The organism is Polyangium sp. y55x31, from assembly GCF_029946505.1.
Classification (GTDB): domain Bacteria; phylum Myxococcota_A; class Polyangia; order Polyangiales; family Polyangiaceae; genus Polyangium.
The window spans coordinates 573,856-622,039 of sequence record NZ_JARZHG010000004.1 but is presented as its reverse complement, the minus strand read 5'-3'; the positions used below and the strand labels follow the sequence as shown (position 1 = coordinate 622,039).

Genomic DNA, 48,184 nt, shown 5'->3' with positions numbered 1-48,184 from the left:
CTCCGGGCAAACGTCGTCGAGGTCGCAGATGCCGTCGGCGTCCACGTCCGAGCAAGGAGGCGGGGGCGGCGGGGGCGGAGGCGGGGGCGGGGGCGGAGGCGGCGGCGGCGGCGGCGGCGGAGGCGGAGGCGGCGGCGGCGGCGGGGGCTCGTCGCAGGCGTCGCCGAGGCCGTCGCCATCGCCGTCGATTTGACCGGGGTTGTAGACGCCCGGGCAGTTGTCCTGGAAGTCGCAGAGGGAATCGCCGTCCACGTCGGCGCAAGCGTCACAGGCGTCGCCGAGGCCGTCCTTGTCCACGTCTTCCTGGCCCAGATTCGCGTGGTGGGGGCAGTTGTCGTCCGGGTCGCAGATCGTGTCCTTGTCGGCGTCGGCGCATTCACAGGCGTCGCCAATGCCGTCGCCGTCGGTGTCCTTCTGGTCGGCGTTGCCCCACGCCGGGCAGTTGTCGTCCTCATTGCAGATCTTGTCGCCGTCGATGTCGGGACAATTCGAGTCGCAAGCGTCGCCGACGCCGTCGCCGTCGGTGTCCTTCTGATCGGGGTTTTTCCAGCCGGGGCAGTTGTCCACGGGGTCGCAGATGAAGTCGGCGTCGATGTCCGGACAATCGCAGACGTCGCCGATGCCATTGCCGTCGCTGTCCTTCTGGCCCGGATTTTCGTCGTCGGGGCAGTTGTCGACGTCGTCGCAGATTCCATCGAAATCGCGATCCGGGCAGGTCACGGGCGGCGCGATCAGGTTGTCCCGGGAAGTCTCCACGTCCTCGCCGCGGCCGAAATTCATGCAGCCAGCGAGGATCACCGCCGAGACGAGCGCCGTCGCGTAATTGAAGCCATTCCTTCGATTCATGGAAAGTATACCTCGCTTCCGTGGTACGATTGCCATGGGCGGGACGGATTCGCGCCGTGCATGACGGCGCGCTTTCATGCACGAGCGTGAGCGACGCGGAAGCTCGCGCGGCGGCTCGGTTCATCGATGGAGGCTCGGCCACGTCGTGCGCATGTTCGCGGCGCACGCGCGTCCGCGACGCATCGGGCCACCTGCCCCCGCGTCAATTCATACCGATACTATCTAGCCGGGGAAGCTTGGCTTTCAAGCCGATTCCACGCTGAGCAAGGCCGCGTCATTACGGCGAATATCCAGGCGACGAGGAGACCTGGAGACCTGGCGGCGGCGCGAAAGGAGGGGAGCCTCGTGCTCCGCCCAGGACGATGCATTCAGGAGGCGGGCGTGGAGGAGGAAGAGGTGGCCGCGCGCAAGGAAGGCACAGGTCCGTCGGGCGCGGCGGCGAGCAAGAGTTTTGGCTCGACGCCCGTATGCGTGGTGATGAGCCGCGCGCCGCGCTTCCACGTGAAGTATTGCCAGATCCAGTTGAACATGACGAGGAAGCGGTTCTTGAAGCCGATCAGGAAGAAGACGTGGACGGCCATCCACGCGAGCCAGGCGAGGAAGCCCGCGAGCTCGAGCTTTCCCATCATCGCAATGGCGCGCTTGCGGCCGACCGTGGCCATCGTGCCCTTGTCGAGGTAGGCAAAGGGCTCGCGCGGTTTTCCCCGGAGTTCGGCGCGAATGGTGCGCGCGACGTACTGGCCCTGCTGAATGGCCGCAGGGCAGAGGCCGGGGACGTCGACGCCGTTCTTGTCGCGACAAGCAGCCATGTCGCCGATCGCAAAGACCTCGGGGTGACCCGGGACGGAGCAATCCGCGCCGACCTTGACGCGGCCGCCGCGATCGAGCTCGGCGCCGAGCGCGCGCGAGAGCTTGGTGCCGCGAACCCCCGCAGCCCAGACGACGGTGGCCGCGTCGATGCGCTCGCCGTCGCCGAACGCAATGCCATTGTCATCGATACGCGCGACCGGTCGGCCCTTTTCGACGGTGACGCCGAGCGAGGCGAGCTGGGCCTCGGCGCGTTTTCCGAGGTCCTCGGGGAACGCCGCGAGAATGCGCGGGCCAGCCTCGACGAGGACGACGCGGGCCTGGGAGGGGTCGATGGCGCGAAAATCCTTGGAGAGGACGTGCCTCGCGAGCTCGGAGAAGGCGCCGGCCATTTCGACGCCGGTGGGGCCGCCTCCAATGACGACGAAGGTCAAAAGGCGTTTGCGCGCCTCGGGGTCGGTCGTGCGCTCGGCGCCCTCGAAGGCGAGGAGCATGCGCTCGCGAATGCGGAGCGCCTCGTCGAGGGTCTTCAAGCCGAGCGCGTGCGTGCCCCACTCGTCGTGGCCAAAGAAGTTGTGCGTCGCGCCGACGGCGAGGACGAGGTAATCGTAGCGGAGCTCGCCCTTGTCGAGCAGGAGCCGCTTGCCCGGGAGGTCTGCGCCTGTGGCCTCGGCGAGCAGGACGCGTACGTTCCGCTGACGGGAGAAGACGGAGCGGATGGGGACCGCGATGTCGGCCGGCGAGAGGCCCGCGGTCGCGACCTGGTAGAGCAAAGGCTGGAAGAGGTGGTGGTTCGTGCGGTCGACGAGCGTGACCCGGACGGGCGCGCCCGCGAGCGACATGGCGGCGTTGAGCCCGCCGAATCCTCCCCCGACGATCACCACATGAGGCATGTCCTTGCGATCGGCCATGCAGCACCTCCCAGGCGGCCCCCGGGTTCGAGTAGACCCCGGGCGCGCCGCCGAACGAAAGTCTTTTCGACGAGTCCGTAGGGAAGGGGACAAGCCGAGGCGAGAGGGTACGCGCCACGCGCGGAGGTGATGGGCGTCGTCCCGATTCATGACTTACCCTTTCACGTTCGGGGGGCGCTGCGCCCGATCGCGAGCGCCGGTCGTGCATGATCAAGAAAACACGAAACGAACGTCGCGTATCGGGGAGCGCGGCCAGAGCGCGGCCTTCGCGTCGCGCGGCGCCGTCCAAAGAGGCGGCGGGGTGGACGTTCCTGACGAACCACGCGCACGTGCTGTTCTGCCTGGCCGAGGATCCCGAGGTGCGGCTGCGCGACATGGCCGAGCGGGTGGGGATCACGGAGCGCGCGGTGCAGAGGATCGTGACGGACCTGGAAGGGGAGGGGTTCGTGACGCGATCACGCGTGGGGCGGCGGAACCTGTACGAGGTGCATCCGGACAAGCCGCTGCGGCACCCGATCGAGGCGCACCGCGACGTCAAGTCGCTCCTCGCGTTGATCCTCCGCGGCCGGGCGTCGAAGGCCACACGCTGACCAGGAGCCCCAGCCGGAACAAAAAGCACCGAGAAACGCAGGGCCCTGCCCGTTTGGGGTTGGCTCGGGACGAGGAGCCGTGCTACCTCGGTGGCGCTTTGGGCGCGCGCCCAGGGCCGTCCGACCAAGTGGTCGCGGCCCATGGGCACGTCGTCTGGAGGCTGGAGAGATGGCCGAGTGGCTTAAGGCACACGCTTGCTAAGCGTGCGATCGGGAAACTGATCCGAGGGTTCGAATCCCTCTCTCTCCGCCAGCCACGAACGAACAGGAACGAAGAGCGCGTCAGGGCGCGCGCCGTCCCTGGACCAGGTAGACGAGCTCCGCGAGCGCGTGGACGTCGAGGCACAAGCGCACGGCGTCGCCACGCACGATCGCGCCGTTGTACGGGCCCGCGAGCGCCACGAGCGGCGGCGCAGGATGCAGCGAGGCGTCCTCGATCTCGCCGACGGACGTGACCGAGAGGAAAAACGAAGGCTCGTCCTCGCGGCCCGGATCGAGCTCGAGGAGGTACGAAGGTCCATCGTCGGGGCCGAGCGCTTCGCCAGTCTCGAGCGCGCCGAGGCCACGCACGCAGGCCGCGAGGGGAAAAGCGAGCGTGTTCGGGAGGTCGGCGCCGAAGGCGATGCGGCGGACGAGGCGCGCAGGGATCGCATAGACGGCCTCGCCCGCGCGGACCCAGAGGACACGCACGAGGCCACGTTCGAGCGGGACGTCGAGGGTGGCGGTGAGGCCCTCGGAAGGGCGGCTCGCGAGGCGCACGGTGCCGCCGAGGCGGCGCACGGACTCACGCACGAGGCCAAGGCCGAGGCCACGGCCCGCGAGGAGGTCGACGTTCTCGCGCAAGGTGAAGCCCGGGACGAAGAGGAGGCCGAGGAGCGCTTTGTGATCGGCCACGGCCGCGCGCGCCGAGGCGATGGCGCCACGCGAGACGGCGCGCGAGCGGACGCGCTCGATGTCGACGCCGGAGCCGTCATCGCGCACGACGATGCGGAGCGAGGCGCCTCGTTGCTCGGCGGAGATCTCGACGCGGCCGGCGAGAGGTTTTCCGTGGTGCGCGCGCGTGAGCTCGGGCTCGATGCCGTGGACGATGGAGTTCTGGACGAGCTGCAGGAGCGGGTCGAAGAGGCCCTCGGCGACGCGGCGATCGATGAGGGTCTCGCCGCCGCGCGCGACGAGGCGGACGTCACGACCGAGCCTGCGCGCCTGCGCGCTCGCCGCAGAGACGACACGATCGAAGAGGGTCGCGACGGGCGTGGTGCGCATGAGCGCGATGTCGGCGTGTGCAGAGGCCGCCTCGAAGCGGGAGCGTTCGGCGATGCCGAGGAGCGTGGCGGCCTCGGCGTCGAGGGCCTCGGAGAGGGCCGCGACGGCGGCGGTGGCCTTGCGGAGGCGTTTTTCGCGGCGCGGGAGGACGTCGTGCGGGCCGCGGGGCTCCGCGAGCGAGCTGCGGACACGACGCGCGCGGGTGGCGAGGACGCCGAGCTCGCGGCCGGCCGCAGCGATGGCGGATTCGGCGTGCTCGAGGGAGCGGACACGATCGAGGAGGCGATCGAGAGCGGCGGTGGAGACGCGGAGCGTCTCGCCGGAGAAGCGCGCAGCGTGAGGATCGAGCGAGGGCTCGGGGGTGCTGTGCGGGGGCTGCTCGGCGGCGCTGAAGGAGGGCGGGGGCTGCGTGCTCGAACGAGCGCCGTACGCGAGGCGGCGGAGGACCTCGACGGCACGATCGGGCGCGGCGACGAGCTCGCCGAGCAGGCCTCGCCAGCGCGCGATCTCGGCGATGGCCCGCCGCGCCTCGACGTCGCTGCGGCTCGCGTCGCGCGCGCGATCTTCGAGGCCGTGGCAGAACCACGCGGTGGCGTCGTCGCCGGCCGCGAGCGCGGCGGCCTTCATGGCGTGCACCTCGCGGAAGATGCCGGCGATGAGGCGCGGCTCGGGGAGATCACCCGCGAGCAGCTCGTCGACACGCGCGAGGCGATCGGACATCTCCGCGGCGTAACGCGCGCGTTTTTCGGGCGGCGCGGGGCGGCCGCGCAGGTCCCACGGAGGCTCGGGCCAGGCGGGCGCCGGGATGGGGCGGCCCGCGGTGAGGGCCTCGGCGGCGATGGAGAGGACGGCGCGCGCATCGCCGAGGGCCGTCGCGTCGCCGTCGACGAGGCGTCGCTCGATCCGCGCGAGGGACTCGAAGAGCGCGCGCTCGCCGGCGACGCCAGCCGAGCCTTTCAGCGCGTGAATCGCGCGGCGCGTGGCGTCGTCGAGCGCGCCTTCTTCGAGCGCAGGCGCGTGGCGCTGGATCTCTTCGAGGAGGAGGCGGGTGAGCTCGCGATCCGCCGTCACGGCGAGGCCCCACCGTCGTCGCCCTGGGGCGATCCGGGCGAGGCTTCTCCTGTACGACCTTCGTCCCCGAGCTCGCCGAGCAGGCGCGAGAGAGGCGCGAGCACGGGGCGAAGCGCGCCGAGCAAAAGTGGGCGCGCAGGGGTCGTGGCGCGGAGCGTGGAGAGGGCGGAGAGCAAGCCGCGCGCATGTTCGGCCGCGAGCGCGACGGCACGCGCGACCTCGGGATCGATGCCCGTGGCGCGGCGCAGGTGACGCTCGACGTCGGCGAGCGCGAGGCCCGCGCGTCCCGCCGCATCGCCGAGCGCGCGCGCGGATCCGCCGGTCTCGTCCGCGGCCATGAGGACGTTCGCGAGCTCGCCGCGGATGAGGCTCGTCTCGGCGGCCATCTCCTCGACGACCGCGACGAGGTCGCGCGTGGCATCGGCGCCGCGCGTGGTGTGCGTGCGGATCTCTTCGGAGAGCAGGAGCAGCGCCTTGCCTTGTGGCTCGGGGTTGCGCGCGCCTTCGAGGCCCGCGTTGAGCGCGACCACGCTGAGGCGTTCGAAGAGGTCCGCGACGCGCGTGGCCGCGAGCGTGAGGCCTTCGGCATGCGCGGCCATCGCGCCGGCGCGCTCGGAGACGCCCTCGATCGAGGCGCGTTGCCGCGTGACGGTTTCCATCAGGCGCGGCGCGCCGTCGGCGGCTTCGCTCACCGCGCGTTGCGCCTCGCCGTGCGCCGACCAGAGCGCGGTATCGATGTCCGCCGGCGTCTCGGCCGCGCTCGCGGGCTCGGCCGCGCGCCGGAGCACGTCGATCCACCTGCGCCTGCGCGGCGCGCTCACGACGTGGCCTCCGGCGAGCGCAGCACCGCGGTGCGCGCCGTCCAGATCGCCTCCTCGGCCTCGCGACGGAGGGCCGCGACGTCGAGGATCGCGGCGTCCGTCTCGCCTGCACGAACGAACCCGGCGCGTGCTTCTTCGTAGAGCCCCGACGACTCGATGGCGCGTCCCACGATGGCAACGGGCTCGCCGCCGAGGTCGCAAAGAACGGCCGTGGTGCGTTCGTTCTGCGACGACGGCGAGAGCCCTTCTTCGTCGAGGCAGAGGACCGTGACGACCTCGCCGTTCGCGAGCGCGACGCCCGCGGCGGGCTTGCGCAGGCCTTCGACAGGCGTGATCGAGGGGAGCACGAAGACGCCGCGCACGACCTCCGCCGGGACGAGTACGAAGCGCCCGTCCTTCGCGACCGAGACCCTCACGAGCACGCCTCCGCGTCGCACACGCCTCTCCCTCGTCGCGCGTCTACCTCGTGCGAAGGACGCGCGATTGCAAGAACTGGTAGATGATCTTCACCGCGTCGAAGGAGCCGACGGTGCTCTCCTTGACGACCTCGCTCACCGTGCGCTGCCCGTTCACCGCGTCGAGCACGAGCCGCTCGGGCCGCGCGAGCTGGCCGGGCGAGAGTCCTTCGAGCGCAAACTGATCGATGACGAGCACCTGATCGAAGTGGATCGTGCCCTCCATGAGACGCCACTCGTCGACGCGGCGGAAGCCTTCGAGCACGAGCGCGCTCACGCCGAGGGTGAGCTTCGCCATGTCAGCCTCGGGGCGGAACGGCTCCTTGGTGAAGGAGAAACGCCCGTACGGCCAGCGCAGCATGTCGTAGATGAGCTCGCTCGATTGCTTGGTCAGGATGTCGACGAGCTCCTCGCGCGTGACGATGCCGCGCGCCACGACCTCTTCGCCGAGCAGCTTGTTCGAGCCGCGGAGCTCGGCGAGGAGCGCATCGAGCTGGTCGCGCGAGAGCGCGCCCTTCTCCAGGAAGTAACGGCCGAGGCGGTACTCTTCGGTCGCGCCGCGCGACTGCACGAAGTCGATCTGCCCCTGCCGCATGGAGATGGTGATCGACGTGCGGTTGTTCGTGACGTGCAGGACGCCCGTCTGGCGCTGCATGCCGAGCACCTGGAGGATCTCGGCGAGCGCCACGACCGAGAGGTCACCGCTCATCGCCTCGCGGACGCCGTCGCCCGGGTCGAGGTCCTTCACCGTGAGCGAGAGCGAGGCGAGGACGTCGGGCGTCATGGCGCGCGCGACGGCGGCCATGACGGCGGCCTCGCTCGCGCGGTCCTGCGGCGAGATGGCGAGGATCGCGGGCACGACGGCGTTCGCGACCTGCTGCGCGAACTCGACGCTGGCCCGCTGCCGCGCGTGCCGGATGTGCATGCTCGGGCGCATGCTCTCGGCCGGCAGCGACTCCTCGTCGGGCATCTTCTGGCCCTCGGGGACGGGGCGCGGCGAGCGGCCTTCCGCGGTCTTCGCGAGCGCGCCCTCGACCACGGTGACGAGCGCGCGCGCATCGAAGGGTTTTGTAATTGCGTCGACGGCGCCCGTCTGCTGGACGAAGGTGCCGCGGATCTTGTCGCCCTTCGCGCTCATCAGCACGACCGGCAAGGTGCGGTGCGTGGCGTCCGAGCGAAGCTCGCGGCAGAACTGGTAGCCGTTCATCCGCGGCATCACGAAGTCGAGCAAGACGAGGTCGAACTTCGGGCCTTTGCGGATGAGCTCGAGCCCGGCCGCTCCGTCGCGGGCGGTGGTGGGCTCGTAGCCGTTGCGGGCCAGGATGGCGCTGACGACCTTCAGGATGGTCGGGCTGTCGTCGATGACCAGGACACGCGCCGCGCTTGCCATGTGGGCGGCGCAAGCCTAACTCGGGCCGCCGTAGATTCGCGCAGCGAAAAACCGTAAATCGTACCGCTCCGCCCAGCGGTCGGGCGAGGCGGGGCGCGTCGGCCCGAAACTTGGCCGTCTCCGGTGGTCTTTGGCACGAGACGGCCGTGCCGATCCCTCGATCGTCCCCCGCGCCCGCCGAGACCCGCCTCGCATGGCATGAGCGCGCCCTGCGCTTCGTGGCCGTGGCGCTGCCGTTCGGGCTCGCGCTCACGCGGGCCGCAGGCAGCGGGCAGTGGAGAGACGATTTACCAGCGCTGCGCGACCTCGGTCTGCTCGCGGTGGGCGTCGGAGGCGGCGCGTCGACGCCGCTCACGCAGGCGCTTGGCCTCTTGCCGCTCGGGCCACGGACCTTCCGCGCCGCGCTCGGCGGGGCGCTCGCGCTCGCGGTCGCGTCGATCCTGCTCTTCGGCCTCGGGCGGCGGCTCTTGCGGGCGCTCGGCGCCGGGCCGACGCTGGCCTCGGGGCTCGCGGCGCTCGGGACGCTGACGGCCGCGCTCTCGCCGGTGTGGCAACGCGAGGCGACGGTGGGCGGAGGCGCGATGATCGCCGTCGCGCTCGCGCTCGGGACGCTGCTCGCGGGGACCTCGGTGCTCCGGGCGAAAGGCGCGGATGCGATGCGTGGTGCGGCGCTTCTTGGCGCGCTCGCCGGGGCGACGCTCGCGGAGAGCCCGCCGGCTGCGTTCGCGGCGGTCTTCGCGGTGCTCGCGACGCCGATCGCCGAGCGGCTGCCGTTCGGCAAGGCGCCGGGGATCACGCCGTCGCCGATCCCGTCGCGCAAGCTCGTGGCCGTCTCGCTTGCGTCGATGGCGGCCGTCGCGCTGCTCTTGCTCGTGCCGCTCGCCGTCCGGCCGCTCGCGCCGCGGGCGTTCGCCGACGTCGGCCGCGCGCTCTCGGCCGCGGATCTGACGGGTTTTGACGTTGCCGGGCCGCGGCTCTCGAGCCTCGCGGCGTGGGCGCGTGAAGTGGGCGTGGCGTCCTTGCTCATCGCGCTCGGCGGCGCGGTGGTCTCGCTGCTCGCGCCCGGCGCGCGTGGGTTCGTCGCGCCGCTCGTCGCGTTCGTCGCGTTCGACACCTTGATCCCGGCGCGCGCGTTCGCCGCGCTCTACGCGGATCCGATGACGCCAGTCCGTGCGCTCGCCGTGGCCGCGCTCGCCGTGTGCTCGGCGCTCGGCGTCTGCTGGGTGACGCAGAAGCTGCTCGAGCTGCGCCTGCCGATGGCGAAGAGCGGCGCGGTGCTCGTCGTGGTCTTTCACGTGACGCTCGTCGCGCTCTCCTCGGAGGAGGCGGGATACGTCGCGGATCGTGGCAAGCAGCTCGCGGCCGAGGAGTGGACGGACGGCGCGCTCGGCAGGCTCGAGCCGAGCTCGGCGATCCTCGTGCGCTCGCCGGCGCTCGCGTTCCGCCTGTGGGCGGCGCGGCTGCTGCGCGGCGAGCGGCCCGACGTGCTCATTGTGCCGGAGCGCCTGCTGCACCGCGGGCGCGTGGCGCTCAGCTTGCTCGCGGTGGAGCCGGAGATCGAGCCGCTCCTGCGCGATTACGCGATCTCGGGGCAGCCGAGCGAGTACGCGCTGTCGAAGCTCGCCGACGTGCGACCGCTGCACGCGGAGATCGAGCGGAGCTGGCCGCGGCGGCTCGTCTCGCACCTGACGGTCGACGGATGCTGGCTGGAGTATGCGCCGCAGCCGCTCGGGCCTTCGGATCGCAAGCTCTCGACCACGGCGTCGCTCCAGCCGATCCAGCGCGTGATGGCGGCGATCGCCGCGCCGATCGTGCCGGACACGGCGACGTCGACGGTGGTTGCAGGGACGCTCCGTGATCAGAGCGCGGTGCTCTCGCTCCTCGGCGAGCACGACGCGGCGCAGGCGTTTCTCGATCAGGTCGGTCGTCTCGCGCCCGGCGAGGTGGGCCTGACGGGTGCTTCGGTCAAGCACGTGATCCTGGCGAAGGCGATGATGGTCGCCGCCAACGCGCGCGCGCCGCGCCGCCCGGGTCCGTCGGCGTCACGCGCGCCGTGACGACGCGATCGGCTCACGACGCAGGCAACGTCATCGCCTGCTGGCTCGGCCGTTCCGGCTGACGGATCGCCTTCACGCGCCGCTCGAAGCTCCGCCGATCCTCGTCCGAGATCGCCACGCCTCCGAACCGCGCCGCGAGGTAGATCTCGGTGAGCTCCAGGACCTCCTCCGCCAGCGGATGCGACATCGACACGAGCGCCTGCGCATGCCGGAGCGGCGGCACGCTCGGCGAACGGCCCACGCCGCGCGCGCCCATCGCCGCGTCGAGCGACTCGTAGAGCGACGTCGCGACCACCGCGCTCGCCGAGCGAGGATCCGCCGCGCGCGAGGCCGCGGCCGCGCGTTGCTTCTTCCGCCGCAGCCACAGCGCCGCGCCGCCGGCCGTCGCGACGATCGCCGCCACGACCAAAAGCCCCGCGCGACCCCGCGGCCCACCCGTGCTCTTCGATCCGCCACGCCGATACCGCGAGGTGAGGCTGTTCAAGAGCCCCACCTGCTGGCTCAGGTCGTAGCTCACCACGTGCCGATCCCAGCGCTGGCTCGTCGCCTCGATGAGATCGCGCAGGTAGGCCCACACGCCCACGATCTCGCTCTTCGGCGCGGCGTCGGCGGGCGGGGTCGGGTCGAAGGTCAGCCAGCCGTACTCGTCGATCCACGCCTCGACCCACGAGTGCGCGTCGCCCTGGCGCACGGCGTAGAACCGGCCGAAGCGGTTGTAGCTGCCGCCCACGAAGCCCGTCACGTTGCGCGTCGGCACGTCGAGCGTGCGCAGCATGATGGCCATCGCGGTCGAGTAGAACTCGCAGTGCCCGCGCTTCGACTCGAACAGGAAGTGATCGAGCGGCTGCGGATCCTTGCCCGACGGCGAGGCGAGGTCGTACCGATACTCGGTCCTCAAATGATTCTCGATCGAGCGGGCCCGGTCGAGCGGGGTCTTCGCGTCCTTCGTCCAGTTCGCGGCGAGGTCGCGGATCCGGTCCGACATGTTCCGCGGCAGCGTGAGGTACTTCCAGCGCTCGCCGCTCGGGAGCTTGCGGAACGAGGGCGTCTTCTTGCGCGAGAGGAAGACGTCGTACTTGATGCCGCGGTCGTCGATGGGCTGGTAGCGGAGCTCGCCCTCGGGGCCCTTGAAGGCCATCGCCTGCGGCTCGGGCGCCACCGTCGCGCGCGTCCGCAGGCGCAGGCCCGAGGCATACGGCGGCAGGAACACCACGGGCGGGTCGATCGGCTCGAGGTCGATCCGCATCACCGGATCGAGCGCGGAATCGGGCCAGTGATCGTCGATCGGGATGATCCCCGCCTCGTTCTCCGTCGCGCGTTTCCACGACTCGCTCTGCGTCCACGTGCGCCCGTCGTACGCGTCGAGCGCAGCGCCGCGCAGGTGCAGCGGGATCCGCGCGGGCGGCGGATCGGGCAGGTTCGGCATCTCGATGCGCATCACGAGCGTCGGGTCGCTGCGCAGGACGCCCACCTCGCCGAGGTCGACGCGGCCCGAGAACCCGATCACGCGGCCCGAGTGCCCGCGGTTCAGGAGCAGGAGCGAGAGCCCGACGCGCGGGAAGAGCACGAAGAGCAGCGCCGTGAAGACGAAGATCGGCACCGAGAGCAGGCACGTCACGCCGAGGAACGTGCGACCCACGACGCGGCGCGAGCGCAGGATGCGCGGCACGTCGACCGGCAGGCCCGTGCGATCCCGCGCGCCTTGCCGGTAGTTGCCTTCGACCTCGCGCCTGAGGTGGCTGAGCACGAGCGCGCCCGGCGCCACGATGATCACGCCGAGGAAACAGAGCCCGTAGCCGAGGCCTCCGCCGAGCACCGTGCCCGAGATCAAGTGCAGGAGCGCGAGGACGATCACCTGCTGGTCGTGCGCCGCGCCCTTGCGCGTCGCGAGCCGGATGATCTGCAGCGCCGCGGCGAACTCGATCACCACGTCGAGCACGTTCGCGTTCGCGTCGAAGAGCAGCCGCCCGATCTGCAGCGCGAGCACGCCGATCAGCGTGATCGCGTCGAAGTGCTTGAGCGCCGGGTACTTCTCCCAGACGTCGCGGATCAAAAGCGCGATGACGAGCCCGCCGATGAGCGAGCCGCTCACCCAGGGCCCGAACTGCCCGCTCGCGAGGAGCGCGAGGATGCCGAGCACCGCGAGCGCGTCGGTCATCACCCGGTGAACGAGCCCGAACCTCATGCGTTCCCCCCGTTCGTCCGCAGAGGACCACCCCGCGAGAGCCCGCGGCGCTCCTGGATCTCCTGCACCCGATCCTCGTCGACCGCGTCGAGCAGCGCGAGGAACCGGAGGATCCGATCGGAGCCGATGTTCCTGTCGCCGCGCGCCTCCTCGCCGAGGTTCGTCGCGACGACCACGCCGTCGCCGCGCTTGATGTGGGCCACGGCGCGCGAGGCCACCTCGCGGATGCGCTTCTCGAACTGCTGCGCGAACGCGTCGCCCGCGCCCTTCGGCCGCACCACGTCGATCACGAGCCGCACGTCGGGCCGCGTCTCGCGCGCCCGCTCGCGCAAGACCATCTGGCTCGTGATCGCGCTCTTCCGCCAGTAGATGTCGCGCGGATCGTCGCCCTCGCGCATCGGCCGGAGCGCGTACGTCTCGTCGCTCGTACCGCGCCCCGCGGTGCCCACGCCGCCGAGCGCGCGGCCCCGATCCTCGGGCGGCAGACGCACCGGATCGACGGCCGGATAAATCACGAGCTCGCCGTCCGCCATGACCTCGCGCGACTTCTCGAACAGCCCGAAAGGAAAACGTGTCGCGATGCGGAAGCCCGTGTGCCTGTCGCGGCCGCGGCGCGCGGGCGTGCGCCGGTAGGCGGCCACCTGCGCGCTCGACGGGCTGATCTTCAGGAAGAAGCAGCGTTTGTCCGCGGGCTGCCCGGCGCGCAGATCCTCGACCTCGATCGCGTACGAGGGGATGCGCTTCTTGTGGTTGTAGACCTCGATCTCCACGAGGTGCGCCCGCCCCACCTGCGCCCGCGTCGGCAGCCTGCGCGTCACCGTCAGCGTCCGCAGCGACAGCTCGCTCATCACGCTCGACACGACCATCAGCGAGAGCAGCATGCCGAGCAGCAGGTAGAGGAGGTTGTTGCCCGTGTTGATCGCCGCGAAGCCCACGCCGAGCGTGATGCCCACGAAGTATTTTCCTTCGCGGGTGAACTTCAGCCGCCGCGGCATCTTGAAGCTGAAGAACGAGCGGAAGAACCGCGTGATCGCGCTGTCCGGACGCGGCGACGCCGGGGCGCCGGGCAGCGGCGTGAGCGGGTTCGGCACGGGCAGCGGCGTCGCTTCCGGCCGCGTGACGCGGCTGTCCCGAGGCGGTTTGTCGCCTCGAACGGCGAGCGACTCGGCCTGCCTCCGGTCCGCCACCATGCGCGCCTCGCTCAGAGCGGGACCGGCACCCGCGCGACGATGTCCCGCACCGCGTTCTCGCACTCGTCGCGGCTCGGCATGTAGCCCTCGGCGTGCGCGGCGAGGCGGATCCGGTGCGCCAGCACGGGCACCGCGAGGTCGTGGATGTCGTCGGCGATGCAGTAGGTTCGCCCGTGCAAGACAGCGCGGCTCCGCGCGGCGCGGGCGAGGTTCATCCCGGCGCGGGGCGAGGCGCCGAGCGAGAGCGTCGGGCTCGCGCGCGTCGCCGACAGCACGGCTTGCAGGTACGTCGCGAGCGACGCGTCGAGCTCCACCCGATCCACCTCACGCTGGAGCGCGACGAGCGCCGAAGGCTCGAGCACCTGCGGCACGGACTTGATCCGGTCGCCGTCGCCGCCCTGCAAGAGCAGGCGCATCTCCACGTGCGGCGGCGGATAGCCGAGCCGGATGCGCACCATGAACCGGTCGAGCTGCGACTCCGGCAGCGGGAACGTGCCTGCGAAGTCCTGCGGGTTTTGCGTGGCGAGCACGAAGAACGGGTCGGGCAGCGGCGTCGTCACGCCGTCGACCGACACCTGCCCTTCGTTCATCGCTTCGAGCATCGCCGACTGCGTCCGGGGGCTCGCGCGGTTGATCTCGTCGGCGAGCAGGATGTTCGCGAAGATCGGCCCTTGTCGGAAGACGAACTGCCCGGTGCGCTGATCGAAGACGCTCACGCCGAGCACGTCGCTCGGCAGGAGGTCGCTCGTGAACTGCACGCGCCGAAGCTCGCCGCCGACGGCCTTCGCGAGGGCGCGCGCCAGCGTCGTCTTGCCGACGCCGGGCACGTCCTCGATCAGCACATGGCCGCGCCCGAGCAGCGCGATGAGAGCGAGCTCCACGGCTTCGGGCTTTCCTTCGAGGGCCTGCTCCACCGCGGAGCGGAGCTCCTGGAGCACGGGCGTCGTTTCCCGCGCGATCGAGAGCGCCGACGTCATTGGGGCTGATGCTAGCACGATCATCGGAGGCGCCTCGGGTAACCTCCTGATTTCTGAAGCGTGGGGTACCGTGCCGCCGGTCCTTCCCGCCTCTCGGGCCCTGCCGCCCTTCCTTTCGGCGAGGCGTGTGGCCCGACCCCCGGGCCGCATGTATGCTCCGCCGTCGTGGCCGTCCCCGGTCCTTCTCGGGCCCCTTCGAACGATGACGACGAGCGTCGAAACGCCTCCTCCACGGAGGCCGACGGGCTCGCTTTGACCCCGTCTCCGGGCGGCGCTGCCCTTCCGTTACCGGGAACGAGCGCGCCGCCTTCCGAGCCGACGCCGCTCCTCCCGCCTTCGAAAGAGGGCAGCGTCTTCTGGCGGATCCGCGGGATGATCCGCACGGTTCGGCCGAGCCAGTGGGTGAAGAACCTCTTCGTCCTGGCGCCGGTCGTCTTCGCCAAGCACCTCACGCACCCGTCGATCATCAAGAGCGCGATCGGCGCGTTCGGCGTGTTTTGCCTCCTCGCCGGCGCGGTCTACACGATGAACGACATCGTGGACGCGAAGGCGGACCGGGTGCATCCGGTGAAGCGCTTCCGCCCGATCGCGAGTGGCCAGGTCCCGGTCCCGCTCGCCAAGACCATGGCGGTCGCGCTCGTCCTCACCGCGCTCGGCGGCGCGCTCCTCGGGCCGATCAAGTTCTTCATCGTCGCGGTCGCGTACTTCGCGCAGAACGTCGCTTACTCCTTCGGCCTGAAGAAGATCGCGTACGTCGACGTCGGCCTCATCGCCCTCGGGTTCGTCCTGCGCGTCCTCGCCGGCGGCTTCGCGACGAACACGCCGATCTCCGGCTTCATGGTCGCGTGCACGGCGCTCCTCGCGCTCTTCCTCGGCTTCGGCAAGCGCCGCCACGAGCTCGCCTCCGCGGCGAACGCCGGCAAGCAGCGCGCCGCGCTCGAGGCCTATTCGCCGCGCGCGCTCACCTTCGCGCTCGCGGCCACGGGCATCGCCACGATCGCGACGTACCTCGCGTACACGCTCGACCACGACACCCAGCGCTTCTTCGAGAACCCCTGGCTCTGGGCGACCACGATTCACCCGCTTTTCGGCGTCGTCCGCTTCCTCCAGCTCGTCGTGAGCCGCCCCAAGGCCGAGAGCCCGACGCAGGAGATCCTGCGTGACGTCCCGTTCATGATGAACATCATGATCTGGGTCGCAGAGGTCGTGTTCATCGTCTACCGGTTGAGGCCCTCCTGATGGCGGACGAGGCGAAGGCGAAGGAAGAACCGGGCAAAGTCCCGGAGAAAAGCGACGCCTGGACCGACCTCGGCCTGACGCTCCCCATCTTTCTCCTCTACCACCTCGGCGTCGTCTTTCTCCCCGTTCGGAACGCCGCCGATCCCGTCACGGCCGAGCTCTCGGCCCTCGCGAAAAACAGCCTGCCCACGTACGCGGGGCTCACGGTCTTGATCGGCATCGCGTTCGTCGTGGTCCTCGCCGCCACGGGGCAGAAGCGCGCGCTCGAAGGCAAGCGCTTCGCGCTCATCGCCCTCGAGGGCACGCTCTACGCGATCCTCATGCGGTTCGCCGCCTCGTACGTCGTCGGATCGCTCACGCTCGCGCCCAGCGTCGAGACGCGTGGCGTCTTCTCGGGCGTCGTCATGTCGATGGGCGCCGGCTTCTACGAGGAGATCGCCTTCCGCGCCGGGATCTTCGGCCTCGGCGCGCTCGTCGTGAAGGCCATCTTCGGCCCCGGGATCCGCCGCCTCGTGCTCACGCTCCTCTGGGCCGGCGTCGCGGCCGTCGCGTTCTCGGCCTGGCACTACGTGGGGGCGCTCGGCGACTCGTTTGACGTCCAATCATTCGTCTTCCGCGCCGTCTGCGGCCTGGTCCTCACGGCGATCTACGTGTTCCGCGGCTTCGCGCCTGCGGTCTGGACGCACGCCCTCTACGACGTGTGGGCGATGGTGCTTCACGGATGAATCGAACAGCCCGCTCGCTCGCCCTGCTCTCGAGCCTTCTCCTCGCGGCGTGTGTCGCCGGCACACCGGAGACCCCGGCGCGGGGATCCGACGCGCCTCCGCCCCTGCCGGAGGTCAAGACCGCGCCGCCGGCGCCAGGCATGATGTGGATCCCGGGCGCTTGGCACGACGACGGCGTCCAATACGTATGGATTCCAGGCCGTTGGGAGTCACCCCGACGCGCCACGCAAAACCCTGACGGGTAGCAGAGGCCACAACTGGTTGCCTCGACACCAGCGCCGTGCTTTCTCCGCTGATGTGACCCTCGTCGACGAGATCGCCGCTCTCCCGCCGGCCCTGCTCGCTCGCCTCCGGGCGCGGGGCTTCGATCCCGACCGTCTTGCCGCCTGGGCCGCCACGATCGGCCACGATCGCGACAAACGAAATCGTTTCGCCGGCGAAGTGCTCCCGCCCGCCGAAGGGGACGTCGTCGACGCACCCGCGCCGGGCAGCCCCGAGTACGCGCGCTTCGAGGCGCTCGGCCGCGAGGCGCTCGCGCGGGGCGAGGTCGCGCTTTGTGTGCTCGCGGGCGGCATGGCGACGCGTATGGGCGGCGTCGTCAAGGCGCTCGTCGAGGCCCTGCCTGGAAAAACATTCCTCGATCTCCGCCTCGCGGAGATGGATGCCCTCGCGCATAAAACAGGCGCGACCTGCCCGCTCTGGCTCATGACGAGCGAGGCCACCGAGGGCCCGATCCGCGAAGCGCTCGGCGCTCGCCTCGACGCGGGCGACGTCGCCACGTTCGAGCAATTCGTCTCGCTGCGCCTCACGCACGAGGGAAAGATCTTCCGGGACGAACACGGCGAGCCGAGCGTCTACGCCACCGGCCACGGCGACCTGCCCGACGCGCTCCGCGCGAGCGGACTTCTCGATCGGTTCATCCAACGAGGTGGCAAGACCGTGTGGATCGCGAACCTCGACAACCTCGGCGCCACCGTCGATCCGGCGATCCTTGGCTTCCACCTCGCGCACGGCGGCCCGCTGACCGTCGAGGTCGTGAACAAGGTCGGCAGCGACAAGGGCGGCGGCCCGATCCGCTGGAATGGCAGGAAGATCATCGCCGAGGAGATGCGCCTGCCGATCGGCTTCGATCCGGCGCAGATGCCCGTCTTCAGCACGAACACGTTCCTTGTCTCCGCCGAGGCGCTCGCCTCGCTCGACATGAAGTGGACGTACGTCGAGGTCGACAAGAAGGTCGGCGAGGCGAAGGCGGTCCAGTTCGAGCGCATCGTCAACGAGATCACGACGGCGCTCGATCCGCAGTTCCTCCGCGTCCCGCGTGATGGCGCCGCGTCGCGCTTCTTGCCCGTGAAGGACGTGCCCGAGCTCGAGCGCCGCAGGCCCGAGATCGAGCAAGCGCTCCGGGCTCGAGGGATCCTCGTGTAGATGTAAAACGGCTCTTGCCCCCTCTCTCGAGAGGGAGAGGGGATGGGGGTGGGGGAGTCGTCCAACGGATCGCGCAAGGGAGCCACGGATTTGCACTTCGAGATCACGCACGAGTTCGACGTCCCCCTCGATGCCCTGGAGCTCGCCGTCCTCTCGCCCGACATCGGCTTGATGATGGCCCCCTTCCTCGCCAGCACGAGCGTCGCCTCGGTCGAGGTGATCGAGCACGAGATCGCGAACGGCGAATTGCGCCGCGTCCTTCGGTTCCAGGCGAACGCGCCGCTCGCCATGTTCCGCGGCTACGACATCGCGCGCGAGGCCCTCTCCTGGGAAGAGCGCAGCATCTATCGGCTCGCGGATCACGCGGCCTCCTGGTCCGTCTTCCCGCGCGAGCAATTCCGCAAGTATTTCAGCGCTTCGGGCACCTTCCGCCTCGAAGCGGCGCCCGAGGGACGCGCGCGAAGAACCGTCGAGGGCGACATCGAGATCAAGGCTGGCGTACTCTCGTCGCTCGCCGGCCGTATGGCCTTGGTCGAGATCCGCAAGATCTACGACGCCGAGGCCGAGACGTTGCGCCGCCTCTCGACCTTATGAAGAAGCTCTCCGCCCTGGCCCTCGGGGGCCTCGCCCTCGCCGCGCTCACCTCGTCCGCTGCGCCGCTCCACGCCCAGAGCGCGTACGTCCCCGCGCCGGGCCGCCCCGTCGCGGCCGGCGACGATGCGTCGAGCATCGCGTACAACCCGGCGAACCTCGGGTTTTTGCCCGGCACGGAGCTGCGCTGGACCATGGCGCAAGCCGGCGCGGGCGCGGGCACGACGAACGGGCATGCCTTCGATCTCGGCCTGCCGCTCCTCGGTTTGTCCACGGGCCTGCGCGTCGATTTGCTCGACGTCGGCACGCCCGTCGGCGCGTCGGCCTCGCAACGATGGCTGCGCTGGGCGCTCGCGACGAACATCAGCGACACGTTCTCGATCGGCACCACGTTCGGCTGGTCCTACGCCGAGCGGCGTGACCTCGACGAGAAGTTCGGCGTGACGACCGGCCTCACGATCCGCCCGTTCACCTGGCTCTCGGCTGCCGCCGTCGCGCGCGACTGGACCACGAACGCCGATCGTCGCTACGACGTGGGCTTCGCGTTCCGGCCCTTCTGGGGCCGCCGTTATGCCGAGCTCGGCCTCGAAGCCTCGATCCACGAGCGCACCGGCGACGTCACGCCGCGCGCCACGCTTGGTCTCGACGTCCCGCACGTCGGCCGCCTGCGCGGCGAAGTCTCCGTGCGTGACCTCGCCGCGAGCCCCGACGTCATGGCGATGGTCGGCCTCGACGTGAACCTCGCGATGCTCCAGGCCGGCGGCGGCGCCATCTTCGGCGGCGGCGACGTCGGCTACTACGCGACCGCCGCGCTGCGCACCTTCCGCGAGCCCGGCTTGCCCTCGCTCAAGCGTGTCGCGCGCATCCGCCTCGACTCCACGCCCGGCGTCCGCAACCACGTCCAGCTCCTGCGGCGCCTCTGGCGGCTCGCCGAGGATCGCAACGTCGACGGCGTCATCCTCCAGCTCCGCGCCGAGCCCGCGAGCTCGCTCGCGCATGCCGAGGAGGTCGGCGACGCGGTCCGCATGCTCCGCGCGAGCGGCAAGAAGGTCCTTTGCCATCTCGAAGACGCGGGCGGCCGCTCCCTCCACGTCTGCTCGCAGGCCGATCGTATCGCCATGAACCCGGCCGGCGGCCTTCGCTTCGCGGGCCTCTCCTCGCAGTACATGTATTACGGCGGTGTCCTCGACAAACTCGGCGTCCGCGCCGACTTCGTCCGCGTCGCCGAGCACAAGCTCGCGGCCGAGCAGTACGCGTTCAAAGAGTCTTCCGAGATCGGGCGCAAGGACCACGTCGACCTCTTGATGCAGCTCGAAGGCATCTACATGCACGACGTCGGCGGCGGCCGGAGGATGCCGGCCTCCACGCTCCGCAAGACGATCGCGAAGGGCCCCTTCATCGCGCCCGAGGCGCGTAGCGGCGGCCTCGTCGACGTTCTCGCGTACGACGATGAGATCGACGAGGTCGTCGAGGAGATGATGGGCGGTCGCGCGCGCATCGTCGACGACGCGGCGCCCTCGAACGCGCCCACCTGGTGGGGCACGCCTTCGAAGATCGCGATCGTCTACCTCTCGGGCGACATGATCGACGGCGAGAGCCAGACGATTCCGCTCGTCGGCATTCGCCTCGCCGGCTCGTACACCATCGCGAAGGCCCTCAAGCGCGCGCGTGAGGATGCGAGCGTCAAGGCCGTCGTCTTCCGCATCGAGACCGGCGGCGGCTCTTCCCTCGCGGCCGACGTCATTCTTCGCGAAGCGATCCTCACCGCGAAGGCCAAGCCGTTCGTCGTCTCCATGGGCACGGCCGCGGCGAGCGGCGGCTACTATGCGTCGGTCGCGGGAGGCCCCATCTACGCGAACCGCGCCACGATCACCGGCTCGATCGGCATCTTCTACGGCAAGGTCGACCTCGTCGGCCTCCTCGGCAAGCTCGGCGTCGGCCTCGAACAATTCCGCTCGGCCCCGCGCGCGGACGCCGAGAGCCTCTATCGACCCTTCACCGAGGAAGAGCGCATCGAGCTCGGCGTGAAGGTCAAACAGTTCTACGACCTCTTCATCGCGCGTGTCGCCGAGGGCCGCAAAATGAAGCCCGAGGACGTCGACGCCGTCGCGCGCGGCCGCGTCTGGACCGGGCAGCAGGCGCTCGAACGCAAGCTCGTCGATCACATCGGCGGCCTGCGCGAAGCGCTCGACGACGTCCGCACCCGCGCCGATCTCCCGCATGACGCGCCGCTCGTCGAGTTCCCCGAGGACGACGACAACATCATCATCGCGCTCGCCAAGCTCGCCGGCATCGCCTCGGTCTTCCCGCAAGCGGGCGCCGTGCCGATCGTCATCCCTCCGGCCTTGCTCGACCTCGCGCGGGGCCTCGCGCCGTTCATGGTCTACGACGGTACGAAGCCGCTCGCGCGCCTCGACCTCGTCGGCGACGTCTCCTTCGGCGGCGCTCCGGCGACCGTGGACGACGAGCTACAGTGACCGACGCCGCGCCTCCGCCCGTTCTCCACGCCGAGGACGCTCGCATCACGATCGACGACGTCGTCGCGATCGACAAGCTCACGGTCCGCGCGCGCGGCGATCGTGTCCTCTGCACCGGCGAGGCCGAGGCGCTCTTCGCCGCGCTCACGGCCGTCCCGCTCCGCTCGCGCGCGCCCTCGCACGACGACGCGGCCATGCCGGGCGAAGCTTCGCTCACCGCGGGCACCTTGCATGTCGCTGGCCTCGACGTCGCCACGCGTGCGCACCTCGACGTCGCGGGCATCGCCCCGCTCGACCCGCCCTTGCCCAAGGGCACGATCGCGCACGACTACGTCACGTGGAGCGCGCGCCTCGCCGGTTTCTCTCCCCGCGCGGCGCGTGATCTCGCGGCCTCCGCGCTCGAACGTGTCGGCCTCTCCTCCTTCCTTCGCCGCCCGGTCGAATCGCTCGAGCTCCCACCGCGCCGCGCGCTCGTCCTCGCGCATGCGCTCGTCGCCGATCCTGCGGTCCTCGTCCTCGAAGCGCCGCTCGCGGGCCTCGACGGCCCGGCGGCCGGGTTCGTCATGAACGCCCTCGCGCGTGCGACCGACGGCCGCCGCGCCATTCTCTCGGCCGAGCGCCTCGAGCCGGGCACGCCGGAGGGCGACCTCGCGCGCGGGGCCACCGACGTCCTCGTCTTCGCGGGCGGCGCGCTCGTGCTCGAAGGCGCGCCCGAGGCGTTGTTCGCGGGCGTCCGCGTCTATGGCGTCACGATCCGCAAGAACCCCGGGCCTTTCCGTGAGGAATTGCTGGCGCGCGGAATCGAGGTCACCGGGGGGCCATTACGGATGAGCGTACGGCTTTCCCCCGATGCCTCGACGAAAGACATCGTCGCGGCGGCGAGCAAGGCGCGGGCGCCGCTCGTGGAGATGTTTCCGATCGTGGGGTAAGATCTGTCCTCGGGGGAGGGTGGATCGATGGACAAGGACGACGTCGCGCTTTTCGCGGGCACGCTGCCGGGCGCGGAGGGGCACGCTGAGGCGCTGCCGCCGATCCTGGAGGGGCTGCCCGCCGAGATGGATGGGATACGTGAGCTCGGCACTCTCGTCGAAGAGCTCGTAAGGGCAGGAGCGCGCTGGCATCCGTCTGGCCGTGAGCCCGGCTTCTTTCTCACTCTCCATCCATCGAATGCGAATGAGACGGTACAATTCCACGCCGTTCCCGCTGCTGGGGAGCCCTGGGTCGAGCCGCATCCGGTCAGCACGTGGTCGACGGCCGAGCTCGTCAAAAATCTGCACCTCGTCCCCTCCCTCCTCGCCCGTTATTACCCCGAATCAATTGAGGCTCGCGCTCTGCTCCCCGGCTATGATGGGTTTTATTTTCACGCCTTCGCCCGTCTTTATCGCGAAAAGGTCGCCCGCGCGTTCGAGCACGTCAGCTTGCTCGGTTTTCCCCCCGACGCGCTCCGTCAAAAGGACGCGCGCGGCGATATTCGCCTCGCCGACCTTTTCGTGCCCACACGATTCATCACCGACGAGCGGGGCCGGAAAAACCCCACGCTCGCCCAACTCCTCGATCGGGGCGCTTCCGCCCTCATCCTGGGCGATCCGGGCATGGGGAAGACCACGCTTCTCGCGTTCCTCTCGCTCCTGCATTCCGATCCCGGCGTCAACCTCGAAGGGTATCGATCCCCGCCGTGGCGTATTCCCTTCTTCGTCTCCTTGCGCGATTACGCCGTCGAATCGCACAAGACCGACCTCTCCCTGATCGATTTCCTCACCGCACGCGCCCGCACGGACCACTCCCTCCCGAACGCGCACCCCGCCTTCTTCGAGGCCACCCTGCGCATGGGCGAGGCCATCGTCCTGCTCGACGGCCTCGACGAAGTCGGCTCCTCCACCACCCGGAGCCGCGTCGCCAAAGCCGTCCGCGAATTCCGCGCCGCATTCCCTCGTTGCCCCGTCTGGGTCACCTCCCGCATCCACGGCTACACCGCCGACATCGCGCTCCCTCGCTACGAATTCGATCACCTCCGCATCGGCCCGCTCGCCGACGAGGACATCGACCATTTCATCAAACGCTGGTACCGCATTCAGATCCCGGACAACGACCGCCGTCGCGAAGAACAAAAAAACTCCCTCCGCCGCGCCGTCTTCCGCACCTCGCAGGTCCGCGCCCTCGCCACGAACCCGCTCCTGCTCACGCTGATGGCCTTCGTCCACCGCTTCCTCGGCCATCTCCCCCAGGAGCGCGGCGAGCTTTACGAAAAATGCGTCGACATGCTTCTCCGCACCTGGCTCGACGCCAAGGAGCGCCCGGAAAAACACGCCTTCGAGCGCCGCGCCCTCCCCCCGGAGCTGCCGCGCGCGTACCTGGAAAAACTCGCCCTCCACGTCCAATCCCGCGCGGTGAGCGACGCCTACAGCGTCCGCGGCCTCTTCTCCCGCGACGACGCCCTCGATTTCCTCACCCAGCTCCACCGCGAGCGCGCCGAGGACGAAGAGCGCGACCTCCCCCACGACGTCGCCCACGCCGAGATGCGCGATTTCATCGATTTCGCCTGCGACCGCGTCGGCCTGCTCGTCGACCGCGGCGGCGGCAAGCTCTCCTTTTTGCACCTCACGCTCCAGGAATACCTCGCCGCGTATGCCAATAGCTTCGACGTCGACCACGAGGACGAGGGCCGGTTCGTCCGGGGACACCTCGGCGACGGCGCCTGGGAAGAGGTGCTCCTCCTCCGGTGGTACGTCCTCGCGCGGAAACGTGGCGAACGCCGCCGCAAGCTCGTCCGTGATCTGCTCGGCGAAATCGTCGACGAGCTGACCAAGACGCCCGAGCATCCAGGCTGGCTCACGCTCGGCCGCGCCATTCGTGACGGCCTCGTCTCCCGCGAGCGCGACCGGCGCGTCATTCTCTCCGTCATCCTCTCCCGCTGGGCCCAAAAACCCGCCTTCTCCGGCGACATCTTCCTCGTCCTCGACGACATCTGCGAATTCGGCGACTCCGACCTGCGCGCCGAGCTTCGCGCCGCCTGCGCCGATCTCCAGGAAAAAGGCTCCGCCGCCGAAGCCCTCGCCGCCCTCCACCTCGAAGGCAAGCTCCTCGGCGACCTGCCCGGCGCGGCCGATCGTATTCGCGCTCGCCCCGACCTCGCCGAGCTCTTGCCCGACCTCGTCGTGTTCCGCGACGAACCCGCGCTCGGCACCATCCTCGACGAGCGTTCCACCGTGGATCACTGGGCCACGGCGCTCGCCGCGCTCGGCGGCACGGCCGTTTATCGCACCACGCTCGGCTGGCTCACCGGCCTCTCCGAGGCCCCCGTCCCGTCCGAGGCCCCGTTCCTCGGGGCCGCGCGCTGGCTGCGCGATCGCATCCGCTCCGAAATCGGCTCGCGCCTCGCCTACACCGAGCATTACCCCGAGCGCGTCCATTTCCTCTTGCAATCGCCCTACGGCTGGCGCCTCTCCGACTGGACCCATACCCTCACGTCGCCGCTCGCCTTCCGCAAGATCCCGCAGCCCCTCTCCACGCTCCCGCAACCTGCGCCGATCACCACCACCCTCCGCCATCCGAAGCTCGCGCGTGATCGCATGGGCGACGCCGACCTCGTCGAGGTCCCCATCATCGAGCGGATGGTGCGATTCAACCAGGACGCGCTCGCCGCCTTCCCGCAGGGCGAGCCCATTCCCGAGGACGCCGTCCACCGCATCGCCACGGCCTTCGTCCGCACCGTCGTCCGCACCTTCGCCTGGAGTTTTCCGCGCTCCTTCACGGGCAACCCGAAACCCACGTTCGTCCGCGAATTCGTCCAGTCCCTCGGCCGCGACCTCCGCAGCGACATTCTCCGCTCCTTCGGCCGCGCGTTCGCGCAGAACTTCGTGCGTGATTTCTTCCGCTCGCTCGGACGCTCGTTCCTGCGCTCCTTCGGCACGGCGCTCGGCCGCGATTTCGTGCGCGACCTCGTCCCTGCGCAGGATCGCCGTCGTTATGCCGCGCTCCTAGGAAACCCTGACGCATCCGCCGACGCGCTCGACTGGGAGGCACGCTGGGATCAAGCCCTCGGCGAGGAGGCGCACGTCGCCCGCGTGCTCGAACAGGACGATTTCTGGTGGCTCATCTACATCCACCGGCCGAGGCTCGGCATTCACGCCGAGGCCCGTCCGCCCAATCTGACGTTCGACCTCAAAAACCCGCTCGCCCTGCCCGTGCTCCTCGCCGACGTCGGCACCATTGCGGCGAACGAGTGGCTTTTTGCCTTGAGCCGGCACCTCTCCGTCCACCCGACCGACGAAAAAACCTCGGACGAGGCCTGGGAGACGTGGCTCGATCAGAACCCCGTCGACGCATTCTGGGTCGCATTCGCCTGGGACGAGCACGCCAAGCTCATTCGCCAGCACCACGGCCGCCTCGACGGCCCGCTCGGCGCGCTCGCCCTCGCCCACGCCGATTACGCGTCCCTCATGACGGGCTTCGACCTCGTGGCCAACTGTCCCACGTGGAAAACCCTGCTCGACGAAGCCGGCCCCGAAAAAGTCGCCGCCCTCCGCATCCTCGGCGCCACGCCCGCGCCCGCATCCGCGTCCGCATCCGCGCCCGCATCCGCATCCGCTCCCGCGCCTGCCACCACTTTCGTTTCCGCCCCCGCCCCCGCGCCCGAAGCCGCGCCGCTCTTCACGTGGCTCCACCTCTCCGATCTGCATTTTGGCCTCCCGGGCGCGGGCGACCGCCACAACCAATCGCAGATCCTCTCGATCCTCCGCGACGATCTCGCAGACCTCGCCGGGAAAAACCTCCCACGCCCGGACGCCATCCTCGTCACCGGCGACATCGCGTGGAGCGGCAAGCCCGATCAATACGCCGAAGCCTCGAAATGGCTGCTCGACGTCGCCCAGCGCCTCGGCCTCTCCAAGGACCGCATCTTCGTCGTCCCCGGCAACCACGACGTCGACCGAGGCATCGACGCCGATCGCAACGTAAAACGCCTCCTCCGCGGCCTCCGCGGCGGCGACGACGACCTCGACGAAGCCCTCGAAAACCCCGTCGACCTCGACCTCCTCCGCCGCCGCCAGGCCGCCTACCTCGAATTCGCCGCCTCGTTCGCGCCCGCTTGCAAGGACCTCTTCTGGTCCGCCACCGAGACCACCCGCGACGGTTTGTCCCTCCGCCTCCTCGGCGTGAACACCTCGCTCCTCGCCGCCGGCGACGACGACGCGCGCAAATTACGCCTCGGCCAGCGCCAGCGCGCGCTCCTCAACGACGCCGCCCGCGACCGCGAGCTCGTCCTCGTCCTCGGCCATCACCCGCTCGAAGACGATTGGCTCGCCGAGCAGCGCGACCTCGCTCGATTCCTCGGCAGCCGCGCCCACGCCTATCTCGCCGGCCACGTCCACGACGCGAAGAGCGAGCGTATCGTCACGGGCGGCGGCGCCGACGCGCTCCGCATCATCGCGGGCGCGGTGTATGGCGGACGCGAGCGCGACATCCCCCACGGCCACGCTTACAGCGTCACGTCCATCCACCGCGCCCCGAGCGGCGCCGTCCTCCGCGTCCACCCGCGCCGTTTTTCCTTCAAGAACTACGATTTCCGGCCGGACGTCGAGAACACCGACGAGGGGCGCTCCCATGCCGAGCACCCCCTCGCCCGATTGAAGCTCCGTTGAGCCCCTTGATCCGGTAGATCAGCCCCACGACCATCGCGAGCGTCACGGTCCTTCGCTCCTCCGGGCTCGTGATCTCCACGTTCGGCAGGGCGAACTTTGCTGTTGCCCCTGCGGCGGGTTTTTCCGCTGCCTGCGCCGCGTCGCCGGGCGTCGTCGTCGCCGGGGCCGCTACGTCCGCCTTCGATTCGCCCGCCGGCTTCGATTCGCTCGCCTTGGCCTCGTCCCCCGTGTTCGGGGCCGAAGCGGCCGCGCCGCCGCATCCGATGGCCGCAAGGCAAAGGCCGAGCACGGCCGGTCCGAGATTCACGAGACCGAACGGACGCGGACGACGGATCGACATGCGGGCGCTTTCTCCTGAAACCTCATCTTGCCGGGGCAAACGGGCGCGCACCTTACACAGGAGGCCGAGGAGGTTCACAACGCCCCGTTGTCCGGGACGCGGACGCTTTGCACACAAAGGTGATCTTCCTCTGGCTTGCCGCGGCCAACGATCGTAAGCGACGGTCGGGATGACGCTCAAGGAGAACATCGGGAAGGACCACCTCCGCTACGACGCGGCCGCGGGGCTGGTCGTCTTTCTCGTCGCGCTTCCGCTCTGCCTCGGCATCGCGCTCGCGTCCGGGGCGCCGCTGCTCGCCGGCCTCGTCGCGGGCGTCGTCGGCGGCATCGTCGTCGGCTTCGTCTCGGGCTCGGACGTCAGCGTGAGCGGCCCGGCCGCGGGCCTCACGGTCATCGTCGCGACCGCGATCCACACGCTCGGCTACCCGGCGTTCCTCGCCGCCGTCATCTTCGCCGGCGTCCTGCAGCTCGCCTTCGGCGCGCTCCGCCTCGGCGCCATCGCCGACTACGTCCCCACGGCCGTCATCAAGGGCATGCTCGCGGCCATCGGCATCGTCATCGTCTTGAAGCAGATCCCGCACGCCCTCGGCCGGGACCTCGACTTCGAGATGGACATGAGCTTCATCGAGCCCGACGGCAAGGAGAACACCCTCTCTGCCATCGTGAGGTCGCTGCTCAGCGCGAGCGGCGGCGCCGTGGTCATCTCGCTCGTCTCGCTCTTCATCCTGCTCACCTGGGACAAACTCGTCGTCCCGCGAGCAAAAATCTTCAAGCTCATCCCCGCGCCGCTCGTCGTCGTCGTCGTGGGCACCTTGATCAACGAGGCGTTTCGCCTCGGCACGGACGGGTTTCACCTGAAGGGCGAGGATGGGCACCTGGTCTCGCTCCCGATCCTCCGCTCGCCCGTGGACATCGTCGGCGAGCTGCCGCGCCCGCTCTGGGCCGCCTTCAAGGATCAACGCGTCTACGTCACGGGCGTGACCCTCGCCGCGGTCGCGAGCCTCGAATCGCTCCTCGCCCTCGAAGCCGGGCAAAGGCTCGACCCGTTCAAGCGTATCGCCCTGCCGAACCGCGAGCTCGTCGCGCAGGGCCTCGGCAACATCACCTCGGGCCTGCTCGGGGGCCTGCCCGTCACGTCCGTCGTCGTGCGCACGAGCGCGAACGTGTATGCCGGTGGCCGCACGCGCTGGTCGACGATCCTCCACGCCTGCCTCTTGCTCGCGGCCGTCCTCTTCCTCGGCCGCGTGCTCAATCACGTCCCGCTCGCCGCGCTCGCCGCGATCCTCATCGTCATCGGCTCGAAGCTCGCGCCGCGCTCGCTCTTCCAGCAGATGTGGCGCGAGGGGATCGGCACGTTCGTGCCGTTCATCGTGACGATCCTGGCGATCGTCTTCACGGACCTCTTGAAGGGCGTCCTCATCGGCCTCGCGATCGGCGTCTTCTTCGTCATCCGCACGAACTCGCACGCGGCGATGATCGTGGTCTCGCAGGACAACTACGCGCTCTTGCGCTTCAACAAGGACATCAGCTTCGTGCACAAGGCCGAGCTCAAGGAGAAGCTATCGGCGATCCCCGAGGGAACGATGCTGATCATCGACGGCACGCGCGCCCTGCACATCGATCGCGACGCGTTCGAGGTGCTCGACGATTTCGTCGAGAACGCGAAGTACAAGGACATCAAGGTGGAATTCAAGAACCTGCGAGGAAAGCGCCCCGACGGAGAGCTCCCGGCGCCGAGGTGATCGTCATGGACGCGTACAAAAAGCTCCTGCTCAGCAACAAGGCCTGGGTCGCCGAGAAGCTCGCCATTCGCGCCGACTACTTCGAGCGCACGGCGACGACGCAGACGCCCGCGTTCCTGTGGATCGGCTGCTCCGACAGCCGCGTCCCGGCCGAGTCCGTCACCAGCACCGAGCCCGGCGAGCTCTTCGTGCACCGAAACATCGCGAACCTCGTGGTGCACACCGATCTCAACATGCTCTCGGTGCTCCAGTATGCGGTCGAGGTGCTCGAGGTGAAGCACATCATCGTCTGCGGCCATTACGGTTGTGGTGGTGTGCGCAACGCGATGACGAACCGCTCCTTCGGCCTCATCGACAAGTGGTTGCGCCACATCAAGGACGTCTATCGCGCCCACCGCCGCGACCTCGAGACCCTCTCCGACCTCGACAAGCGCCTCGACCGCCTGGTCGAGTTCAACGTCGCCGAGCAGGTGCAGAACCTCGCCGAGACGAGCTTCGTCCAGCACGCCTGGGCGCTGCACAACCGCCCCACGCTCCACGGCTGGGTCTACGACATCCGCACCGGCTTTCTGAAGGAACACGCGCAGATGAAGCCCGGCACCCCGCTCGAGGACATCTACCGCTTCGAATTCGACGACGTGCCCTCGAAGCATTGACGTCCTCCGGCCGAGGGCGGGGCATGGCTCATTTCCAGCCACCCCCTGGCCGCCTGCGGCCATCACGCCTCGCCTCGCTCGTGCTCTACTCGCTCTCATGAGCTCCGAGCACCCGCCTTCCTCCGCGACCTGGATCGCGGGCAAGGCGCTTTGTATCCTCTCAACCTTCACGTACGGCCTCCTCACGGCGTTGATCGACGTCCTCGATCCGCACCACCTCCGAAACCCTGATTGGCCGGGGCATGCGCGGTTCCACCTGCTCTGGCTCATCAGCGGCGGGGCCCTCGGCGCGCTCGCCTCCATCTACCTCTTCTGGACCGCCACCCCTCGGTCTCTCTGGCGGATCCGGACGGGCGCCCTCCTCGGGGCCCTCCACATCGGCGGATTCTTCGTGGCCGCCCTCTTCAAGAACGCGGCGGGCGCCGAATTCGACGCCGATGGCCGGGTCCTCTTCGGTTTCCTCCCGCCGGCCATGCTGCATTTGAGCATTTCCGCGGCGCTGCTCTTCGCCGGCGTCTCGCTCTGCAACAAGAAAGGTGATGCGACATGAGCTCTCGCACCGTCACGGCCCCCGTCCTCGTCATCGGCGCCGGGCCTTCCGGCATGGTGAGCGCCTTGTGCCTCGCGAAGCGCGGCATCGATTGTATCCTCATCGAGCGCCGGCAGGGGACGGACACGCACCCGAAGGCCCACGAGCTCTCGGCGCGCTCGATCGAAATCCTCCACGAGCTCGGGCTCGGCTACGACGAGCTCTCCGCGGAGGCGTCGCCGGCGGAGGACGCGGCCAAGGTCCTCTTTTGCGACACGATCGGCGAAGAGTTCGGCTGCATCGATCTGCAAGCCGGCAGCATCGGGCGCAAATACCGCGAGCACCTCGAAGCCCCGATGCCCTACCTCAATGTCTCCCAGGTCGAGCTGGAGAAGATCCTGCAAAAACACGTCGCGGCCTCGCCGCGCATCCAGACGCTCTTCAATCACCAGTGGGAGTCCTTCGAACAGGACGAGGAAGGCGTCGCGAGCCGGATCCTGAATCGAGCGACCGGCGAGATTTTCACGATACGGAGCCAGTACGTCCTATGCGCCGACGGCGCCGGCAGCCGGAGCCGCAAGGCGCTCGGCATCGAAATGAGAGGCCCGGACAAGCTGCTCGACGTCGTCAATGCCTACTTCGAGGCCGACCTGCGCCACGTGGTCCGCACCCGCGGCAAGCTTTACTTCATCTTCTCGCCCAAGGCGCCGGGCAGCGCGTTCATCGCCCACCACGTCGAGAAACGATGGGTCTTCCATCTCCCCGTGGCGACGCCGCACGAAAAGGTCGAGGAATACACCCCGGAGGTGATGCTGAAGAAAATCAAGGCGGCGCTCGGGCGCGAGGACGTGGACATCCAGATCACCTCGATGAGCCACTGGCGCATGACCGCGCAGGTGGCGGACCGCTTCCGGAGCGGGCGTGTCTTTTTGATCGGCGACGCGGCCCATCGATTCCCGCCCACCGGCGGGCTCGGCATGAACTCCGGCATCGGCGACGCGCACAACCTCGCCTGGAAGCTCGCGATGGTGCTCGATCGCCGCGCCCCGCCCGAGCTGCTCGACAGCTACGAGGCCGAGCGCCGCCCGGTCGTCCAGACGAACTGCGACGAGAGCCGGCTCAATTTCGAGAGAATGAACGAGGTCGCGGAGGCCTTCGGCATCAACGTGAACGACGCTCGATGGGCGACGGAGAAGCTCGCGAGCTCCACGATGCGCGCGCTGCCCGAAAAGGTCCGCGCCTTCGCCGAACGACAGGCGCAACGGTACGCCGAGAGCGTCCTCTCGCGATACCATCGAGACCCCTCCGTGCGAGAGCGCGTCCTCGCCGCCATCGCGCAGCAGAGGTCCCATTTCGATCGGATCGGCCTCGACCTCGGCTACACCTACGAAGAAGGCGCGATCCTGCCCGACGGCACGAAGCCGCCCGCGTCCGACGACCGCGTGTCCTCCTACGTCCCCTCGACGCGGCCGGGCGCCCGATTCCCGCATTTCTGGCTGGATGGCAATACGCGGCGCCGCGGCAGCCGATCCATCATCGATTACCGCACGTCCACCCTGCTCGTCGGCGCGGCGGTCGAGACGCATCCGGCGGACGTCGAGGCGCTCGGCCGGATCGAAGCGCGCCACGGCGTCCGGCTCTTCGAGCTCGGCGCGGCGGACATCCCCGTCTGTCACGTGGCTGCCGTGCACACGGCGCTCGAGATCGAGCCCGACGGCGCGCTCTTGATCCGGCCGGACGGACACGTCGCGTGGCGACAGACGCGCGGCGTGACGCTCTCCGACGCCTTGATCGCGTCGATCGTCGGTCACGTGTACGGAGGCGGTGAGACGGTCGGGGGGTGAGGGCTTGCCCCTTCGCCGGCCGCTCGGGTACGGTCGGCTCCATGACGACCCCCGCCCCTGCCGTGCGCCCCCAGAGCCAGAGCACCGTCGCGGTCCCCATGGCGGCGCCCGCGCCGTCCGGCCGCCTCGCCGTCCTCTCCGCGGCGGCCATGGGCGCGCTCGCCATCCCGCTGCCGATCCTGCCGGATCGCATCGTCACGCGCCTGCGCGGCGCCCTCGCCCACGACACGGCCACGCGCCACGGCATCAGCCTCACCACCGACGCCCGCGAGATCCTCGCCAACGTCGACAGCGAGCAGAACGCCGCCCGCGCCCTCGGCAGGAAGGCCGCCGAGGCCATCGGCCTCGCCATCTTGAAGCGCGGCCTCGGCCCCCTCGGCGCCCTCACGAACCTCGCCCGCGCCCTCGAGGTCTTCGCGTTTGGCCACCTCTTCGACCGCTACATCACGCAGGCCCGCCGCTCGGGCGCCGTCCGCATCCACGCCGAGGAGGCGCGCAAGATCCGCGAGACCATCGACCGCGCCTTCCTGCACGCCTTCTCCCCGATGCTCCGCCCGACCCCGATCACCTTGCCGGAGACCATCGAGGATCTCCGCGACGAGTTCACCCGCTGGATCGACACGGCCATCCTCACGGGCGCCTCGCTGCCGAGTTACGTCGAGCGGCGCCTCGAAGCCGCCTTCGACGAGGTCGTGAAGCACGATGGTTGAGCGCGACCCCGCCTCCTCGTCCCACCCCCGCGCCGTCCTCGCCAAGACGAGGCGCGCCATCCTCAAGATCGGCTCGAAGAGCCTCACTGGCGACGCGTGGGACCGCCTCGCCCAGGACGTCGCCGCCTACCGCGGCCACCGCGCCGGACGTGGCGGCGGGCGCAGCGTCGTCATCGTGTCGAGCGGCGCGATCGCCCACGGCATCCAGAAGCTCGGCCTGAAGAGCCGGCCCAAGGACATCGCCTGGCTGCAAGCCGCGGCCGCCGCCGGCCAGAGCATCCTCATGCAGCGGTACGAGGAGGCCTTCGACAAGGTCGGCATCCCCGTCGCGCAGGTTCTCCTGACGCACGCCGACCTCGCCGACCGCGCCCGGACGAACAACGCCCGCGGCGCCCTCGGCGCGCTCCTCGAAGCCGGGTGCGTCCCGATCATCAACGAGAACGACGCCGTCGCGGTCGAGGAGATCAAGTTCGGCGACAACGACCAGCTCGCCAGCATGGTCGCGCCCCTCGTCGACGCCGACCTCCTGCTCCTGCTCTCCGACGTCGAGGGCTTGCTCGACGCCGAGGGCCGCCGCGTCCCGCTCGTCCGCAGCATCGCCGCCGAGGCGCGCCCGCTCGCGGGCGGCTCCACCTCGGGCGTCGGCACGGGCGGCATGACGAGCAAGGTCGAGGCGGCGCGCCGGGCGACGCTCGCCGGGGCCCACGTCGTCATCGCCCACGCCCGCGAGCCTGGGATCCTCGGCCGTGTCGTCGCCGGCGAGGACGTCGGCACCTTCTTCCCGGCCGTCCACCAGCGCCTCAGCGCCCGCAAGCACTGGATCGCCTACACCCTCCGACCTCGCGGCGTCATCCTCGTCGATCGCGGCGCCGCCGAGGCCATCTGCGCCAAAAACCGCAGCATCCTCGCGGTCGGCGTGCTCGGCGTCCGCGGCATGTTCCAGCCGGGGGATGCCGTCTCCGTCGTCGACCCCGACGGCCGGGAGATCGCGCGTGGCCTCTGCCGCCTCTCGCAGTCCGACGCGGCGCGTGTGGCCGGGCAGAAGCGCGAGGAGGACGGGGAGGAGATCGTCGTCATCCATCGGGACGACCTCGTCGTGCTTCCGATGGAGTGAGGAGAGATTCCGGACAGGAGGGAGCGGGAAGGGGGAGCGCTCGTGGGCGCTGGATCAGGTATCGCTCGACATGCGGAAGCTGTAGTCGGCGATGACCCCGGGGGCATACACGCCGATCCACACGCGGTACGTGCCGAGCGGCGGGGTCACGATGTTGATCTCGGGCTGATTCTCCCCGCCGCTGTCATCGTCGCAGCGGTAGGAGCCGTCGGGGAGCTGCACGAGGAGGACGAGATCCTTGGTGGAATCGGTGCGCAGCCGGAGGTTCGGCCGTGCCCGGTCCAGGGTGATCTCGAAATCGTTCGTCTCCACGATGTATCCACGGCACCCCGCCAAACGAGCCGACACCGGGACGGTACCGGACGCCGTTCCGACCGCCGTCGCACCGGCCCCCGGCCCCGGGTCTCTGAACACCCGCGGGTGCACCTGGGCGTGCGCCGTCGCCGCGGCCATCCCCGCGAACAGGACCATGCTCATTGCGATTGCTTTCATGAGAACACCTCCCACCCTCCAATGAGCAATGGTTATGCCGCGATGAAGCCGAGCGCTTGCGGCACATTCGCGCCATCCATATCCCCGCGCGCCGCGGTAGGGAGGACGCGGTCGGCCATTTCAGGGGCATACGCACGTCGAAGACAGGACCTGCGGAGCACCGGCGGCGAGGACGCGTTCATGACGGCGCTCGCATCGACGCACCGCGCGGATTCATTAGAGATCGATTGGGGCCCTCGCGTCCCCGAGTGCATGCCGACGGAGGGGAGCATGAAGCATTCGCGTCTCGCGGGATGGGCAGTCATGGCGTTCGGTGGGGTGAGCCTCTTCTCCGCCCGAGGCCTTGCGCAGCAGCCGGCCGTTGGTCTCTACGAGCTCACGGTGGCCTGGCCGTCCGACAGTCGAGGATGGAGCCGGGCACTGATCTCGTGACGTTCCCGTGTCACGGTCGCCCGAACCAAGTGTTCCGGATGCGTCGATTGCCGTGACGCGCTCCGGCGCGCGTGGTTGGGCAGAAGCGCGAGGACGGGGGTGAGGACGTCGTCATCCATCGGGACGACCTCGTCGTGCTTCCGTCCGAGTAGCCACCTGCGTTACAGTGCTGGGACTTTTTTCGAAGTCCTGGCCGATGTCCTTCCTCCGTCAACATCCCGTGTGGTTCCCGGCGGTTTGGCTGGTCGTGCTGGCCGCGCCGGGGGCTTTGGCGCAAAACCCCGCCGAATCTGCCCCTTCGGCGTCACCCCCCAGCTCCGGGACGTCATCCCCCGGCTCCGAGACGTCACCCCCCAGCTCCGGAACGTCACCCCCCGGCTCCGGGACGTCATCCCCCGGCTCCGAGACGTCACCCCCCAGCTCCGGAACGTCATCCCCCGGCTCCGAGACGTCACCCCCCAGCTCCGACACGTCATCCCCCGCGGGGACTCCACCCGCGGCCGAGGGGACCCCGCCCGCGGCCGAGGGGACCCCGCCTGCGCCCATCGCCCCCGCGCCCACGCCGGCCCCGGGGCTCTCCAAATTCCAGGTGCAATCGCACGCTTACAGCGGCTTGCGTTGGCCGGGGTACGTCGTGGGCGCCAGCATCCGCGGCGGCGGCGGCATGTATGGCTCCTCGCTCGGTCGGGGCAACCCGCTCGTCACCGGCTACCGGTTCGTCGAGCGCGGCGGCTTCATCTCCGGCCTCGTGATCGGCGGCATCTTCTACCTGCTCGGCGCCACCGCGGCGGCCATGCCGGATTCCACCTCCACCTCCACCTCGTCCTATCTGCGCACGAACGACCGCGGCCAAACCGAGCAAGTCACCACCACCACGTACTCCGCGACCTACAGCAGGAGCCCCGAAGAACGCGAAGCAGCCCTCAAAGCGGCCGAAGCAGGCGCCAAGGACCTCGCCGCCTACCGCCAGCAGTCCTTCGAGCTCGACGTCTTCACCCGCGACTGGTTCGGCTCGACCCTCGGCGACGCGCGCGGCTACCGCATGAACTTCCTGCTCACCGCGTTCACGGGCAAGTGGTTCATCGTCGAGACGGGCTTCGGCTTCGGCGACGTGAGCGCGATCGTCCCGGGCAAGGACATCGTCGTCGAGGAGAAATACGTCGGCATCCCGATCCGGTTCATCGTCCCGTGGGGCCCGCTTTATGCGCAGGCCGCGCTCGATTTGAACTTCCGCGGCCTCGATTTCGGCCTGCTCGCGGACGACGAGATCGAGACACGCGACGTGGATGGAAAGCGCATGCGTGTGGACCCCGTGCGACCGATCCCGTTCACCTTGTCCGTCAACGCGGTGCTCTGGCGGCTCCACCTGTCGGTCGGCGTCGAGACCGCGCGCCCGTGGACGGGCCAGTTCGGGTACGTCGCCACGGCGGGGGCGAGGTTTTAGCCATGGGACTCTGCATGCGACCGCTCGCCGCCGCCTCGATTCTCTTCGCGGCCCTCTCCTTTTCGCCCGACGCGGCGCGCGCCGACGACTGGAGCCCGAGGGACGAGTATTCGAGCGAAGATCAGGTCTCGCAGGCGTACGGCCTCGGGACGAGCCACCTCGCCAGCGTGGGCATCGTCTACATGCCCGGCTCCATCGTCGATTTCGAGGAAGACGAGCAGAACCCGCCGATCTCGGGCACCGGGTATTTCACGGTGGCGGCGAGTTACCTCCCGCTCCCCACGCTCTTCGGGGCCATGGGCGGCATGGAGGCGGACTTTTCCATTGGGTTTCCGGCCTTCAAATCGTACTTCGGCGGCTTCGGCGCGAACCTCGGCCTCGTCGTGCAGCCGATCTCGTTCCGGCACCTGCGCCTGAGCGTCGCGGTGGGCGGCGGATTCAATGCCCACGGGTATGGCTACGTGAAGCCGCGCCTCGCCTTCACGATCGTGCCCGGCTACGTCGACGCCGACGCCACGTACCGCTGGATCCCCGACACCGCGAGCAACGTCTTCGGCGGCAGGTCGGACGGGCTCGAAGACCGGGGCTTCGGCGAGCACAAGCTCCGCGGCTCCTTGTACATCTCGTTCCGCCCGAAGAAGGAGGACGCGCTCGACCTCGCGCCGGGCCTGCACCTCTTCTACGAATACACCCGCGTCAGCGGCGATGAGAAAGAGCTCGCCCGCGTCCGCATCCGCCCCGGCGATTACATGAGCTTCGGCCTCGCCGCCCCGCTCTGACCCGAGGGCGCCCCGGACACCCGCCACGCATCGTTCGAAATCCGGGAACCCACCTCCAAGAGCGCTGTCGGTGCAGCCATGCGCTCGGGCCTCCTCTTCACGAACGGCATCCTCCTCGCGGGCATCGTCGCGGTCCTGGCCATTGGCCCCGGGACCCACTCGAAGCGCCTCCTGCCTGCAGACGCCAAAACCACCGAGACCCCGGTCGACATGGCCGCCCTCGAATCGGCCGCCTCGCTCACGCCCACCGTCGACTCCGTCGTGGCCCTCGCCTCGGCGTACGTCGACCGCGGCCAGCCCGGCCTCGCGAGCGCCGTCATCGAAAAGGCCCCCCGCGCCATTCAGCTCGATCCTCGTGTCGCCGACGTCGCGGCCCGCGCCCTCTTCCACCGCGGGCGGGCGCGCCAGGCCCTCGCGACCGTCGAGGACGCGCTCGACGCCTGCGATTCCGAGACCGTGGCGTGCCGCTCCTGGCAGGTCGCCAAGGCCCGGCGCCAGGCCGCGTTCCTCCACGAAGTCGTGGCCGCGGGCATCGAGGACCCCATGACGGATCCCGCCGCCGTCCGGGCCGCGTACGAGCGTTCGACGCAGAAGGTCGGCCTTGTCGCGATGCGTTAATGCCGCCGGAGGGGGCGCGCGTCACGTGACGTAAGACGCACCCAAGGAAAATCTGGCGGCGTTGTCGGATGCCCCATCGACGCCGCCATGTCACGATTCTTTTTTTGGTTCGTCTCAGGGAGCGATGTTCGTGAGCCATCGTCGCTGCGTACTCGGGAGGCGATCGCCAGCGTGCTGAATCGACGCGAACCCCGCTCCTCCCCGCCCTCCTCGCTCGGCGCCCGCCTTTCGAGCGGTCTGCCCTGGGCGACGGTGTTCGTCTCCACCTCTCTCCTCGTCGGCTGCAGCCAGCCCCAGAAGCGTCCGATCGCGACCCCCGCGTCGCATGGTCAGGCCGAGGAGCGTCCCTTCATCTTCCAGCCGCCCGTGGACCTCGACGTCGAGAACAAGGTCAACGCGGTCGTGCGCATCGTGGGTGACGTGACGTGCACCGGCACGCTCATCGCGGAGGACCTCGTGCTCACGGCGCACCACTGCGTCTCGGAGCGCGACGCGGACGGGCAGGTGCAAAACCACGACAAGGATCCGGAGAGCCTCACCATCGAGCTCGGCGGCGACGACCTGCCGTGGGGCGAGGTGAAGGTGCGTGCGATCGTGAGCCCGGATTGCGGCTACGTATCGGGCGAAGGCGACATCGCGATCCTCGTGCTCTCGCGAAAGCTCGTCGGCGTCCCCACGCTGAGCCCGCGCATCGAGGAGGCGCCCGCGGCAAACGAGTCGATTTACCCGATCGGGTTTGGAAGGTGCGCGCTCTCGCGCGGGCCCATCCACCGCATCGAGCGCGTCGGCGGGCCGATCGGCAAGGTGCGCAGCGGCGACTTCATCGCGGTCGCTTCGGTTTGCCCCGGCGATTCGGGCGGACCGGCGTACAGCCCGAACAAGCAAGACGTCGTCGGCGTGGTCTCGGCTTCCGTGATGGATGGCGACGACGCCACGGCGGCGCCCTCGATCTTCGTGCGTCTCGACGCATGGCGCGAGCTCTTCAGCGCGGCCAAGGAGATCGCGAACGGGACGAGCCCGAGCGAGCTACCGCCCTTCCGAAGCTGCCAACGCTGAGGGTGTACCGCAGGCTGCTGCGCGGCTCGATGCGTCGGTCGACCTCGCTCGACGTACGGAGTACGCCTCGCTCGGCCTCCCTAGCCTCGAGCCGCTCGCGACGCCTGCGATACACCCTCTGACCCGCGCGCCGGATGCTCGCCTCCCGGGCCGCGCTTGCGATACGATTCGCGCTTCGATGCAGAAATTCGGCAAAGCGCTCGGCTACACCGTCCTCGCCCTCGTGGTGGTCTTCGGGCTCCTCAGGGTGCTGCTCTTCAAGACCTGGACCGTGCCGACGACGCTCCGGCTTTCGGCGTCGGTCGCTCCCACGCTCGACGGCGGGGATTTCGTCTTGCTCTTGACCCGAGGCACGCCGGGCTTCGGCGACCTCGTCCGTTGCAAGGACCCCGAAGATCCGACCCAGTACGTCGTCGGTCGCATCATCGGCGTCGAGGGCGACAAGATCGAGATCACCGGCCGCAACGTGGAGGTCAACGGCAAGCGCTACAACCCCGTGCAGGCTTGCCGGCCGCACAAGTACCAGACCGTGCACCCCAACACCGAGGCCGAGGTCGACCTCGAGTGTGGCGTTGTGGAGATGGGCGGGGGGTGGCATTACCGCGGGCAGACGAAGTCCAAGACGAGCCCCATGACCTTCAAGGCCGAGGTGGGCGAGGGCATGGTCTATCTGCTCAGCGACAACATCGACCTCTACGACGATTCTCGCGAGTTCGGTACGCTGGAGCGCGCCTCGTGCAAGGAGCGCGTGGTCTTCCGGTTCGTCGGCAAGAACGGCTGGGGGGACGAGGATGCCCGGATGACGGTGATCCGATGAGCCGCAACGGACGATCCTTGTTTGCTTGACCCTCCTCGCGATCGCCGTCTAGAACCGGGTGTCCCCGAGGAACGACGTTGGGCAACGAGCAGCACGAGATAGGCATCGTTTGCGGTCAGTGCGACACGTGGAGTCCCATGGGCGCCGCGAGCTGCACTGCGTGCGACAACGATCTGGCCCTGTTCGGGAGCCGGCAATCCGTGCTGCCGACGCCGCTGCCGCCTGCGCCCGTGCGCCCGGCGGTCTCGGCGCGCCCCGCAACGACGCCCGCGCCGCCGCTCAATCGGCCCGTGGCGCCGCTGCCCCCGACGCCCTCCGTGGGACCTCGTCGCGCCCCCGCGGCCGGCGCCGTTCCCGCGCAGAAAACCCCAGCACGAAGCGAGTTCGCGGACTTATCGCAGGAGGAGCTCATGGAGCAAGCCCGTAACTACGTCTGCCGTTCCTGCTCGAGCGGCGTTCCCTCGGGCCACAAGTTCTGCGGGAGGTGTGGGACTGCGGTTCCGCTCGAGATCCTCAACGCGCAGACGCTCTTCTTCGGGGACATGCAAAACCCCGCGAAGGCGAAGCTCATCCTGATCCGCGGCGAAGGCATGGATGGCCTGAGCTTCCATCTCAAGGCCGAGCAGCACATCGTCGGCCGAAACGGTCAGCTCGTCTTCCCGGACGATCCGTTCGTCTCTCCGAAACACGCGAACTTCTTCTACCGAGACGGCAAGCTCGTCGTGCGCGACGAGGGCTCGCTGAACGGCGTCTACATCCGCGTGCGCGGCACCGTCGACATCGTCCCGAGCGACACGTTCCTCGCGGGCGAGCAGCTCTTCCGCCTCGATTCGAGCCCCAAGCCCTCCGACGGGCAGGACCCGGACGGGACGTACTTCTATTCGTCGCCGAAGCATCCGAGCCCGTTCCGGCTCACGCAGATCCTCCAGGGCGGCGCGGTCGGCATGACCGTGTGCGCGCGTGGATCGTCCTTGCAGATCGGGCGCGAAGGCGGCGACCTGAACTTCCCCGGCGATCTGTACATGTCCGGATCGCACTGCCGGATCGAGGAGAACAGCGGGAAGTTCTCGCTGACCGATCTGAACAGCCGCAACGGCACGTACGTGCGCATCAAGAGCGAGCGCGAGCTCGGGCACGGCGACTACCTCTTCATCGGCCGCAAGCTCCTGCGCGTCGAGCTCAATACGAACTAGGCGGTTTGTCGTGACCACGAAGACCCATCGGCCGCTGTGCTTCGCCGACGCATCCGGCGGCGCGCTCGCGGCCCTCGGCGCCGCGGTCGCGCGCGCGCTCGGGCACACGGACGCGGTGGCGGCGACCATCGGCGAGGCCTCGGCGCTGCCCGCCGAGGTGCCGGCCGTGCTCGCGGAGATCGGGCTGGAAACGCCGACGGTTCTGAAGCTCGACGAGGCGCTGTCGAGTCCGCACACGGTCGTGTGGCTCGCGGATGGAGCGGCGCCGGTGGCGGATGCGCGGACGTTCGCGTGCAAGCTCCTGCCGGCGGACGCGGGCGAGCTCGAACGGATGGCGACGGCGCGGATCGCGCGGGATCGGATCGAGCGGATGCTCGAGACCGATCACGGCTGAGCGACTCCCTCACCCCCAGCCCCTCTCCCTCGCGGGAGAGGGGTGAAGACGCGCGTGTGGAGCCGGGTCAGCGCTTGCGCGTGCTGCGGCGTAACGCTTCGTCGCGGGTCGCGGCGATCGTGTCGGCCACATCGAACGCGGCTTTCACGGCCGTCGTGAGCGCGCGGAGGACCGGCTCGGGGACGAGGGCGATGAGCCGTTCGAGGTCCACCGGGCCGTCCGTGTTCGGCACGTAGCGGTCCATCAGCTCGGCGAAGAGGTCGTACTTGCGCGAGAGGTCGTCGAGGCGCTTGCGGAGCGCGTTCGCCTCGTCGCCCTGCGCGTCGCCGAGCAGGCCGAGGGCGCGGCGCGAGAGGGCGCGTTTGTCCTGCACGACGCGGCGCAGGCGCGCGAGGTAGGCGCCGATGATCACGTCGGGGTACTTGCCCCGCAGCGTGTACGAGTCGTGCCGCGCGCCGGACTCGCGGCGGCGCTCGATGATGCCCGCGGCTTCGAGGCCGCGCAGGTTCGCGAAGATGTTGCTCTTCGAACGACCGAGCTCCATCGAGAGCTCGTCCATCGAGCGCGGGCTGTCGGCGAGGTAGAGCGCGGCGACGACCTGCCCGCCGAGACGCGTGATGCCCGGGAACGAGGCGGCGATCTCCGCGCCCACGCCTTCGAGCAGCGCCTTTCGCGCGGCGACGACACGTTCGTCGGGTGTGCTCGGTTCTCCGTCTGGCCTGCGAGAGGTCATCGCGGGCGCCAATGTAGCGTCACGAGTCGTCCATGCACAGGGACGCGTGTTTGCCGCGGGGCACACCCTGGATGAACTCGACGGGGCAGGCGAAATCGAGGACCGGGCCCGCGGGCTTCTTGAGCATCTCGCCGATCTCGACGGCGCTCGCCTCGGACCAGTCGCGCGCGCCGTCGTAGCGGGCGCGGATGATGCCGTTCTTGTCGATGAGCCAGGTCTCGGGGAAGAGCTTCGTGCCGTACTTGCCCCCGACGATCTCCGAGTCCGTGTCGAAGAGCACGGGGAAGGGCGCGTCGCCGTCGAGCAGGACGCGGAGGAGGTCACGCACCTTCGTGCGGTCTTCGTCGATGGTGACGGTCACGAGGACCATGTCCTTGCGGCCGCGGAGCACGCGCGCGAGCGTGGCGAGCGAGGGCATTTCCTCTTTGCAGGGGCCGCACGTCTCGGTCCAGAAGTTGAGGAAGACGACCTTGCCGCGGAAGGACGAGAGCCGGACGGGCTTGCCGTCGAGGTCGGGCAGCTCGAAGTCGGGCGCGAGCCGATCGCGGCCGGCGTAGGCGGGGCCGAGGCCACACATCGCGGTGCAGCTCGCGCGGACCTGATCGTTCTTCGCGGCGGTGACGAAGCCGAAGACGGCGACCGCCGCGGCCACGATGAAGAAGATCTGCAGGAGCGTGGACGACTTCATGCCTCGACCTCCATAGCGCAAGGGCGCGCCTCCGCCCACATGCTCAAGGCGTCTCCTCGCGGAGCAGCCGCAGGAGGCGCGCCTCGTCGACGCGATACTTCATGATTTTACGCCCATCGAGCTCCACGACGGGCACGTCCCAATCATAGGCGGCGCGCTTTTCGGCCGGGGCTTCGCGGTCGAGGTCCAGGACCACGAGCTCGAAGGGCTCCGTGAGGCGCACGCGTTCGAGGGCCTCTTCGGCCACGTCGCAGAGATGACATCGCACCCGCGTGTACAGGGTGATCGTCTTCATGCGCTGGCGACGATGGAGAGGCTCTTCTTTGGCTTCTTCGGGGTGAGCGCCTCGAACGCGCGCTTGTAGGCGGCGAAGGCGCCGCCGGCATGCACGGCTTCGAGCACCGCGCGGCCCTCGGCCTCTCCGCCTTGCGCGAGCACGGCCTCGACCCAGGCCCACTTCGCGCTCGTGGAGCGCACGTCGGCGCGGCCCTTGAGCCCACGACGCAGGCGTTCGAGCCGCGCGTTCACCACGTCGATGCCCGCGAACGGCGCGTGCGCGAGCGGCGTGTTGCGCTTCGGGCAGAAGGGCGCGATGCCGAGCGCGATGGGGACCCTTTGCGAGAGCTCCGTGACGAAGCGGACGCACTCGTCGACGTCCACGTCCTCTTCGCCGGGCACGCCGATCATCAGGTAGAGCTTCATGCGCGGCATGCCGTGCTTGCGCGCCATCTCGGCCGCGCGCTCGAGGTGGCGGATGCGCGCGCGCCGGTCGAGGGTCTCGCGCACGCGCTCGCTCGTGCCGTCCATCGCCGTGGTGAGCGTGCGGTAGCCGGCGAGCTTCAGCGCGCCGACGAACTCGTCGGAGAGCTTGTCCGGGCGCAGGCTGGAGAGGCCGACCTCGCAGCCGCGCTCGGCGAGGGTGCGGACGATCTCCACGATCTTCGGGTGATCGCTGACCGCGGCGCCGACGAGGCCGATGCGGCGCGCGTCCTCGGGGATGAGGCCGAGGATCTTTTCCTTGGGGACGATGCGCATGCCGCCGTTCGTCGAGCGGCGCATCACGCAGTAGGTGCAGCCGCGCGAGCAGCCGCGCTCGGTCTCGATCAAGAACATGTTCGAGAGCTCGGTGTCGGGCGTGCGGATCGGCGCCCACGCGGGCAAGAGCTCGTCGTCGCACTGCGCGATGCCGGGCATGGAGGTGCCGTGGCGCGAGGGGACGAAGACGTGCGGGGTCTTCGCCAAGAGGTCGAGCGCGGCCTCGCGCGAGGGCGTGTCGCGCAGGATGCGAAGCACCTCGACGGCGAGCGTGTCGGCTTCGCCCATGACGATCGCGTCGGCGAAGGCCGCGAGCGGCAGCGGGTTCGAGTTCGTCAGCGGGCCGCCCGCGAGGATGAAGGGATCCCGGGACGATCGTTCCTCGCGCAGAGGCGCGATCCCCGAAGCTTCGAGCAGGCGCACGACGCCCGCGGTCTCGAGCTCGTAGGCGACGCTCATGGCGATCACGGGGTAATCGCTGAGGGGGCGGAGCGATTCGTACGTGAGCGGGACGGCGCGCGGGCCGTGCTCGTCGTCCGGCAGGAAGGCGCGATCCGCGGCCATGTCGGGCTCGTGCTGGATCGTCTTGTAGATCTGCAGGAAGCCGAGCGAGCTCATGCCCGTGCGGTAAGGCGACGGGTAGGCGAGCGCGATGCGCCAGGGCGCGTGTTTGTCGAGGCGTCCGACCTCCTCGGCGAGCCGCCGCCGGATGGTCGCCACGGTGACGTCACGTGACATTCGGGAAGAGACTCCTTCAGCAGGCTCGGTGGCGCAAGCGATCCCAGCCGATTTGCTCACGAAAACACCCGGGATCCCCGCCTCAACGGGCGGAGGGACGTGACAGGTGAACGGCCTCGCCGTCGGTCTCCCAGACGACGTCACCGCCCCGGTCGGTCCGGGCGATGGTGATGGCGCGGGCACGCAGCGAGGCGAGGACGCCCGGATCGGGGTGGCCGTAGCGGTTGCGCACGCCGGAGCAGACGAGGGCCACGCTCGGGCGAACGGCGTCGAGGAAGGGCGGCGTGGTCGAGGTGCGGCTGCCGTGGTGGCCGAGCTTGAGGAGATCGGCGCGGAGCGCGGCAGGGTGTTTTTCGAGGAGCGCGCGCTCGGCCGCGGCCTCGGCGTCGCCGACGAGGAGCGCGGAGCGTTTGCCGTAGGTGATGCGCAGGACGAAGGAGTTGTCGTTCGCGCTCTCGTCGGGGACGAACCCGGGGCAGGGGGCGAGGACTTCGATCGTGGCGCCGCCGATCACGTGTTTGCCGCAGAGCGTGTCCGGCCTGCGAAGGGGAATCTTACGGTGGCGTAGATTCGCGAGCATCGCGGCGTACGTCGGCCCGGCGCCGTGGTCTTCGCCCTGGCCCGTGTCCCAGAGCTCGCCGACGTCGATCTCCGGAAGCGTGGAGACGAGCCCGCCGAAGTGATCGGGGTGCGGGTGCGAGAGGACGACGATGTCGACGCGTTTTTTGCGGAGCGCGCGCAAGACGGGGAGCACGACACGCGTGCCCGTGTCGACGGGGCTTCCCATGAAGCCGCCGCCGTCGATGAGCATGGTTTTCCCGTCGGGCAGATCGACGAGGATCGAATCGCCCTGGCCCACGTCGAGAGCGCGCACGCGCAGCAGGCCCTTGGAGCTCCCAGCATGTGCCGCGCCCTGCTCCAGCACGAGGAGCGCGGCGAACCCGAGCGCGAGGGCGGCGCTGCGGCGAAGAGCATCCTTCGCGAGGGCGGCCGCGAGCGCAGCGATGGACACGGCCGCGAGCTGAGAAGGCGTGGGCGGCGGGAAGGTGACGATCCCGCCGAGATCACTCGTCACGCGGGCGACCGCGCGCACGGCGAGGAGCGCGCCCGAGCCGAGGAGCGCCGCGCCACGCTCGACCGGCGGTGCCCACGCGAGCACCGCGTGCAGGAGGCAAACGGGCAGCGCCGCGAGCTCGCCGATCGGCGCGGCGACGAGGTTCGCGAGGATGCCGAGCAGCGGCAAGGAGGGCGTCATCATCGCGAGGAACGGCGTGCAGGCGGTCATCGCGGCGAGCGTCGTGGCGATGGGGCGCAGCACGGCGCGGACGGGCGCAGGGCCACGCACGAGCCGTTCCGCGATGGGTCGATCGAGCCCGAGCAGCCCCGCCGTCGCCGCGGCGGACAGGACGAACGACGGGTCGCTGCCGACGAGCGGGTCGAGGATCGCCGCGAGGAGGAGCGATCCGCCGAAGGCACGCACGCCGCTCGGGCGACGGCCGAGCGCGCGTACGAGCATCACCACGGAGAGCATGCCGGCGGCGCGCAAGGCCGAGCCGCTGCCGCCCGCGAAATCGGCATAAAGCCACGACGTGGGGATCGCGAGCGCCGCGGAGATGCGGCCGACGTCGAGGCGCGCCGAGAGCGGCGTGACGCGCAGGAGCAAGGCACGCGCTGCGGCCGCGAGGCCCGCGACGGCGAGGACGAGGTGCGTGCCGGAGACCGCGAGCAGATGGGACAAACCGCTCCGGCGGAAGGCCTCGTTGTCGGCCTCGTGCAGATCCGTCTCGCCGAGGACGAGGGCCCGCGCGAGCGGCTGGGCTTCGGGATGAAACGTCGCCTCGATGCGGCGACGAACGTAGGCGCGAGCCCGATCGATCCACGCGGGGATGCCCTGGCCACGCGAGACGTGTTCGAGATCGACGAGACCCCCCGACGCGGCGACGCCGCTCCGCGCGATGGAAGGACGCGGGTCGGGAAGGCTCTCGTTCAGGAAGAGATGGACCGGGGCGAGGTCCGCGACGAGACGCACGCGATCGCCACGCGCGAGGTCCTCGGGCGCGCCGTGGAGCCGCGCGCGGAGCGGCCCTTCGAGCGGGCCACGTTCGCAGGCGGCCTCGGAAAACTCGACCTCGATGCGAGCCTCACCGCGTTCTTCTCCCGGAGGAGCGGGCTCGCGCTGCACCACCGGCGAGCGCAGCACGATCGCTTCGCCTTCGCATCGACCTGGAGGCCCGAGCGCCTCGGTCACGCGCGCGTGCAAGGCCGCGGCCTCGTCGATCGCCGCGCGGGCACGCAGCGCGCCGAAAGCAAGCACGAGCGCGAGGCCCACGAGCGCCCACCGTTCGAGGTGACGGCGCAAGAGGAAGAGCGAGATCACGGCCGCGAGCGCGGCGGGGAGCGGTGCGCGTGCCAGGGCGGAGCCCGCCGCGAGCGCGAGCGCGGTGAGGAGCAGCTTGTCGGTCACGTACCGCGATGCAGCAAGCGCCGGGCCGCCCTCGAATCGGCCGGAATTCCGCGCGATCGCTCACCGAAAACCCTGGCGCCGCCATGGCGGGCCCCGGCGGCCGCCACCTTGGCGAGCGCGCGTCATTCGCCCTCGCCCCCACGTGATGCAATCGGATTGCAGGATTCCGTGCCGCGTAAAACTCGATCCGACGCGCGCATCGACGCACAGAGAACGCGTGCGCGTCCGGGAGCGCCTTCCTACAATGGCGGCTCTCTTGCGCGTGCTCTCCCGATCCATCGTGGTGCACGCGCCTGCCGCTCCCCTGGAGGTCGCTGATGTTCCCGTGTCCGCCCCGCGCTCGTTTTGCCTTGTTGGTTGGCGCTCTCGCGCTCGTCACCGGCTGCGGTGACGTGTCGCAACTGGCCCCCGAGGGCGCCGTCGCCGAGGCGGAGCTCGACATCAGCGGCGGCTATGCGGATGACAAGGACACCGCGGTCGTCGGGATTTACGCGACGAACCTCGGCGGCATCTGCACCGGCTCGCTCCTCGCGCCGAACCTGGTGCTCACGGCACGCCACTGCGTTTCGGAGATCAACAACAACCAGGGCACCGTCGAGTGCGGCGTCACCAAGTTCTCGCCGCCCGCGGCGCCGAGCAGCTACCTCGTCACGACCGCGCCCGAGCTCTCCCAGGACCCCTCCGCGTACCGCGCCACCAAGGAGGTCGTGCTCCTGCCCGCCGGCGACGACTTCTGCGGCCAGGATCAGGCGATCCTGATCCTCGCGGAGAACATCCCCGAGGCGGAAGCCAAGCCGCTCGTGCCCCGCATCGACGAGCCGCTCGTCACCGGCGAAAAATACTCCGCGATCGGGTTTGGCGCGACGGACGGCGCGGGCAACGGCGCGGGCGCGCGTCGCCGCCGCGACGACCTCACCATCACCTGCGTCGCCGACGAGTGCCCCGATGTCCAGGTCAAGACGACCGAGTGGATGGGCAACGCCGGCGTCTGCCAGGGCGACTCCGGCGGACCCGCGATCGACTCGAAAAACCGCGTCATCGGCGTGACCTCGCGCGGCGGCTTCAACTGCTCGACCCCGATCTACGGCTACGTGAAGGCCTGGGATCAGTGGATCAAGGACACGGCGATCAAGGCCGCGGACATGGGCGGTTATCCCGTGCCGGCGTGGGCGAACGGCGGGTCGACGAACCCCGACTACACGTACACGCCCGGCGACGCCTGCAACGATCCCTCCGACTGCGCCTCGGGTCGCTGCGTGAACGACGGCAAGGAGCAGTACTGCACGCGCCTCTGCAACGAGCAGGCGCCTTGCCCCGAGGGCTGGTACTGCGACGCCGACAGCAACGGCCAGGGCGTCTGCTTCAAGCAAGAGGGCGCGTCGTCGGGCGGCTGGGGCGAGGAAGACCCCGACGGCCCGCAGATCTCCGAGGACAGTGGCTGCAGCGTGAACGCCGATCCGACGAAGCCCGTGCCCTGGCGCGGCGGCATCTTCGCGCTCGCGCTCGTCGCGCTCGGTCTGCGGCGCCGCGCGCGGTGAAGCGTCGCTCGTTCCACCTCGCGCTCGTCGCGCTCGCCCTCTCCGCGTGCTCGCGCGGCTCCGGCAAGGACAAACCTCTCCGCGTCGTCTCGCTCTCGCCGAGCACGACGGAGACGATGTTCGCGATCGGCGCCGGAGGCCTGCTCGTCGGGCGCTCGCGCTACTGCGAC

39 protein-coding genes and 1 tRNA gene (1 of these 40 cut by a window edge) are annotated in these 48,184 nt (G+C 69.8%); 25 read left to right on the top strand and 15 right to left on the bottom strand.

What is annotated here, in order from left to right; translation table 11 throughout:
• Together QHF84_RS11470 and QHF84_RS11465 are read right to left on the bottom strand one after the other, a co-directional pair.
• A partial coding sequence (locus QHF84_RS11470; RefSeq protein WP_281313279.1) for a thrombospondin type 3 repeat-containing protein occupies positions 1 to 846 on the bottom strand: 846 nt, incomplete at its 3' end.
• Positions 847 to 1,214: 368 nt separating this feature from the next.
• Positions 1,215 to 2,564, bottom strand: a complete 1,350-nt coding sequence (locus QHF84_RS11465; protein ID WP_281313278.1) for an NAD(P)/FAD-dependent oxidoreductase — start codon at positions 2,562 to 2,564, stop codon at positions 1,215 to 1,217.
• A gap of 329 nt (positions 2,565 to 2,893) precedes the next feature.
• Here QHF84_RS11465 and QHF84_RS11460 point away from each other — a divergent pair, with 329 nt between their 5' ends.
• Both QHF84_RS11460 and QHF84_RS11455 read left to right on the top strand, forming a co-directional pair.
• Positions 2,894 to 3,154: a MarR family transcriptional regulator gene (locus QHF84_RS11460; RefSeq protein WP_281313277.1), complete on the top strand. Its 261-nt coding sequence runs from the start codon at positions 2,894 to 2,896 to the stop codon at positions 3,152 to 3,154.
• A gap of 163 nt (positions 3,155 to 3,317) precedes the next feature.
• Positions 3,318 to 3,407, top strand: a tRNA-Ser gene (locus tag QHF84_RS11455).
• 29 nt (positions 3,408 to 3,436) lie between these two features.
• On the opposite strand, the gene QHF84_RS11450 is transcribed toward QHF84_RS11455, so the two are convergent.
• Genes QHF84_RS11450 through QHF84_RS11435 form a run of 4 tightly spaced genes read right to left on the bottom strand, consistent with a single transcriptional unit; the run spans position 3,437 to position 8,154 of the window.
• Positions 3,437 to 5,488 (bottom strand): ATP-binding protein, encoded by a 2,052-nt coding sequence (locus QHF84_RS11450; protein WP_281313276.1) that lies wholly within the window; start codon positions 5,486 to 5,488, stop codon positions 3,437 to 3,439.
• Positions 5,485 to 6,309 carry a hypothetical protein gene (locus QHF84_RS11445; protein WP_281313275.1) on the bottom strand — a complete coding sequence of 275 codons (825 nt, stop codon included), beginning with the start codon at positions 6,307 to 6,309 and terminating at the stop codon, positions 5,485 to 5,487. Before QHF84_RS11445 ends, QHF84_RS11450 begins: the two co-directional genes overlap by 4 nt.
• Positions 6,306 to 6,746, bottom strand: a complete 441-nt coding sequence (locus tag QHF84_RS11440; protein WP_281313274.1) for a chemotaxis protein CheW — start codon at positions 6,744 to 6,746, stop codon at positions 6,306 to 6,308. The genes QHF84_RS11445 and QHF84_RS11440 overlap by 4 nt, the downstream gene beginning before the upstream one ends.
• Positions 6,747 to 6,768: 22 nt before the next feature.
• The gene (locus QHF84_RS11435) at positions 6,769 to 8,154 is read right to left on the bottom strand and encodes a DUF4388 domain-containing protein (protein WP_281313273.1); all 1,386 of its coding nucleotides are present in this window, start codon (positions 8,152 to 8,154) and stop codon (positions 6,769 to 6,771) included.
• Between the two features lie 146 nt (positions 8,155 to 8,300).
• Between QHF84_RS11435 and QHF84_RS11430 the strand changes: the two genes are divergently transcribed.
• The gene (locus QHF84_RS11430) at positions 8,301 to 10,211 is read left to right on the top strand and encodes a hypothetical protein (RefSeq protein WP_281313272.1); all 1,911 of its coding nucleotides are present in this window, start codon (positions 8,301 to 8,303) and stop codon (positions 10,209 to 10,211) included.
• Between the two features lie 13 nt (positions 10,212 to 10,224).
• Here the strand turns inward: QHF84_RS11430 and QHF84_RS11425 are convergent, their stop codons facing one another.
• From QHF84_RS11425 to QHF84_RS11415, 3 genes are read right to left on the bottom strand one after another with little or no spacing between them, the layout of a single operon-like run.
• Positions 10,225 to 12,396: a DUF3488 and transglutaminase-like domain-containing protein gene (locus QHF84_RS11425; RefSeq protein ID WP_281313271.1), complete on the bottom strand. Its 2,172-nt coding sequence runs from the start codon at positions 12,394 to 12,396 to the stop codon at positions 10,225 to 10,227.
• On the bottom strand, positions 12,393 to 13,586 hold the full coding sequence (locus QHF84_RS11420) for a DUF58 domain-containing protein (RefSeq protein ID WP_281313270.1): 1,194 nt from the start codon (positions 13,584 to 13,586) through the stop codon (positions 12,393 to 12,395). Before QHF84_RS11420 ends, QHF84_RS11425 begins: the two co-directional genes overlap by 4 nt.
• 11 nt (positions 13,587 to 13,597) lie before the next feature.
• Positions 13,598 to 14,563 (bottom strand): MoxR family ATPase, encoded by a 966-nt coding sequence (locus QHF84_RS11415; protein ID WP_281313269.1) that lies wholly within the window; start codon positions 14,561 to 14,563, stop codon positions 13,598 to 13,600.
• Between the two features lie 372 nt (positions 14,564 to 14,935).
• Between QHF84_RS11415 and QHF84_RS11410 the strand changes: the two genes are divergently transcribed.
• The 13 genes from QHF84_RS11410 (at position 14,936) to proB (ending at position 33,593) form a co-directional block, all read left to right on the top strand.
• A complete protein-coding gene (locus tag QHF84_RS11410) occupies positions 14,936 to 15,802 on the top strand; it encodes a decaprenyl-phosphate phosphoribosyltransferase (RefSeq protein ID WP_281313268.1) in 867 nt (288 codons plus the stop codon).
• On the top strand, positions 15,802 to 16,527 hold the full coding sequence (locus tag QHF84_RS11405; protein WP_281313267.1) for a CPBP family intramembrane glutamic endopeptidase: 726 nt from the start codon (positions 15,802 to 15,804) through the stop codon (positions 16,525 to 16,527). The genes QHF84_RS11410 and QHF84_RS11405 overlap by 1 nt, the downstream gene beginning before the upstream one ends.
• Positions 16,528 to 16,824: 297 nt before the next feature.
• Positions 16,825 to 17,952: a UTP--glucose-1-phosphate uridylyltransferase gene (locus QHF84_RS11400; protein WP_281313266.1), complete on the top strand. Its 1,128-nt coding sequence runs from the start codon at positions 16,825 to 16,827 to the stop codon at positions 17,950 to 17,952.
• A gap of 48 nt (positions 17,953 to 18,000) precedes the next feature.
• A complete protein-coding gene (locus QHF84_RS11395) occupies positions 18,001 to 18,546 on the top strand; it encodes a DUF2505 domain-containing protein (RefSeq protein WP_281313265.1) in 546 nt (181 codons plus the stop codon).
• Entirely contained in the window at positions 18,543 to 21,020 is a 2,478-nt protein-coding gene (gene sppA, locus QHF84_RS11390) for a signal peptide peptidase SppA (protein WP_281313264.1), read from the top strand. Before QHF84_RS11395 ends, sppA begins: the two co-directional genes overlap by 4 nt.
• A complete protein-coding gene (locus QHF84_RS11385) occupies positions 21,017 to 21,949 on the top strand; it encodes an ABC transporter ATP-binding protein (RefSeq protein WP_281313263.1) in 933 nt (310 codons plus the stop codon). Before sppA ends, QHF84_RS11385 begins: the two co-directional genes overlap by 4 nt.
• A 27-nt stretch (positions 21,950 to 21,976) precedes the next feature.
• Positions 21,977 to 26,659: a metallophosphoesterase gene (locus QHF84_RS11380; RefSeq protein ID WP_281313262.1), complete on the top strand. Its 4,683-nt coding sequence runs from the start codon at positions 21,977 to 21,979 to the stop codon at positions 26,657 to 26,659.
• A 509-nt stretch (positions 26,660 to 27,168) separates the two neighbouring features.
• Positions 27,169 to 28,740, top strand: a complete 1,572-nt coding sequence (locus QHF84_RS11375; protein ID WP_281313261.1) for a SulP family inorganic anion transporter — start codon at positions 27,169 to 27,171, stop codon at positions 28,738 to 28,740.
• A 5-nt stretch (positions 28,741 to 28,745) separates the two neighbouring features.
• The gene (locus tag QHF84_RS11370) at positions 28,746 to 29,396 is read left to right on the top strand and encodes a carbonic anhydrase (RefSeq protein WP_281313260.1); all 651 of its coding nucleotides are present in this window, start codon (positions 28,746 to 28,748) and stop codon (positions 29,394 to 29,396) included.
• Between the two features lie 97 nt (positions 29,397 to 29,493).
• Complete coding sequence (locus tag QHF84_RS11365; RefSeq protein WP_281313259.1) at positions 29,494 to 29,946, top strand: hypothetical protein; 453 nt, start codon at positions 29,494 to 29,496, stop codon at positions 29,944 to 29,946.
• On the top strand, positions 29,943 to 31,769 hold the full coding sequence (locus QHF84_RS11360) for an FAD-dependent monooxygenase (protein WP_281313258.1): 1,827 nt from the start codon (positions 29,943 to 29,945) through the stop codon (positions 31,767 to 31,769). Before QHF84_RS11365 ends, QHF84_RS11360 begins: the two co-directional genes overlap by 4 nt.
• A gap of 41 nt (positions 31,770 to 31,810) precedes the next feature.
• Positions 31,811 to 32,479: a hypothetical protein gene (locus QHF84_RS11355; RefSeq protein ID WP_281313257.1), complete on the top strand. Its 669-nt coding sequence runs from the start codon at positions 31,811 to 31,813 to the stop codon at positions 32,477 to 32,479.
• The gene (proB, locus tag QHF84_RS11350) at positions 32,472 to 33,593 is read left to right on the top strand and encodes a glutamate 5-kinase (protein ID WP_281313256.1); all 1,122 of its coding nucleotides are present in this window, start codon (positions 32,472 to 32,474) and stop codon (positions 33,591 to 33,593) included. Before QHF84_RS11355 ends, proB begins: the two co-directional genes overlap by 8 nt.
• Positions 33,594 to 33,647: 54 nt before the next feature.
• On the opposite strand, the gene QHF84_RS11345 is transcribed toward proB, so the two are convergent.
• Complete coding sequence (locus QHF84_RS11345; RefSeq protein ID WP_281313255.1) at positions 33,648 to 34,085, bottom strand: hypothetical protein; 438 nt, start codon at positions 34,083 to 34,085, stop codon at positions 33,648 to 33,650.
• A gap of 1,066 nt (positions 34,086 to 35,151) precedes the next feature.
• On the opposite strand from QHF84_RS11345, the gene QHF84_RS11340 reads away from it, so the two are divergent.
• From QHF84_RS11340 to QHF84_RS11310, 7 genes are all read left to right on the top strand, one after another.
• Entirely contained in the window at positions 35,152 to 35,961 is an 810-nt protein-coding gene (locus QHF84_RS11340; RefSeq protein WP_281313254.1) for a hypothetical protein, read from the top strand.
• Between the two features lie 2 nt (positions 35,962 to 35,963).
• A complete protein-coding gene (locus QHF84_RS11335; protein ID WP_281313253.1) occupies positions 35,964 to 36,740 on the top strand; it encodes a hypothetical protein in 777 nt (258 codons plus the stop codon).
• A gap of 78 nt (positions 36,741 to 36,818) precedes the next feature.
• Positions 36,819 to 37,358 carry a hypothetical protein gene (locus QHF84_RS11330; protein WP_281313252.1) on the top strand — a complete coding sequence of 180 codons (540 nt, stop codon included), beginning with the start codon at positions 36,819 to 36,821 and terminating at the stop codon, positions 37,356 to 37,358.
• 171 nt (positions 37,359 to 37,529) lie between these two features.
• Entirely contained in the window at positions 37,530 to 38,414 is an 885-nt protein-coding gene (locus QHF84_RS11325; RefSeq protein ID WP_281313251.1) for a trypsin-like serine protease, read from the top strand.
• A gap of 178 nt (positions 38,415 to 38,592) precedes the next feature.
• The gene (lepB, locus tag QHF84_RS11320) at positions 38,593 to 39,231 is read left to right on the top strand and encodes a signal peptidase I (protein ID WP_281313250.1); all 639 of its coding nucleotides are present in this window, start codon (positions 38,593 to 38,595) and stop codon (positions 39,229 to 39,231) included.
• Positions 39,232 to 39,308: 77 nt separating this feature from the next.
• On the top strand, positions 39,309 to 40,424 hold the full coding sequence (locus tag QHF84_RS11315; protein ID WP_281313249.1) for an FHA domain-containing protein: 1,116 nt from the start codon (positions 39,309 to 39,311) through the stop codon (positions 40,422 to 40,424).
• Between the two features lie 10 nt (positions 40,425 to 40,434).
• Positions 40,435 to 40,818 (top strand): hypothetical protein, encoded by a 384-nt coding sequence (locus tag QHF84_RS11310; RefSeq protein WP_281313248.1) that lies wholly within the window; start codon positions 40,435 to 40,437, stop codon positions 40,816 to 40,818.
• A gap of 67 nt (positions 40,819 to 40,885) precedes the next feature.
• On the opposite strand, the gene QHF84_RS11305 is transcribed toward QHF84_RS11310, so the two are convergent.
• The 5 genes from QHF84_RS11305 to QHF84_RS11285 all read right to left on the bottom strand — a co-directional run bounded on the left by QHF84_RS11305 (position 40,886) and on the right by QHF84_RS11285 (position 46,476).
• Positions 40,886 to 41,551 carry a MarR family transcriptional regulator gene (locus QHF84_RS11305; protein ID WP_281313247.1) on the bottom strand — a complete coding sequence of 222 codons (666 nt, stop codon included), beginning with the start codon at positions 41,549 to 41,551 and terminating at the stop codon, positions 40,886 to 40,888.
• Between the two features lie 19 nt (positions 41,552 to 41,570).
• On the bottom strand, positions 41,571 to 42,239 hold the full coding sequence (locus QHF84_RS11300; protein WP_281313246.1) for a TlpA disulfide reductase family protein: 669 nt from the start codon (positions 42,237 to 42,239) through the stop codon (positions 41,571 to 41,573).
• A 43-nt stretch (positions 42,240 to 42,282) separates the two neighbouring features.
• Entirely contained in the window at positions 42,283 to 42,534 is a 252-nt protein-coding gene (locus QHF84_RS11295; RefSeq protein ID WP_281313245.1) for a glutaredoxin family protein, read from the bottom strand.
• Complete coding sequence (locus QHF84_RS11290) at positions 42,531 to 44,012, bottom strand: radical SAM protein (protein ID WP_281313244.1); 1,482 nt, start codon at positions 44,010 to 44,012, stop codon at positions 42,531 to 42,533. Before QHF84_RS11290 ends, QHF84_RS11295 begins: the two co-directional genes overlap by 4 nt.
• Positions 44,013 to 44,094: 82 nt before the next feature.
• Positions 44,095 to 46,476: a DNA internalization-related competence protein ComEC/Rec2 gene (locus QHF84_RS11285; RefSeq protein ID WP_281313243.1), complete on the bottom strand. Its 2,382-nt coding sequence runs from the start codon at positions 46,474 to 46,476 to the stop codon at positions 44,095 to 44,097.
• A gap of 350 nt (positions 46,477 to 46,826) precedes the next feature.
• On the opposite strand from QHF84_RS11285, the gene QHF84_RS11280 reads away from it, so the two are divergent.
• Entirely contained in the window at positions 46,827 to 48,014 is a 1,188-nt protein-coding gene (locus QHF84_RS11280) for a S1 family peptidase (protein WP_281313242.1), read from the top strand.
• On the top strand, positions 48,011 to 48,184 hold the start of the coding sequence (locus tag QHF84_RS11275) for an ABC transporter substrate-binding protein (RefSeq protein ID WP_281313241.1). The gene runs 684 nt beyond the window's last position; only the first 174 of its 858 coding nucleotides appear in the window; the start codon lies at positions 48,011 to 48,013; its stop codon lies beyond the right edge, outside the window. Before QHF84_RS11280 ends, QHF84_RS11275 begins: the two co-directional genes overlap by 4 nt.

Excerpts from the sequence above, each read along its gene's own strand:
- QHF84_RS11465 (WP_281313278.1), bottom strand. The coding sequence starts at position 2,564 with ATGGCCGATCGCAAGGACATGCCTCATGTGGTGATCGTCGGGGGAGGA.
- QHF84_RS11435 (WP_281313273.1), bottom strand. The coding sequence starts at position 8,154 with ATGGCAAGCGCGGCGCGTGTCCTGGTCATCGACGACAGCCCGACCATC.
- QHF84_RS11425 (WP_281313271.1), bottom strand. The coding sequence starts at position 12,396 with ATGAGGTTCGGGCTCGTTCACCGGGTGATGACCGACGCGCTCGCGGTG.
- QHF84_RS11420 (WP_281313270.1), bottom strand. The coding sequence starts at position 13,586 with ATGGTGGCGGACCGGAGGCAGGCCGAGTCGCTCGCCGTTCGAGGCGAC.
- QHF84_RS11415 (WP_281313269.1), bottom strand. The coding sequence starts at position 14,563 with ATGACGTCGGCGCTCTCGATCGCGCGGGAAACGACGCCCGTGCTCCAG.
- QHF84_RS11410 (WP_281313268.1), top strand. The coding sequence starts at position 14,936 with ATGATCCGCACGGTTCGGCCGAGCCAGTGGGTGAAGAACCTCTTCGTC.
- QHF84_RS11405 (WP_281313267.1), top strand. The coding sequence starts at position 15,802 with ATGGCGGACGAGGCGAAGGCGAAGGAAGAACCGGGCAAAGTCCCGGAG.
- sppA (WP_281313264.1), top strand. The coding sequence starts at position 18,543 with ATGAAGAAGCTCTCCGCCCTGGCCCTCGGGGGCCTCGCCCTCGCCGCG.
- QHF84_RS11380 (WP_281313262.1), top strand. The coding sequence starts at position 21,977 with ATGGACAAGGACGACGTCGCGCTTTTCGCGGGCACGCTGCCGGGCGCG.
- QHF84_RS11375 (WP_281313261.1), top strand. The coding sequence starts at position 27,169 with ATGACGCTCAAGGAGAACATCGGGAAGGACCACCTCCGCTACGACGCG.
- QHF84_RS11370 (WP_281313260.1), top strand. The coding sequence starts at position 28,746 with ATGGACGCGTACAAAAAGCTCCTGCTCAGCAACAAGGCCTGGGTCGCC.
- QHF84_RS11365 (WP_281313259.1), top strand. The coding sequence starts at position 29,494 with ATGAGCTCCGAGCACCCGCCTTCCTCCGCGACCTGGATCGCGGGCAAG.
- QHF84_RS11360 (WP_281313258.1), top strand. The coding sequence starts at position 29,943 with ATGAGCTCTCGCACCGTCACGGCCCCCGTCCTCGTCATCGGCGCCGGG.
- QHF84_RS11355 (WP_281313257.1), top strand. The coding sequence starts at position 31,811 with ATGACGACCCCCGCCCCTGCCGTGCGCCCCCAGAGCCAGAGCACCGTC.
- proB (WP_281313256.1), top strand. The coding sequence starts at position 32,472 with ATGGTTGAGCGCGACCCCGCCTCCTCGTCCCACCCCCGCGCCGTCCTC.
- QHF84_RS11345 (WP_281313255.1), bottom strand. The coding sequence starts at position 34,085 with ATGAAAGCAATCGCAATGAGCATGGTCCTGTTCGCGGGGATGGCCGCG.
- QHF84_RS11335 (WP_281313253.1), top strand. The coding sequence starts at position 35,964 with ATGGGACTCTGCATGCGACCGCTCGCCGCCGCCTCGATTCTCTTCGCG.
- QHF84_RS11330 (WP_281313252.1), top strand. The coding sequence starts at position 36,819 with ATGCGCTCGGGCCTCCTCTTCACGAACGGCATCCTCCTCGCGGGCATC.
- lepB (WP_281313250.1), top strand. The coding sequence starts at position 38,593 with ATGCAGAAATTCGGCAAAGCGCTCGGCTACACCGTCCTCGCCCTCGTG.
- QHF84_RS11305 (WP_281313247.1), bottom strand. The coding sequence starts at position 41,551 with ATGACCTCTCGCAGGCCAGACGGAGAACCGAGCACACCCGACGAACGT.
- QHF84_RS11300 (WP_281313246.1), bottom strand. The coding sequence starts at position 42,239 with ATGAAGTCGTCCACGCTCCTGCAGATCTTCTTCATCGTGGCCGCGGCG.
- QHF84_RS11295 (WP_281313245.1), bottom strand. The coding sequence starts at position 42,534 with ATGAAGACGATCACCCTGTACACGCGGGTGCGATGTCATCTCTGCGAC.
- QHF84_RS11290 (WP_281313244.1), bottom strand. The coding sequence starts at position 44,012 with ATGTCACGTGACGTCACCGTGGCGACCATCCGGCGGCGGCTCGCCGAG.